At 39.6% G+C, this 53962-nt stretch carries 47 protein-coding genes and 1 riboswitch (1 of these 48 only partly in view); of the genes, 42 read left to right on the plus strand and 5 right to left on the minus strand.

Going from position 1 to position 53962, the window contains the following annotated elements; translation table 11 throughout:
• The 17 genes from F0Q01_RS11110 to F0Q01_RS11185 form a co-directional block, all read left to right on the plus strand.
• Nucleotides 1–1066, plus strand: the 3' portion of a protein-coding gene (locus F0Q01_RS11110) for a S1C family serine protease (RefSeq protein WP_163927239.1). Its footprint begins 245 nt before the window's first position; the window shows 1066 of its 1311 coding nt (coding positions 246–1311); its start codon lies beyond the left edge, outside the window; its stop codon occupies nucleotides 1064–1066.
• Nucleotides 1067–1275: 209 nt separating this feature from the next.
• Entirely contained in the window at nucleotides 1276–2112 is an 837-nt protein-coding gene (locus tag F0Q01_RS11115; protein WP_090488945.1) for a hypothetical protein, read from the plus strand.
• A gap of 4 nt (nucleotides 2113–2116) precedes the next feature.
• The gene (locus F0Q01_RS11120; protein WP_090488947.1) at nucleotides 2117–2926 is read left to right on the plus strand and encodes a hypothetical protein; all 810 of its coding nucleotides are present in this window, start codon (nucleotides 2117–2119) and stop codon (nucleotides 2924–2926) included.
• 54 nt (nucleotides 2927–2980) lie between these two features.
• Nucleotides 2981–3424 (plus strand): VanZ family protein, encoded by a 444-nt coding sequence (locus F0Q01_RS11125; protein ID WP_090488949.1) that lies wholly within the window; start codon nucleotides 2981–2983, stop codon nucleotides 3422–3424.
• A 168-nt stretch (nucleotides 3425–3592) separates the two neighbouring features.
• Nucleotides 3593–4525 (plus strand): carbamate kinase, encoded by a 933-nt coding sequence (gene arcC, locus F0Q01_RS11130; protein ID WP_090151304.1) that lies wholly within the window; start codon nucleotides 3593–3595, stop codon nucleotides 4523–4525.
• A 218-nt stretch (nucleotides 4526–4743) separates the two neighbouring features.
• Nucleotides 4744–4953, plus strand: coding sequence for a FeoA family protein (locus tag F0Q01_RS11135; protein ID WP_334292332.1), 210 nt, complete (start codon nucleotides 4744–4746; stop codon nucleotides 4951–4953).
• Nucleotides 4954–4965: 12 nt separating this feature from the next.
• On the plus strand, nucleotides 4966–5187 hold the full coding sequence (locus tag F0Q01_RS11140; protein WP_090151320.1) for a FeoA family protein: 222 nt from the start codon (nucleotides 4966–4968) through the stop codon (nucleotides 5185–5187).
• 12 nt (nucleotides 5188–5199) lie between these two features.
• Complete coding sequence (gene feoB, locus F0Q01_RS11145; protein WP_090488951.1) at nucleotides 5200–7575, plus strand: ferrous iron transporter B; 2376 nt, start codon at nucleotides 5200–5202, stop codon at nucleotides 7573–7575.
• 143 nt (nucleotides 7576–7718) lie between these two features.
• Nucleotides 7719–7862 (plus strand): FeoB-associated Cys-rich membrane protein, encoded by a 144-nt coding sequence (locus F0Q01_RS11150; RefSeq protein WP_090151326.1) that lies wholly within the window; start codon nucleotides 7719–7721, stop codon nucleotides 7860–7862.
• Between the two features lie 202 nt (nucleotides 7863–8064).
• The gene (locus F0Q01_RS11155; protein ID WP_090488953.1) at nucleotides 8065–8691 is read left to right on the plus strand and encodes a hypothetical protein; all 627 of its coding nucleotides are present in this window, start codon (nucleotides 8065–8067) and stop codon (nucleotides 8689–8691) included.
• Nucleotides 8692–8844: 153 nt separating this feature from the next.
• A complete protein-coding gene (locus tag F0Q01_RS11160) occupies nucleotides 8845–9699 on the plus strand; it encodes a hypothetical protein (RefSeq protein ID WP_090488955.1) in 855 nt (284 codons plus the stop codon).
• A 66-nt stretch (nucleotides 9700–9765) separates the two neighbouring features.
• Nucleotides 9766–10851, plus strand: a complete 1086-nt coding sequence (locus F0Q01_RS11165; RefSeq protein ID WP_163927241.1) for a glycosyltransferase family 2 protein — start codon at nucleotides 9766–9768, stop codon at nucleotides 10849–10851.
• Nucleotides 10852–10966: 115 nt separating this feature from the next.
• Nucleotides 10967–11104 carry a hypothetical protein gene (locus F0Q01_RS13785; RefSeq protein WP_176753672.1) on the plus strand — a complete coding sequence of 46 codons (138 nt, stop codon included), beginning with the start codon at nucleotides 10967–10969 and terminating at the stop codon, nucleotides 11102–11104.
• Between the two features lie 60 nt (nucleotides 11105–11164).
• Complete coding sequence (locus F0Q01_RS11170) at nucleotides 11165–12013, plus strand: DUF4422 domain-containing protein (protein WP_205467985.1); 849 nt, start codon at nucleotides 11165–11167, stop codon at nucleotides 12011–12013.
• A gap of 59 nt (nucleotides 12014–12072) precedes the next feature.
• A complete protein-coding gene (locus F0Q01_RS11175; RefSeq protein WP_090488961.1) occupies nucleotides 12073–12960 on the plus strand; it encodes a glycosyltransferase family 2 protein in 888 nt (295 codons plus the stop codon).
• Nucleotides 12961–12975: 15 nt separating this feature from the next.
• A complete protein-coding gene (locus tag F0Q01_RS11180) occupies nucleotides 12976–13914 on the plus strand; it encodes a glycosyltransferase family 2 protein (protein ID WP_163927243.1) in 939 nt (312 codons plus the stop codon).
• A gap of 12 nt (nucleotides 13915–13926) precedes the next feature.
• Nucleotides 13927–14724, plus strand: a complete 798-nt coding sequence (locus F0Q01_RS11185) for a Cof-type HAD-IIB family hydrolase (RefSeq protein WP_090488965.1) — start codon at nucleotides 13927–13929, stop codon at nucleotides 14722–14724.
• Here F0Q01_RS11185 and F0Q01_RS11190 read toward each other — a convergent pair.
• From F0Q01_RS11190 to F0Q01_RS11200, 3 genes are read right to left on the minus strand one after another with little or no spacing between them, the layout of a single operon-like run.
• Nucleotides 14721–15596, minus strand: coding sequence for a hypothetical protein (locus F0Q01_RS11190; RefSeq protein ID WP_090488967.1), 876 nt, complete (start codon nucleotides 15594–15596; stop codon nucleotides 14721–14723). The genes F0Q01_RS11185 and F0Q01_RS11190 overlap by 4 nt on opposite strands.
• 43 nt (nucleotides 15597–15639) lie before the next feature.
• Nucleotides 15640–17814: a hypothetical protein gene (locus F0Q01_RS11195; protein ID WP_090488969.1), complete on the minus strand. Its 2175-nt coding sequence runs from the start codon at nucleotides 17812–17814 to the stop codon at nucleotides 15640–15642.
• 14 nt (nucleotides 17815–17828) lie between these two features.
• Complete coding sequence (locus F0Q01_RS11200; protein WP_143096663.1) at nucleotides 17829–19106, minus strand: hypothetical protein; 1278 nt, start codon at nucleotides 19104–19106, stop codon at nucleotides 17829–17831.
• 709 nt (nucleotides 19107–19815) lie between these two features.
• Between F0Q01_RS11200 and F0Q01_RS11205 the strand changes: the two genes are divergently transcribed.
• The 16 genes from F0Q01_RS11205 (at nucleotide 19816) to F0Q01_RS11275 (ending at nucleotide 39402) form a co-directional block, all read left to right on the plus strand.
• Nucleotides 19816–21423: a hypothetical protein gene (locus F0Q01_RS11205; protein WP_090488971.1), complete on the plus strand. Its 1608-nt coding sequence runs from the start codon at nucleotides 19816–19818 to the stop codon at nucleotides 21421–21423.
• Nucleotides 21424–22033: 610 nt separating this feature from the next.
• Complete coding sequence (locus F0Q01_RS11210) at nucleotides 22034–24682, plus strand: valine--tRNA ligase (protein WP_090488972.1); 2649 nt, start codon at nucleotides 22034–22036, stop codon at nucleotides 24680–24682.
• Nucleotides 24683–25021: 339 nt separating this feature from the next.
• Nucleotides 25022–25699: a deoxyribose-phosphate aldolase gene (gene deoC / locus F0Q01_RS11215; RefSeq protein ID WP_090488974.1), complete on the plus strand. Its 678-nt coding sequence runs from the start codon at nucleotides 25022–25024 to the stop codon at nucleotides 25697–25699.
• A gap of 130 nt (nucleotides 25700–25829) precedes the next feature.
• Nucleotides 25830–27245 (plus strand): DUF342 domain-containing protein, encoded by a 1416-nt coding sequence (locus F0Q01_RS11220; protein WP_090488975.1) that lies wholly within the window; start codon nucleotides 25830–25832, stop codon nucleotides 27243–27245.
• Between the two features lie 12 nt (nucleotides 27246–27257).
• Nucleotides 27258–27404, plus strand: coding sequence for a hypothetical protein (locus tag F0Q01_RS13790; protein WP_177209289.1), 147 nt, complete (start codon nucleotides 27258–27260; stop codon nucleotides 27402–27404).
• Between the two features lie 22 nt (nucleotides 27405–27426).
• A complete protein-coding gene (locus F0Q01_RS11225) occupies nucleotides 27427–28824 on the plus strand; it encodes a tetratricopeptide repeat protein (protein ID WP_090488976.1) in 1398 nt (465 codons plus the stop codon).
• Nucleotides 28825–28837: 13 nt separating this feature from the next.
• The gene (locus F0Q01_RS11230) at nucleotides 28838–29935 is read left to right on the plus strand and encodes an HD-GYP domain-containing protein (RefSeq protein WP_090488977.1); all 1098 of its coding nucleotides are present in this window, start codon (nucleotides 28838–28840) and stop codon (nucleotides 29933–29935) included.
• Between the two features lie 179 nt (nucleotides 29936–30114).
• Nucleotides 30115–31188: a BMP family lipoprotein gene (locus F0Q01_RS11235; RefSeq protein ID WP_090151379.1), complete on the plus strand. Its 1074-nt coding sequence runs from the start codon at nucleotides 30115–30117 to the stop codon at nucleotides 31186–31188.
• Between the two features lie 107 nt (nucleotides 31189–31295).
• A complete protein-coding gene (locus F0Q01_RS11240) occupies nucleotides 31296–32840 on the plus strand; it encodes a YjjI family glycine radical enzyme (protein ID WP_090489010.1) in 1545 nt (514 codons plus the stop codon).
• Nucleotide 32841: 1 nt separating this feature from the next.
• A complete protein-coding gene (locus F0Q01_RS11245; protein WP_090488978.1) occupies nucleotides 32842–33681 on the plus strand; it encodes a YjjW family glycine radical enzyme activase in 840 nt (279 codons plus the stop codon).
• A 34-nt stretch (nucleotides 33682–33715) separates the two neighbouring features.
• Nucleotides 33716–35251, plus strand: a complete 1536-nt coding sequence (locus F0Q01_RS11250; RefSeq protein WP_330386053.1) for an ABC transporter ATP-binding protein — start codon at nucleotides 33716–33718, stop codon at nucleotides 35249–35251.
• Complete coding sequence (locus tag F0Q01_RS11255; RefSeq protein ID WP_090151385.1) at nucleotides 35244–36284, plus strand: ABC transporter permease; 1041 nt, start codon at nucleotides 35244–35246, stop codon at nucleotides 36282–36284. The genes F0Q01_RS11250 and F0Q01_RS11255 overlap by 8 nt, the downstream gene beginning before the upstream one ends.
• Complete coding sequence (locus F0Q01_RS11260) at nucleotides 36284–37216, plus strand: ABC transporter permease (RefSeq protein WP_090151388.1); 933 nt, start codon at nucleotides 36284–36286, stop codon at nucleotides 37214–37216. The genes F0Q01_RS11255 and F0Q01_RS11260 overlap by 1 nt, the downstream gene beginning before the upstream one ends.
• Before the next feature lie 11 nt (nucleotides 37217–37227).
• Nucleotides 37228–37650, plus strand: coding sequence for a cytidine deaminase (locus F0Q01_RS11265; RefSeq protein ID WP_205467987.1), 423 nt, complete (start codon nucleotides 37228–37230; stop codon nucleotides 37648–37650).
• A gap of 17 nt (nucleotides 37651–37667) precedes the next feature.
• Nucleotides 37668–38657 (plus strand): adenosine deaminase, encoded by a 990-nt coding sequence (gene add / locus F0Q01_RS11270; protein WP_090488980.1) that lies wholly within the window; start codon nucleotides 37668–37670, stop codon nucleotides 38655–38657.
• A 1-nt stretch (nucleotide 38658) separates the two neighbouring features.
• Nucleotides 38659–39402 (plus strand): Crp/Fnr family transcriptional regulator, encoded by a 744-nt coding sequence (locus F0Q01_RS11275; RefSeq protein WP_163927245.1) that lies wholly within the window; start codon nucleotides 38659–38661, stop codon nucleotides 39400–39402.
• A 53-nt stretch (nucleotides 39403–39455) separates the two neighbouring features.
• Here F0Q01_RS11275 and F0Q01_RS11280 read toward each other — a convergent pair whose 3' ends face one another.
• Nucleotides 39456–40190, minus strand: a complete 735-nt coding sequence (locus F0Q01_RS11280; RefSeq protein ID WP_177209290.1) for a hypothetical protein — start codon at nucleotides 40188–40190, stop codon at nucleotides 39456–39458.
• Between the two features lie 208 nt (nucleotides 40191–40398).
• On the opposite strand from F0Q01_RS11280, the gene ispE reads away from it, so the two are divergent.
• The 4 genes from ispE (at nucleotide 40399) to F0Q01_RS11300 (ending at nucleotide 46132) form a co-directional block, all read left to right on the plus strand.
• Entirely contained in the window at nucleotides 40399–41274 is an 876-nt protein-coding gene (ispE, locus tag F0Q01_RS11285; RefSeq protein WP_090488982.1) for a 4-(cytidine 5'-diphospho)-2-C-methyl-D-erythritol kinase, read from the plus strand.
• Nucleotides 41275–41297: 23 nt separating this feature from the next.
• Nucleotides 41298–41972 (plus strand): GntR family transcriptional regulator, encoded by a 675-nt coding sequence (locus tag F0Q01_RS11290; protein ID WP_090151399.1) that lies wholly within the window; start codon nucleotides 41298–41300, stop codon nucleotides 41970–41972.
• A gap of 15 nt (nucleotides 41973–41987) precedes the next feature.
• The gene (locus tag F0Q01_RS11295) at nucleotides 41988–42410 is read left to right on the plus strand and encodes a DUF1934 domain-containing protein (RefSeq protein WP_090488984.1); all 423 of its coding nucleotides are present in this window, start codon (nucleotides 41988–41990) and stop codon (nucleotides 42408–42410) included.
• Nucleotides 42411–42790: 380 nt separating this feature from the next.
• The gene (locus F0Q01_RS11300; protein WP_090488986.1) at nucleotides 42791–46132 is read left to right on the plus strand and encodes a hypothetical protein; all 3342 of its coding nucleotides are present in this window, start codon (nucleotides 42791–42793) and stop codon (nucleotides 46130–46132) included.
• A 95-nt stretch (nucleotides 46133–46227) separates the two neighbouring features.
• Here F0Q01_RS11300 and F0Q01_RS11305 read toward each other — a convergent pair whose 3' ends face one another.
• Nucleotides 46228–46800 (minus strand): energy-coupled thiamine transporter ThiT, encoded by a 573-nt coding sequence (locus F0Q01_RS11305; protein WP_090488988.1) that lies wholly within the window; start codon nucleotides 46798–46800, stop codon nucleotides 46228–46230.
• A gap of 33 nt (nucleotides 46801–46833) precedes the next feature.
• Nucleotides 46834–46931, minus strand: a riboswitch (TPP riboswitch).
• A gap of 823 nt (nucleotides 46932–47754) precedes the next feature.
• Here F0Q01_RS11305 and F0Q01_RS11310 point away from each other — a divergent pair.
• From F0Q01_RS11310 to F0Q01_RS11330, 5 genes are all read left to right on the plus strand, one after another.
• Nucleotides 47755–48540 (plus strand): hypothetical protein, encoded by a 786-nt coding sequence (locus tag F0Q01_RS11310; RefSeq protein WP_090488991.1) that lies wholly within the window; start codon nucleotides 47755–47757, stop codon nucleotides 48538–48540.
• A 28-nt stretch (nucleotides 48541–48568) separates the two neighbouring features.
• Nucleotides 48569–49375 carry a hypothetical protein gene (locus F0Q01_RS11315; RefSeq protein ID WP_090488993.1) on the plus strand — a complete coding sequence of 269 codons (807 nt, stop codon included), beginning with the start codon at nucleotides 48569–48571 and terminating at the stop codon, nucleotides 49373–49375.
• Between the two features lie 118 nt (nucleotides 49376–49493).
• Entirely contained in the window at nucleotides 49494–50735 is a 1242-nt protein-coding gene (hflX, locus tag F0Q01_RS11320; RefSeq protein WP_405374126.1) for a GTPase HflX, read from the plus strand.
• Nucleotides 50736–50862: 127 nt separating this feature from the next.
• Nucleotides 50863–52479, plus strand: a complete 1617-nt coding sequence (locus tag F0Q01_RS11325; RefSeq protein WP_090151428.1) for a Na/Pi cotransporter family protein — start codon at nucleotides 50863–50865, stop codon at nucleotides 52477–52479.
• Nucleotides 52480–52602: 123 nt separating this feature from the next.
• Complete coding sequence (locus tag F0Q01_RS11330; protein ID WP_090488995.1) at nucleotides 52603–53691, plus strand: metallophosphoesterase; 1089 nt, start codon at nucleotides 52603–52605, stop codon at nucleotides 53689–53691.
• Nucleotides 53692–53962: the final 271 nt, after the last annotated feature.

The raw sequence follows: 53962 nt of genomic DNA on the forward strand, positions 1-53962 counted from the left end.
TGAATCCGGACCTGTTACAAGTACGGATACAACAGAAGGAGCCACAACTGTCAGCAATATAGATATTGCTACTGATGTTTCTGATATAACAGGCAATGTATTACCAGCAATTGTTCAGGTTACAAATGTAGGCCTAGTTGAGTACCAGACATTCTTTGGTACTTATCAGCAGGAGGTCAATCAGGCTGGTTCAGGAATAATCATTTCACAGGATGACAAGAACATCTATATCGCTACTAACAATCACGTAGTTTCAGGAGCTGAGACTCTTACTATTACATTCAGCGATGGCGAGGCAGTTGAGGGTACTATTAAGGGTACAGATTCTTCTTGTGATTTAGCAGTTGTTTCAGTTCCAGTTAAGAAGATTCCAGAAAAAACACTTTCAACTATCAAGATTGCCACATTAGGTGATTCAGACAAGGTAGATGTTGGAGAGTTTGCTATAGTAGTTGGTAATGCTATGGGATATGGCACATCAGTTACTACTGGTATTGTTTCGGCTAAGGATAGAGAGGTATCTGTTGAGGATGATGCCGGCAATGTAGTTAACAACAAGCTGATTCAGACAGATGCAGCAGTTAACCCTGGCAATTCAGGTGGTGCACTTCTTAATGCCAAGGGCGAGGTAATTGGTATCGTTTCAGTAAAGCTTGTCGATACTCGTACAGAGGGCATGGGTTATGCTATACCTATTTCATTTGCTTGGGATATTATTAAGCAGATGATAGATAATGACGAGGTTTCAGCACTTGATGCATCTTATCTTGGAATAGCAGGATATGATGTTACAGCCGAGGATGCTGAAAAGTATGATGTTCCTCTTGGAATATATGTAATGAAGGTTGCTAAAGATTCCGGCGCCGAGGCAGCAGGCATAGAGGAGAAGGATGTAATTACATCATTTAATGGACGTACAGTTACATCTTTCAGCACTTTGGATAACATAATGAAATACATACCTGCAGGCACTACTGTAGATGTAACAGTTGCAAAGGCATCTAACAACTACAAAGAAGAGACAGTTCAGGTTACTCTTACCCACAAGGCAGAGGACATGAGATAAAGCATCAGGCTACTGAGGATTCAGAAACTGATGCCTGGATTTAAATAATAAATATTATTGAGTGAAGCCAGTTGGCTTCACTCTTTTTTTAATTTAATGAGTATATGGGTTGACTAAGAGGTATTGGAGTAGTATATTACTACCATGAATAGACCGAATTTTTATTTGGTGCCGGAATAAATTGAACTGTAATTGTTGGGAGATAAAAGATGGTTGAATATGACAAAGAGAGCAGCAAAATTGTATTAATTATAATCTTAATTTTTATAGTAGTGTTTGTACTAAAGAGCTTTGATATGGAACTAGAGAATAAAAAGTCTATAGAAAATAATAAAACAGAAATAGCATATACAGAAGAAGAGTTCCAGAAGATAAGCGAAAAGAGTGAAAATGAGTTTACAGTTGAAGAATACAAAAAATATACTAATGCAGGAAGAGAGTATTACAGTTATAAGGAACTGGAACCAGAGGGTGTAATTGGTGTTGTGGTAGATGTTGTAGAAAAAAGAAACAATGCTGATTCTATAATTATTGCAGATGCTATGGATAGTCCAGTAGATCAGCAAATTAGAGTGTTCTGTTCTAAAGATTATAGTGTTGGAGACAAAGTGCTAGTGAAAGGAAGTTTTCGATTCGGTTCACCTAGGACGGAGTTAACAAAATATGAGATGTATGAGTATGATCGGTGGAGAGGGACTCCTTCTATTGAAATTATTGAAAATGATGAAGAAGAATTAGATTCAGTTCAAAGTGTTTCTGAAACAATCAAAAAGGCAAATGTTTATACAAGCACTTCGGTTAATACTGTATCAGGTACCATAATTGAATATCAGGGCAATTATTATCTGAGGGATGATAATGAACTTAGTGATGACCATATGATAGCAGTAAGTTTTGCTCCTGATCAGACATTTGAAGTATTAGATAAAGTTAAAGTGCGGGGATACTTTAATCCACTGGAAATCGGTTATTGTATGGATTTTTATAGAATTTATGCAAATGATTATATTGATTTGTCGGATGCAGAAATAATAGAAAGATATTAATAGTATGAATAAAAAAGAGAAAATAAAGAAAGCTATATTAATATTGGTAACATTGTTAATTCTTTTTCCAATAGTCTTTAATAAAAGATTTTGCAAATTAACAGTGGGCTTATCATTATATTTAAAGTATGGGGCGGTGGTCAAAGAAATAGAAATGTCTGACTGTTATGATTCTCAACTATATGATGAGATAAGATATTTTGAAGGTACAACTACGGAAGGAGTAGATTTTACTGGTAGATGCAATGTCGTAGGATTAATTGAAGAGGAAAGCTATTGCCATTGCTACTATAGCGAAGAAATCTTAGATAAAGTAGCTACGGTATTAGACAAAAATGGAATTACTGATTATTGGCTAATAGATGAAGCTAGTGAAATATACGATTTAGAATTAATTCCATCTAAAGCAAAAACCTATGAAGAATATAAGGCTGAAAATGATAGTATAGGTTATAATCCTCATAATTTATTTGTTCTTACAAAAAATGAGTATGAACAGGATACATATAAAAAGTTATTAAGTGAAATATATTCACAACTTGATGTAGAGTATTATTTGGAATTCGTAAAAGTTAACAATAAGCAATTTCAGGCCGCGGAAAATTACGGACATTATTTTACATTAGTGAAGGATAGATCATATGATATATCAGACGCATGTAAATATTTTATTGATAGTTGTGGAACTTGCGATTTTCTTTTAACAAGATGTACTCAAGAGAATGTAAGTTTGTCGAACGGATTCGGTTTCTACAAAACATATGATGCTGATGGCAATTTAATAGATTATGTTGAGTTTGATTGTTCAAATTGATTTATTTTATAAATATCCTCCTAGAAACAAAATAGGTATGGTACAATACCACTTATGAATAAGAAGAAAATTGTTATTAGAATTGTTATTGTCCTGTGGCTTTGTTTGATCTGGGGTCATAGCTTACAGCCGGCAGTGGTGTCGGAGCAGGAGAGTGGATATTTCCTGGATTTTTTAATTAAATATTTGCCTGCTATATTTGATAATGAGGCAGGGATGTTTATCCTGAGAAAATCGGCTCATTTCATGGAGTATTTTATTCTTGGATTTTTGCTTTGCGGTGAATTTATTTCATATTTACGAGGATTCATCCAGAGGCTTTCGGTCCCTGTTTTAGTGGGGCTATTTGTAGCATTTATAGATGAGACGATTCAGCTTTTTGTTGTGGGACGTTCAGGTGAAATCAGAGATATGTGGATTGATTTTGCTGGAGTGGCACTTGCCACACTTATTATGCTTGCAATCTCAGGAAATAGAAGAGGCTCTAGAAGATACTAGAATAAATATTTGCCGTTTTTATTTGGTAATTACATTTTTCTAGAGGGGCAAATATGGTAAACTATCTATATAAAAATATGGTCGGATAAGTAATGCACAAGAGCCCTAAGCACCAGCGGAATCGGTGAGAGCGAGGGCATTACATAAGGCAGCATAGGGAGGAAAGACATGAGCAAGAAGAGAATAGTTATTGCACTTGGACATGATGCACTTGGCACTACAGTTTTAGAGCAGTGGAACGCTACAAAGCGTACAGCTGTTGCAGTGGCAGAATTTATTAAGCAGGATTATCAGGTGGTTATCACTCACAGTAATGGACCACAGGTTGGCATGATTCACACAGCTCTTTCAGAGTTCTACCAGAATCATCCAGATTACACACCTACTCCTATGTCAGTTTGTTCTGCAATGAGCCAGGGTTACATCGGATATGATTTGCAGCAGGCTATTCGCTCAGAGCTAGTTGGTAGAGGCATTTACAAGCCAGTTTCTACAGTTCTTACTCAGGTGACAGTTGATCCTTATGATGAGGCCTTCTACAAGCCTACTAAAATAATTGGTCGTGTTATGACAGCTGAGGAGGCTGACGCTGAGGAGGCAAAGGGCAATCACACAGTTAAGGTAGAGGGAGGCTATCGCCGTATAGTAGCTGCTCCAAAGCCAATGGAGATTGTTGAGATTGATGCTATCAAGGCACTCTGTGATGCAGACCAGGTTGTCATCGCAGCAGGTGGTGGCGGTATCCCAGTTCTCTCACAGGACAACAAGCTTAAGGGTGCTTCTGCAGTAGTTGAAAAGGATACAGCAGCTGGACTTCTTGCATCAGAGCTTGATGCAGACATGCTTGTAATACTTACTTCTGTTTCAAAGGTTTGCAAGAACTTTGGCAAGGACAATGAGGAGCCTCTTGATTATATTTCTGTTTCAGAGGCTAAGAAGATGCTTGAGGCAGGAGAGTTTGGCGCTACAGATATGGCTCCAAAGATTCAGGCAGCTATCGAGTACATTGGAGATTCAGCAATCCGCAAGGTACTTATTACAAAGCTTTCTGACGCTGGCAATGCAGTTGGCGGTCAGACAGGTACAATGATTGGTAAATAATAAAATGGATATATGACAGCATCGTCAGATAATGGCGGTGCTGTTTTTTGTTTTTTACAGAGCTATAAATGAATTTATGGAGTTAGTTTATCCCACAAAAAATTAAAAATGTGAAACATTAGTTAGTTGCTTGCAACTGTAGTTAGAAGGTGGTATATTATATTTGCGTTAGAAGGAGCTAACACGAATTATATAAATGAAATCGAGGTTAGATAATGATGCCATTAGTTGTAGCACCAGCTGGTGAAGAACAATTGATTAAGAGAATCGGTGGTAGCGAAGTGGTTAAGCGCCATTTACAGGAGCTTGGATTTGTTCCGGGCAGCTATGTCACTGTGGTAAGTGAGATTGGAGGCAATCTCATTGTCAATGTAAAGGAATCTAGAGTGGCTGTAGATAAGCAGCTTGCTCAGAAGATAATGGTTTAAAAAGGAGAGAAAATTATGACACTGAAGGATGTTAAGACCGGTGACACCGCAAAAGTTGTAAAAGTTTGCGGCGAAGGCGCGGTAAAGCGCAGAATTATGGACATGGGAATCACAAAGGGCGTAGAAATTTTTGTTCGCAAGGTCGCACCACTTGGAGATCCTGTTGAGGTAACAGTTAGAGGTTACGAGCTCTCAGTACGTAAGGCTGACGCTGAGATGATTGAAGTAGAGTAGGAGGAAAGAAAAGTGGGAATAAGAATTGCGTTAGCAGGTAATCCAAACTGCGGTAAAACAACATTATTTAATGCCCTTACTGGATCAAACCAGTTTGTGGGTAACTGGCCAGGTGTTACTGTAGAGTACAAAGAGGGAAAATATAAGGGAGATAAGGAAGTTAAAATCGTTGACCTTCCAGGTATTTATTCTCTTTCTCCATACACTTTAGAGGAAGTTGTATCTAGAAATTATCTTATCGATGAGAAGCCTGAGGCAATCATCAATGTTATTGATGGTACAAACCTTGAGCGAAATCTCTATCTTACAACTCAGATTGTTGAGCTTGGTATTCCAGTAGTTATCGCTATCAACATGATGGATGTGGTTGAGAAAAATGGCGATAAAATTAATACAAAGAAGCTTTCAGAGGAGATTGGTGTTCCTGTAATCGAGATTTCTGCTCTTAAGAACAGAGGTCTTAAGGAAATCGTTGATGCAGCAGTTAAGGTAGCTAAGGAAGCTAAGCCACAGTCTCCAAAACATAGATTTAATGGTTCTGTTGAGCATGCATTTGCTCATATTGAGGAGCTTTGCTTACATGGCATCGAGGACGAGAATGTTCAGAGATGGTATTCAATTAAGTTATTTGAGAGAGACGAAAAGATTCAGGAGAAGCTTGGTCTTTCTTCAGATGTAATTGACCATATCGAAAAGGATATTGCTTCTTGCGAGAAGGAGCTTGATGATGATGCAGAGTCAATCATAACAGGTGAGAGATACAATTACATCGGCACAATTATCAATGACTGCGTTAAGAAGGCTGCAAAGGGTCTTACTATTTCAGACAAGATTGATAAGGTAGTTACAAACAGATGGCTTGCACTTCCAATATTTGCAGTAGTAATGTGGCTTGTATACTACATCTCAGTTACAACAGTTGGTACATGGGCTACTGACTGGGCAAATGATGGTGTGTTTGGCGATGGATGGCATTTATTTGCTATCGGCTCTAGCGATTACGCTGATGCAGCTGATGAGTTTACAGCAAATCAGCTTATTGTAGATGGATATGATTTATATGTAGAGGAAAATGGCTCAGAGCCTACTGGTGATTTTGAGTATCCAGTAGAGGATGAGGAGACAGCAGCTGTTGATTACGAGACAGCTAGCCTTGATGATTATGCAGCAGCAAAGGCATATGTTGAGTCAAATGAGGAGCCAGATCCAGCAAATTATGGTGTATGGATTCCAGGTGTTCCTGTATTTGTAGAGGCTGGTCTTGATGCTATAGGATGTAATGATGTGGTTAAGGGACTTATCCTTGACGGTATTGTAGCTGGTGTTGGTGCAGTTCTTGGATTCGTTCCACAGATGCTTGTACTTTTCATCTTCCTTGCATTCCTTGAGGCATGCGGTTACATGGCCAGAGTTGCATTCATCATGGACCGTATTTTCAGAAAGTTTGGTCTTTCAGGTAAGTCATTCATTCCAATGCTTATCGGTACAGGTTGTGGTGTCCCTGGTATCATGGCATCACGTACTATCGAAAACGATAGAGACCGTAAGATGACAATCATGACAACAACATTTATTCCATGTGGAGCTAAGCTTCCATTTATCGCAATGGTAGCTGGTGCTATCTTTGGTGGCGCTTCATGGGTTGCTCCATCAGCATACTTCCTTGGAATATTTGCAATTATCACTTCAGGAATCATGCTTAAGAAGACAAAGATGTTTGCTGGCGACCCAGCACCATTTGTTATGGAGCTTCCAGCTTACCACTGGCCAACACTTGGCAATGTTCTCCGTAGCATGTGGGAGCGTGGCTGGTCATTTATCAAAAAAGCTGGTACAATCATCTTACTTTCAACAATCGTAGTTTGGTTCTGTACATTCTTCGGTGTTGTTGATGGCGCATTCACAATGCTTGAGGAAGATCAGATTGATCACTCAATTCTTGCAGGACTTGGCAGATGCCTTGCATGGATTTTCATTCCACTTGGCTTTGGCGATTGGGAGGCAACAGTTGCTTCAATCACAGGTCTTGTTGCTAAGGAGAATATCGTAGGTACACTTGCTATTATCTACGGTGCAGCAGGCGATGTTTATGAGACAATGCGTGCAGCATTTACAGATGCTTCAGGTTTTGCATTCCTTGCATTCAACCTTCTTTGCGCTCCTTGCTTCGCAGCTATGGGTGCAATCAAGCGTGAGATGAACAATACTAAGTGGTTCTGGAGAGCTATCGGATATCAGTGTGGTTTCGCATGGGTAATTGGACTTATCGTATATCAGGTAGGTAAGGTATTCACAGGCGAGGGATTCACTGTGGGCACAATCTTTGGAATCGCAGCTATCTGTGTACTCCTTTATGGATTGTTCCGCAAAGATAAGTACAATAAATAATAAAATGATTACACTGATTACGATGACAAGCATTTATGTTCTCTGCTAGACTACATGTCTTGCTTGAGAATAAAATAGCTTGTTATCTACCAGTGATTATTAGCAGTACACGTCAGCTTGGCTGACGATTTGAGGTAATTAATATGGGTACAGTTATAGTAGTATTAATTTTAGCGTTGGTCGTTGGCGCGATTGTGCGTTCAATGGTTAAGGCTCACAAGCGTGGTGAACACCCAGCTTGCGGTGGTGACTGTGGTCATTGTGGCGGAAGTTGTGGGTGCCACTAAATTTAATATTAAAAATATAGTTCTTTTACCGATATAATATTTGTAGGATTATAACTTAGTAAAAGGATTTACGGGTATCAATGGATTGAAGTCTGTTGATACCCTTTTTTATTGGGATATAGCTCTGCTTGAGATGGTAAGCAACAATTGAAGACTCCTATATTTTTATTTAAGAAAATATTAATGAAAGGGCGTGGGATTAATGGATAAAGTGCTTTTAGGTGCAAGTATTAAAATGGAAAATTTCAATTTTGAAGTACCAAATGATAGCAAAAAAGATAGAGCTAGATTGGGAGAAGAAATAGCTTCTAAAATTAGAGAACAAGTCCGCGAGTCTAGCAATGATAAATCTCAGAATGACGAAAAAATGATGAGGAAAATCATGGCAAAACTTAAGAGTGGAAAGAAGCTTACCACCAAAGAGGAAAACTATCTAAAGCAGCATAACCCTGAGTTGTATTTGCAGTATCTTCGCATCAGACGCATGGCAGAAGCTTTGGAGAGCAGACTTAAAAATGCTGACTCAAAAGAAGAGGTAAATGACATTATTATGGAATCCTTGTCTGCAATTTCGGACAAGGACCCATACAAGGAATACATTATAGCTGCCCTTGATGAGGTGGCTAAGGAATTCAAAAATTCTGATGGATATGAGGCCCTGCCTGCCACATCGGAGGAGGCATCAGAGAAAGCGGGCTCTTCTGGTAAATCTGAGGGCAAGAATGACTCTTCAGATGATAAGAATTCCGAGGATGATTTTGATCCAATGAGCTGGTCTCCCCTCCAGGAAATAGTGGATTCTATGCCTACAATCGACTTCCCAGCATAGGAGAATGTAAAAGATAAACATTTGGCAGTTGCTACTACAATTTGGCGGCTGCCATTACTATTTGGGACAAGGTTTTGCATTGATGGTGATTATAATTTATCATAGTAAATAATTAAGATTGTCAGAGATAGTTAGGAGAAAAGGGGATTGAGCATGTCGAAAATAAAAGACAAAGAGCTGGATGAATTGTTGGCTGAATTGGATAAGGTAGGTGCTGATAAAGCTGAAGAGGAAGATACTAGACGATATATTAAAACTCTTAGAATATGGGAGCTGGCGGTATTGCTTGTTCTAGCGGTTTCGATTTTTACTTTAATAAAACCTGAATTTGTGATACCTAAGGGAGATATTATTCTGCCTGTTTTGGTGGCAGTTGTAATTATAGGATATATTTTCTTTTTGCAAAAAAGAAGAAAATATATTAGCACCATTTTACTTCAGGATTGCAATGTTGAAAAAATGCTTGGGGTTCAGAGAATATCTATTCTCAAATTCCGTAACAAAAGGGAAAGAGCTAGAAATTTCTACACCATGATTAAAACTCTAATCATGGGTGGCTATACTGATTTAGCTCAAAAATATATAGATAAAATGGCTGAGTATGCCGAGCCTCATTTGTCACGTATATACGGAGCGATTCTCAAGATGGAAGTATATTTAAAGCTTGAGGATTTTCGCGCCATGGGACGTGAGATGGCAGAGATGAAAAGGATAAATAAGGAGGAGAGAATTACTCCAGATATACTTCAAATATATCGCAGTGGCGCGGTAATCTATGAGCTTGCAAGCAAGTGGGATATGGAGGAGTATGAGGCTCTTTTAAAGATGCTTGAGAAGGTTGCAACTGCAGCAGAGGTGACAAATTTAGCAAGAGTGCGTGCTTCTTACTATGCATATAGAGTAGCCCAAAAGATGGGGGACAAGGAAAAGGAACAGACCTACAAAAATTATGTGGTTGAAAATGGTGGTACCACATTCTATAAAAAGGAGCTGGCATCTGCTAATTAATACTGTGGGACAACAATTAGAATCATGGGTATTAACAGCTTGGGCGTTTTTTGGTATCATGGGAATATGAGCGACAATATTAAGTTTTCCGTGATAATGCCTACGTACGGAGTGGGCGATTATATTGGTGATGCCTTAGGATGCTTGATGATGCAGACTTATGACAACTTTGAAGTTATTATTGTCGATGACTGCTCTCCAGACAAATCTGGAGATGTGGCTAGGAGCTTCCTGGAGCGTGATGATAGATTTTACTACTATCGACATGACCACAATATGGGTGTTTCTGCAGCCCGCAACACAGGTATTGAAAAGGCCACAGGCGACTACATTTTGTTCTTGGATCCAGATGATTTATATGAACGAAATTTGCTTAGAGTTTGTGCAGCCATGCTTCAGAGGAATCCTGTAGATTTGTTGGTGTACAGCTTTACTGAGGACTACCGCAATTCTGAGGGTCGAGTTGAGTACATGAAGGGGATTTCCCTTGAAAATATGGACTATGATGATGACACAGTCACCACCAACGACCCAGCACTTATTCACAAGATGGTTATGCAGATGGAAGAGATTACCATGCTTGGATATCCATGGAACAAGTGCTACAAGACCAGCGTGGTTAAGGAAAATAATGTCAGATTTCAGGACATTAAGCATGTAGAGGATATTCTTTTTAACTGTGATTTCCTTGATTATGTTAATAGTCTTACAGTCATAAATGATGTACTTTATCATTATAGAAATCAGGGCCAGCCACGTCTTACTGGTGGTGCTATTGATGACTATTTTGAATTACAAAAGATTAGGGTAAAGAGAATTTACGACCAGCAGCAAAAATGGAAGAGCTGCGATTTTGAGGTCCTTGGAATTCTTTCTAAGGAATATTTCAGAAGCTTTCAATCAGCTATGGTTCGCCAGCTAGAGGCAGGAGCAAAATGCGATGACATTCTAGCCTGGTGCAAGAAGCAGCAGGGCACAGAGGCATACAAGGAGCTTCGCAAATATTTACCTAATGATTCTAAAATCATTAAGTTTTTATATAAGCCACTTGCTGAGGGCATGTTTGGCACAGCTCTTACAAGAGCCAGACTTATGGGATATACCAAGCATCATTTCCCAGGACTCTTTAATAGAGCTAAGCAAATTAGATAAGATAGTTACGGCCACCCCAAGCGGGTGGCTTTGTTTACTAAAGTAGGGTCGAAATTTGATTTATGGTTTGGTTAGCTGTATAATCAACATAGGTTTTTTAAAGAGGAGGTTAAGGATGACAGATCAGGGGTTTTTAATTTTCTTTTTTGCACTTATTCTTTTGGTTGTTATAGTTGCTGTGATTGCAGTTGTTTCAGCGGTGTCTGGAGCGGCAGCGGCGATTACAGATGAAGAGGACGAAGAGGATTCGTAAGTAGAGGTTGTATTTGTAGGGCACCTGTTAGGTGCCCTATAGTTTTAATAGGAGTTAATATTGGATATAAAATTATTAATTGCGTTACACAAGCCTTATCAGGTACCGGAGGAGGGGATTTACATTCCACTTCAGATGGGAGCTGAAGGGAAAAAAGGAATCAGAGTAAAGGATTGTCCAGGAGCACATTTGCCAAAGGCACACAAGGAGACAGGGGCAATTTTACGAGATGATGACGGGGACAATATTTCCAAGAAGAATCCATATTATTGTGAGCTGACAGGTCTTTATTATGGATGGAAAAATGTGGAAGCAGATGCAATTGGACTGGTTCACTATCGCAGATATTTTTCTATGAAATCCCGCAACTATATTAAGAGTCACGGAGCTTTTCAGTCAGTGCTTACAGAGGATGAGGCTACTGCTCTTTTGACTAGGGCGGATATCGTGGTTCCTAAGAAACGTCGCTATTATATTGAGAGTTTGTACTCTCATTATGCACATACTTTAGATGGCAGTCATCTTGATTTGGCAAAGAAAATTGTGGGGGAAAAATACCCAGAGTATATGTCAGCATTAGCTAGAGTTTATGAGCGCTCATGGGGATATATGTTTAACATGGCTATTTTCCCTAAGGAATATTTGGATGAGTATTGCACTTGGCTTTTTGATATTTTAGGCGAGCTTGAAAAAGAAATCGATGTGGATGGACTTGATGCATTTTCTGCTAGATTATTTGGTCGAGTTAGCGAGATTCTTTTCAATGTTTGGATTCTAAAAAAACAGGGGGAGGGTCTTTCTGTTGTAGAATGCAACGTGATAGATATGGAGCCTATTAATTGGCCAAAGAAGATAATGGGATTTTTACAGGCTAAATTCTTTGGCAAAAAATATTCTAAGAGCATGTAGCACACTGATTGGCTATGAGCAATTGCCTGTTAGTAAGCTATTATTAGGTGAGAAATATTATGAAAATTTCTGTGGTTACTCCTTTTTATGAGGGGGATAGATACATGCAGGACTATGTGAGCTGCATGGAGAAAAATAGAGAGATGCTGGCACAGGCTGGCCATGAGCTGGAAGTGATTCTTGTAAATGATAGTCCATGGAAGACTCTTAAGGCGCCTGCTAATGGAGGTCAGTATTTTAGGGTTTTAACTAATAGTGAGAATAGGGGGATTCACTACAGTAGAGTCAGTGGACTTACTGAGGCTACTGGCGAGTATGTGATGTTTTTGGACCAGGATGATTTGCTAGCTGAGGACGGTTTGCTGAGACTGATGGAGGTGGCCCTTAAGAATCCTGCTGATATAATTATCGGAAATGCGAATTTAGGTCAGGCGGATGGCAGCAATTTAGTTTGGTATCGCACCGCTGACCATGTGAAGCTTATTTGGAATTTGCAGACATATCTCAATGTGGGGATTCAGATTATTTCCCCTGGTCAGTGTCTTATAAAAAGGGATGCAGTTCCTCAGTTTTGGAAGGAGCATTTTGTCAGGGTAAATGGGGCGGATGATTATTACTTATGGCTACTTATGATGGCTGCTGGCAAGACTCATAGTTTCTGTGGAGGCAGTCCAGTTTATAATCACAGATTTACTGGGGATAATATTTCAGCAGATACTACCGCCACTGACGATTCAGTGTATGATTTTTTGGAGCTGCTTTCAGAGTGTGATTATTTCAAGCAGGAGGATATTTTTAGACTCCATGAGATGATTACTTACAAGGCTCAGTTTAGAAAAAGCAACTTGTTTGGCAAGCTCACATGCACCATTGCTAACTTAGATATTTTTATTGCCAATTTGAAATTTAAAAAGGTAACAAAAACGGGGTACGGTTTTAACCGATAATTTTGGAGAATGTTTATGAAAAATATTGTTGTCTTATTGGCTACATATAATGGTAGTCAGTACTTGAGAGAGCAGTTGGATAGTATCTTTGCGCAGAGTTTTCAGGACTTTAGACTGGTGGTTCACGATGATGAATCAACTGATGATACCGCTGCAATTATTAACGAGTACTATGAGAAATATCCAGATAGGATAGAGATTATATATGGTAATCGCCTAGGTAGCGCAAAGGCCAATTTCATTTATCTATTAAATAAAAGTGAAGCTGACTATTATTTCTTGTGCGACCAGGACGACGTATGGCTTCCTGACAAAATGCAAAAGATGATGGATGCCATGATGGAGACTGTCTCTGGGAATGATACTGTTCCCGCCGCAGTTTTCACTGATATGTATGTGGTGGATGATAAATTATCTACCATGTCAGATTCGTTTATACGATATATAGGTCGCTCTCCAAAAAATATCGCATATACGCAGATTCTAATTGATAACCCAGCAGCAGGCACAGCTATGTGTATTAATAGGAGCCTTAGGGATATTGCTATTTCCAAGAAATCTATTAACTGGGAGTATGTGCCAATGCATGATGCATGGCTTTTGGAGCTGGCTGCTATTTTTGGAGAGATTAAATATATTGATGAACCACTTGTTTATTACAGGCAGACCGGATACAATACCATGGGTGCTGAAACTGAGACAACTATGGACAAAATCCGTCGCAACATGGAAGACACTAAGGGGCTCATTGAAAAAAAGAAGGCATTTATTAATGAGGCCAGGTCTTTTGCCAGAGAGGTACTTAAGCTTGAAAATATTCCAGAGGATAAGCTTAAGGTCCTTAGCGATTTTGTAAACATCAGTACAAGACCTAAGCTATTTAGAATTAAATTTTACAGAGAAAAGAATTTTACCAGAGCTCATCACAACATATGGATGAGACTTTGGGTATAGGAGTTTTATTACGTGGAAAAGTCGGCAGTATTTTTTGATATAGATGGTACACTTTGGAACTATGACAAATACATACCTGATAGCACTCGAGTGGCTATTAAAAAGCTTAGAGAAAATGGTCATTTAGCTTTTATATGTAGTGGTAGAGCCAGAGCTTTTATTCAGGACAAGGATTTACTTAGCCTTGGATTTGATGGCATCGTTTGTTCTTGCGGTTGCCACATTGAAATTGATGGCAAAATTATCTACGAAAAAATATTAGATAAGGGATTTGCCAAGGAAACAATCGAGCTAGTTCGTAAATACGGTATTCGTCCTATATTAGAGGGGCCTAAGAAAATCTATATGGACGATAGCGAGTTTGGATTTGATGATGGATTTGGCAATATTCTTCGCCGAGATGTAGGCGAGGATCTTGTGCCAATCGGTGGCGATTATTACGGCGATTGGGTAATCAATAAGATGTCTTGCGCTACAGATATTGAGGCTGACAAAAGAATTGAGTGTTTTGAGAAGTTATCTGAGCACTATTCAATTATTGAACATAACTCAGGCGTATGTGAGCTTGTGCCAGCAGGACACAGCAAGGCAACTGGAATGCTTAAGGCCTGTGAGCTAGTAGGTATTGACCCTAAGAATACATATGCAGTAGGCGACAGCGAAAATGATTTGGAGATGCTTCAGACAGCAGCAGTTGGTATTGCTATGGGCAACGGCACAGATAGAGCAAAAGCCGCAGCGGACTATGTCACTACGGCCTTTGATAAGGATGGCATTTACAATGCCCTTAAGCATTTTAATTTAATTTAGTTATCAGAACTAGAACTGTCCTCCCAGGTGGAGTCAGTTCTTTTTTCTTGCAATGAAAAATCCTCATTACAAGATTCATTTGAATTATCCTGACCAGCGGAAGAATCATTGCTGCCAGAGTTAATAGGTGTTTCAGATTCGGAAGTATCTTCTTTGTTAGAATCATCTGAATCTTTTGAGTCACTAATTACAGTTACTTGGCAGGATACAGTTTCAACATCTTTTTTACTAATGCTTTCTATCTTTACTTTGTTATCCGCATATACGTATGCTCTGATTTCAAAACTATTGTCTATGTTATTAGATAGCTGATCTACAGAAGAAATAATTTTCTTAACTTCTGGTGAGATATTATCTAAGTCAACAGCTAGAGGCTCCCCTTTTTTGACACTGAAACTAGCCGATAGTTCCATCACTTCCAATTCTCCTGTAGGGCACAAATTTTCAATGACGTAGTATTCTTGATTATAGATGATATCTATGTGGCAGATATCGGTGCAGCTTTCTTCGGTAACCTCTAATAGAGAATCGCTAGTATCTAAAGCGTCGTTCTCAGTTTCTACCTCAGAGTCATCAGAATCTAAATCCTCGTTCTTGGTTTCTGTCTCAGAGTCATCAGAACCTAAATCCTCATTTTCAGTTTCAGCGGCAGAATCACTAGATTCAAAATCCTCATTTTCAGTTTCTGTTTCAGATGCGTCAGAGCTTAAACCCTTTTCATCAGAATCTAAGCTGTCTTCATGATTGTCATCACAACTGGTGGAGCATATATTATTATCTATAGTTTCTTCAGCGGCAACTACTGTGGTTGATAATGAATATCCAAAAATTGCAGCACATATTATGGCTATCCCAATTTCTCTTTTTTTCATGTGAAAATCTCCTCTATAATTTGAAAATATCAATTGGTTTTCTTTAATATTTTATGGTTATATAGTTGAAATTGATGGTGGAAGTGATTTTTGCGCTTTCACCAATTTCCAAACCAGTGAAGTGTTCTTGCTCGGAGTACATATTGATTACAACGTAGGCACCTTCTAACTGTGAGTCAGAACAGTCACTTAAATCAAAGGTATATTTGGTCTCGGTCTGGTAGAGGGTCATAAGAGTAATGGTTTTTATTACTCCCCCTTTTTTGTTGTATATAGTAAATGTATTTTTGGAACCCGAAGCGGAAATCGTAATGGATTTTGCGCCAGGTTTGATGTAGCCGGAAGCTAGAGAACAGGTGCCTGAAACAGAGGTGTGAAGGGTAAAACCTTCGCCTGTATAGGTCCTTGATTCTGTTTGGATATCATGGGTTTTGCCTGAGATTGCAGCCTTGTCACTGGCACGGTATGTGTATGTCCCAGTGGTTTTTCCTACGCGAGTGCTTCTAGGGGCAACAGGAGTATGGGCAAAATCAGCAGTGTAGATATAGGCTGAATTATCTTCAGTTTTTGTGATAGATGAATCTACGAAGGTTTTTCTATCTCCACATCCACGGCAAATTCCCTCGGCCGTACATGATTTATGATTGGCGTCAAAATGATAAGAATACTGATAATCATGACCATTTACTTCACATTGATTTAAAACGACGTAGGTCCAATTTACGCTAGTATCTTCCTGATGAGCCCAGCATGAGCCCATTCCGATAATTTGATCGTTGATTTGAAAATAAGATTCTACGTAAACAGAAATAGAGGTGGACCATATATATTTTGCATCTAGGGTGATAGTTGGAGAAACACTGTAATTATCAAGATTTTCAGAAATAACTGTTCCTGTAGATGTATCTACAATTTGCCATTTATAACCTCTGGCTCTTGAGGAAAAGCTGATAGATTCTACGCCTACGGGCTTTTGAATTGTGAAAGAACCGGTGGCTCTGTGACCAGGGCAGTAGAATCCGGATTTATTTGGATCCCACACTGACCTGTTGCATCCAGACATCATAGCAGAGCCACAGACTAAAGTTTCCGTTTGACCTTGTTTTGCTATGGCATCTGCCACGGCACTGGAAGGACCGCTTGAAGAATGTTTTGCGTAGTATCGAATGAGCCATTCTTTTTTTAGAATTGCAGCAGTTGAATCACCATCTACAAAAGTTCTGATACGACTCCAAATACCGTCCCCTGAAAAACAAATGTTATATGCAAACCAATCATAGTCTCCATCACCGAGACTATTTCCGCTGTAATCGCAATCTCCATCTCCGCCGAAGATTCCGTTCAGATTTACTTCGGTGTAAACATCAGATGTGCGGATGTCTCCAGTCTTTTTATTTGCAGAAAATATATTATTAAATAATTCGCCTATACGAATCTGATTATTGCTATTTGCGTAGCTGAAAAATTCTTGTCCTTTTGTGGAATTGAATCCCTCATTTGAAATAGTCATTAAGTAATATAGGGCTTCATTGTTATTTTTTGCAGCTATTGCGCTAGCACCTCGGGCTTCATAGTCAGGAACAAGATAAGGTAAATAGGTTTTGCACCAGTTCTTTTGTGTGGTGCTAATTTCGTTCCATTTGAAAGAAAGAATTGCTAGTACTTTTAAATCCCAATAATCTTTTTTCGTAAATCCGTATTCGAAAATATTATTGGATTTCTTATAGCCACCTCCCAACATGTAGCCATTTTTTGTTAAGTCAATGATTCCATCACAGAAAACAGGATGGTTCTTATAGCTATTGCAATAACCTTCAAATACAACTGGGGTTGTATTTATCCAATTGGAAATAAAATCGGAATTTGAGGTGATAGTACTATAAAGAAATGGATCAAAGCTGGAATTGTATGTTACTTGAGTGTTTTTAGAAGAAAGGGTGATTCCTGTTGAGCTGGTGTAGTCGCTGTAGTAGGTGCTGGCCCAGTTGGGAGTGCTTGTCTCTTCTTTAAACAATCTAAACCATTGAGATTGAATGATGGTGTCTTTGTTTCCGGCATTGCTGGTGACATATTTTACTAAATCACTTCTAAAGGGGATGAAAATCTTTTGCCCCTGGGGTTCTTCTGCTGAAGAAATGATTCCGGTGTTTATAAATGTTCCTGCTATGATAGTGCCAGATAGCAGGATATTAATTGCGGTTTTTAGAAATTTTTTCATAACTCTATCCTCTGTTAAAATGGCTTGAATTGACCGTTTACATAATATCCATATGCACCTGTTTGGGAGTTGTAGCCAAATTCAAATGTCTTGTTTTTATCGTGAAGTAAATTGTTGATTGCATCGATTTGGGCCTGAAAATCATTTCCCTGATTACTGATAGTTTGATTTACAGTGTTTATCTCATTTGAAAAATATGCATTAGAATCATTAATTTGATTAGTGAGATTCTGATTTGAGTCGTTAATTTGGTTAGTGAGATTCTGATTTGAGTTGTTAATTTGGTTAGTGAGATTCTGATTTGAGTCGTTAATTTGGTTAGTGAGATTTTGGTTTGAGTCATTAATTTGATTTGTCAGATTCTGGTTTGTATCATTGATTTGATTGGTCAGATTTTCATTAGTTTCATTAATTTGATTTGTAAGATATTGATTTTGCTCAGCTAAACTATCTGAAAGTTCCTTGTACATTCTTTCCATTTCTTCAAAAGCTGTACGCTGCAAATTACTAATGATTTCATCCAAATCAGATAACTTCCAGCCAACAGTGTTTTCCGGTGAAGATGAATTGTTATCGATAGTTGATATGTAAAGGCGCTCGTTGAAAATTACATAATCGCCAGCATTATAAATATTTCCTTCCACATAATCTTTTGCACCAAGAGAATTTTCGTAAGTACGTCGAAGTTCATTAATCATTGAGTTCAAATTGGAATGGTTTTCAGCCATTCGATTGTCGGCGTAGTTTTGAAGCTTTTCTATCTGTTCATTTAATTCCTTATAATGGAATTCATCAATATTCGTATTTACGGATATCTCATTTAGAAGTAATTCTTTCAACTGAGAAATATATTCTTTGTTCTCGGAATATTTATTTTCGATTAGATTGGAAATGTTTTTGATGTCATTAGAATTTTTATTAACATCTTCATAAATGGTTGTGCTTAGAAGATACTCTTCCATTATCTTATTAAGAGCCTCTTGCTGCTGGTCTGTAAATCCATTGCTTGATTCCAAATATTCCGCCAACATTTTTAAAATATTTTCCCTAGCTTTATCCTGATTAATATTGCCATCTCCATATTTACTTATGGCATCCAAATAGGAATTTGTAATGTAGTCTTGGATTTCTTCGATGGTCAGCTCCGAGGCTGTGACGGTATTCATTTTGCTGATATGTTTGATTCCGTCAATGACGAAGTGTCCAACAGTAACTAAAAGAATTAACGCTAGCGTTGAAATAAACACTGCGACTTTATTTAATGTTCCGTCTGGATAGCGATAAGTATCCATTATGTCTTGAAAAAGGGTATAGTCTTCCCTTGTTGATTTTTTTGATTTTCTCATAAACTCTTTCTCCTTAATAAAAATATAGCTGATAGTTACATAGTTTAGGGGCTTGTATTTCGCCTAAATTGTGAGATAGTCCTCCTTTCTTTTTGGTTAAAAAAACTGATTAAAAATAAAACCTAAACTGGGTAATTTGGCTGACACGCCAATGAATGTGTCAAATCAACACGAGCGATACTTTATCACAGATTTTAAATGATTACAAGTAAATTTTTTTTTGTTATCACTAAAAGATGTGTAATGAAACTGGGCTATCCCTGTATTTTTCGAGGGAAAATGGCCGTTAAAAAATTCTGAATTGATAAGGAATAGTAGATTATAAAGGATAAATATGTATTTGTGCGTAAAAATACACAGGTGAGTAAGTTGCAAAAAAGACTTTCTTTTTATGTAATAATTGTGTAATATATTCGAGAGAAAAGTGAAACACTTTTTCTCGAGACAACTTTGTTAGCAACATAAAAGCATTTAATAATAGTGTTTTTTATGTTTGCAAATACATTAGCGTCTAAGACTCAGATGACTACATTTGATTTGACTTGAATACAGTAAATGTATTGCGGGATGCTATCCAACTGCGGTGGAGTGCTATTTTTAGGAGAGAATCTTAGACGCGGGAGTAACTATTTTTTTAAGGAAGAATGAGGTGTTTATGAAAAACAAGAAACTATGGTTAAGCGTTCCTAGCGTAGCTATGGCTGTAACGGTGGCACTTAGCCAGCCAATGACGTCTTTCGCTATGGAAGAGGCAGAAACTCAGGAAGTAACTGAGACTCATGAAGTATCTGAGGAAAGTGCTAGTGCAGTTGTAATAGTAGTTCAGGGAACTGATTCTACTAATGCAGAAGATGAGACAGAAGATGAAGAAGCGGCAGAATCTGATCAGGTGTATGAAGATACAGACGTGGAGGATACAGATGACACAGATGTAGATGACACAGATGTAGATGACACAGATGTAGATGACACAGATGATACAGACGTAGACGACACAGACGTGGACGATACAGATGATACAGATACTGACGACACAGACGATACGGACATAGACGATACAGATGTGGATGATACACAGGATGAGGAACCTGCACCTGGATATCCAGATGGCCCTGATAATACTGTGGCAGATGATATTGTAGATGCTGAAAAGTATGGCGAAGAGGGTTATGATTCTAATCTTTGCTGGGCAGCATCAGCAGCAGATGTACTGTGGCAGGCAGGCTACCCACAGAATGCTATTAACCCATTAACTAATGAGGTGTTCCAGAGTGAGGATGAGGTTTTCGATTACTTTAGAGCATGTTTTACAGATGAGGGTTCAAATCAGGTTGGAGCGCTCAGCTATTTTATCGATGGTTACTATCCATATGATGGAATGGAAGGATTCAGTCAGTTAAAGGTAGATGCTCCACAGGGAGGACTTGTTCCAGAAATTAATAGTGACGATGTAACAGTATATTTATCTGATAGTGGTGATTTAAGTACAAATATATTTGCTGATTATGAAACATTATTAGCTGAGTACGGTGGAGCAGCATCCCTTGGAGTATCTTTCTGGGATCAATCAGAAGAAAAGTATTTAAATGGTCATGCTATTACATTAGTATCTCTTGAGAAGGATGAAGTGGGAAATTATGTAGGTATTTGGTTTGTAGATTCGGATAATGATAAACTTGTTGAGTGGGAAGAGTTATCAGATGAAGAAAAGGCACAGATTGCAGCAACTGCACCAAATAGTTGTCAGTATTATACATTGTCAGCAAAAGATATTGATAATGGTTTGTATTGGGTAATTGATGATTATTCTGGTTATGAAACTGTTATTAATTCGCTGGTATATTTAGCACAGTATAACCCAGAGTTATTCGCTCAAATTTATGATGAGGTAATTGGTGGTGGTTCTGGTTCAGGTGCTCCATCTAATTCAATTACTGAGGAAGCATTTGCGGCTATCAGAAATATGATGGTTGATGCTGGATGGGCTATCTATTCACCATCTAACACAATCTATGATGCAACTAAGGACACAGGTTACAGCGTATTTGTTGCTGGTCCAACTTCAGAGTTATTAAATGTTTACGTTGATGGTCAGCGTTTAAGTGCTGGCGCCGGCGAATTTAAGGTATACATGAGTCCAAGCGGTGTATTCTCACTTACAATTGATACAGCAATTATGAGATCATTAGCATCAGGTGAGCACACACTTACATTAGACATGAACTCAGGCGAAGATATTGTAACAACAATAAATGTACAGTAATAAAATACTCGAAAAAGGATAGGGGGAAGCGACTAACGTTTTATATGTCCTTTTCGAGATAAAGCACTCAGATAGCAAAATTAAGGCAGTATCGCAAATGCGGTACTGCCTTATTACCCTATTACCAAGCCTTGACAGAATGAGGAATTTTTTCTATTATTAGTTAAGTTTAAATGCATAGATGAAGAGGAGTACGCAGAGCTCGTTCTGTAGAGAGGACCGCTCACCGGCTGAAAGGTGGTCTAGAATAGAATTGCGGAAGGTAGCTTCGGAGCAGGTGGTGAACAAAGCGCCTTTGAGCGGACAAGCCAACCCGAGTCGTTCCCGTAAGGAATAAGATGAGTGATAAATGCAGGTGGTAACGCGTCAAACAACGCCCTGTGTACAGCAATTTGCCGTACACAGGGCGTTCTTAATGTGGTGGCTAAATACGCCAGTTACGGCTACAAGCCTTAGATTCTCTTCGCTCAGCGTAAAATGCTTCGCTTAAGAGAACTAAGAGCTTGATGCCTACTGGCTTAGTTTGCAAAGCGGCTACATAGCCATGGCCTGCGGGAGCATGAAGAAATAAATTGCCGCGTTACTATTAACGGAGAAAGGATAGTTAGAGATGAAAGAATTAGCAAAGACTTATGACCCTAAGGGCCTAGAAGATCGTTTGTATAAGAAGTGGGAGGAGAATGGCTATTTCCACGCTGAGGTGGACCGCAGCAAAAAGCCATTTACTATTGTAATGCCACCTCCAAATATTACAGGACAGCTTCACATGGGCCATGCCCTTGATAATACAATGCAGGATATTCTTATTAGATATAAGAGAATGCAGGGATACTCTGCACTTTGGCAGCCAGGTACTGATCATGCAGCTATTGCTACTGAGGTAAAGGTTATCGAACACCTTAAGAAGCAGGGCATTGAAAAGGACGACCTTGGTCGTGAGGGATTCCTTGAGAAGTGTTGGGACTGGAAGGATGAGTACGGAACACGTATCATCAACCAGCTTAAGAAGATGGGTTCTTCTGCTGACTGGGAGCGCGAGAGATTCACAATGGATGAGGGCTGCTCTAAGGCTGTAGAGGAAGTATTTGTTAAGCTTTACAACGAGGGCTACATCTACAAGGGCAACCGTATCATCAACTGGTGCCCAGTATGTCAGACATCTATTTCTGATGCTGAGGTTGAGCATGAGGAGCAGGCAGGACATTTCTGGCACATGAAGTACGAAATTGTAGGTGAGCCAGGTCGTTTTGTTACATTTGCAACTACTCGTCCAGAGACAATGCTTGGCGATACAGCTGTTGCTGTAAACCCTAAGGATACCCGCTATCAGGATATCATCGGAAAGACTGTAATGCTTCCATTTGTAAATCGTGAGATTCCAGTTGTTGCTGATGAGTATGTTGATATGGAGTTTGGTACTGGTGTAGTTAAAATCACTCCAGCACATGACCCTAACGATTTCGAGGTTGGTAAGAGACACAATCTTCCAGTTATTAACGTTCTCAATGACGATGCTACTATCAATGCAAACGGTGGCGAGTTTGAGGGAATGGATAGATATGAGGCTCGTGACATCATCGTTAAGAAGATGGATGAGATGGGACTCCTTGTTAAAATTGAGGACCACTCACACAATGTAGGTACACATGATAGATGTAAGACTACTGTTGAGCCTATGGTTAAGCCACAGTGGTTTGTTGCTATGGAAGAGCTTGCAAAGCCAGCTATTGAGGCAATCAAGACAGGCGAGCTTACATTCGTTCCAAAGAATTATGACAAGACATATTTACACTGGCTTGAGAACATCCGTGACTGGTGTATTTCACGTCAGTTATGGTGGGGACACAGAATCCCTGCATACTACTGCGAGAAGTGTGGTGAGACAGTTGTAGCTCGCTCTTCAGAGGCACCAACAGTTTGCCCTAAGTGTGGACATACTCACATGAAGCAGGATGAGGATACACTTGATACATGGTTCTCATCAGCACTTTGGCCATTCTCAACACTTGGTTGGCCAGAGAAGACGGAGGAGCTTGATTACTTCTATCCAACAGATGTACTTGTTACTGGATATGACATCATCTTCTTCTGGGTAATCAGAATGGTATTCTCAGGATATGCTCACACAGGAAAGTCACCATTTAGCACAGTACTTATCCACGGTCTCGTTAGAGATTCTCAGGGACGCAAGATGTCTAAGTCACTTGGAAATGGTATCGATCCACTTGAGATTATTGACAACTACGGTGCTGATGCACTTCGTCTTACACTTATCACAGGTAACGCACCTGGAAATGATATGAGATTCTACAACGAGCGTGTAGAAAATAGCCGTAACTTTGCAAACAAGGTATGGAATGCATCAAGATTTATCATGATGAATCTTGCAGATAATGCAGTAACAGAGCCAGCTGATGCTGAACTTGCTACAGAGGATAAGTGGATTATCTCTAAGGTAAACACACTTGCCAAAGATGTTACTGAAAATATGGACAAGTTTGAGCTTGGTATCGCTGTTCAGAAGGTATATGATTTTATTTGGGATGAGTTCTGCGATTGGTATATCGAAATTGTAAAGCCACGTATGTACTCTGCAGAGTATACAGCTAGCAAGAATGCGGCACTTTATACAGCAAAATATGCACTTACTAATGCTCTTAAGATGCTCCACCCATTCATGCCATTCATTACAGAAGAAATCTTCTGTACACTTCAGAGTGAGGAGGAGACAATCATGCTTTCAGCTTGGCCTGAGTATGATGAGTCTAAGAACTACCCTGTAGATGAGGCAAAGGTAGAGCGTGCTAAGGATGTAGTTCGTGGTATGAGACAGCTTCGTACAGATATGGATGTTCCACCTTCAAAGAAGGCTGCTATCCACATCGTTGCTGAGGATGCTGATGTACGTGCTACATTTGATGAGATTACACCTATTTTTGCAACACTTGCTGGTGCAACAGATGTAATTGTTCAGGCAGATAAGCTTGGTATTGGTGATGATGCTGTTTCAGCTGTTATCCCAGATGCAACACTCTTTGTTCCACTTGAGGACCTTGTAGACTTCGAGAAGGAAAAAGAGCGTCTTACAAAAGAAAAAGAAAAGCTAGAAAAAGAACTTGCACGTTCTCGTGGCATGCTCTCAAATGAAAAGTTCATGAGCAAGGCACCAGAAGCAAAGGTTGCTGAGGAGCGCGAGAAGCTTGCCAAGTACGAGGCAATGATGGCACAGGTTGAGGCACGCTTAGCTTCTATGAATTAAAGGCGGCGCCGGTTACGGCCACAAGCCTTAGATTCTCTTCGCTCAGCGTAGAATGCTTCGCTTGAGAGAACTAAGAGCTTGATGCCTACCGGCTTAGGTTACGAGGCGGCCACAACCTGATGGGACGGTGGTTACGGCTACAAGCCTTAGAGCTTGATGCCTACCGGCTGGTATTACATGAACAGCCACACAACCTAGGCAAGCGCGAGCAAGAGGGCCCCATGGGTGCAACAGAGGGGACCAACGCCGGCGGGGAGTTTCTGTTGCGACCAATGGGAGTTGGCTTGCGGGAGCACGGAAAACTACGGGGCTGTTCGATTTAAAGGAGGATTATAAATAATGGATGTAAAGAATATTTTAAGCAAGTGTGACCATACTCTTCTTGGTGTGGATGCAACATGGAATGACATAAAGGGTATTGTTGATGATGGAATGAAGTACGAGACTGCTTCAGTTTGTATTCCAGCTAGCTTTGTAAAGCAGGCTGCAGAATATGTTAAGGAGCAGGGCGGACATCTTCCAATCTGTACAGTTATTGGTTTTCCAAATGGCTATGCAACAACAGCTTCAAAGTGCTTTATGGCAAGTGATGCTGTAGATAATGGTGCAGAGGAAGTTGATATGGTTATCAATGTTGGTTGGGTTAAGGAAGGCAGATATGATGATGTTCTCGCTGAAATTAATGCAATCAAGGCTGCATGCAAGGGCAAGCTTTTAAAGGTTATTATCGAGTGCTGTCTTCTTACAGATGATGAGAAGATTAAGATGTGTGAGGTAGTTTCAAAGTCAGATGCTGATTACATCAAGACTTCTACTGGTTTCTCTACAGGTGGAGCTACATTCGATGATATCAAGCTTATGGCAGACCATATGACAAATGGTAAAAAGATTAAGGCAGCAGGCGGTATCGCAAATCTTGATGATGCTCAGAAGTTTATTGACCTTGGAGCAAGCCGTCTTGGTACAAGCCGTGTAGTTAAGGCTGTTAAGGGTCTTCCAAACGACGGAAAGTACTAAATTGTGCCTAATAATGAAAATTTAATGAAAATTCTGTTATTGTTTGAAAATTCAATGACAAATGACGAATAAACTAATATAATTAATATGATGTAACATAAACTAATTTTAGGCATTTCATGGGGGACCTATGGCTGAGGCTGTTAGCGCATTTGCTCCAAAAGTTCAAGTTTCGTCCGATGGATTGCAGGCAACTATGACCTTCAAAATCCCGGATGGAAAAAATGATGTACCCAAGTTTTCTGTGCAACAGTTACTTGGGTTCTTGACCAGTGCCAATGTTTCCTTTGGTATTGATCAGGAGGCAGTTGCGCGCCTTGCTGAGAGTCCTGTATATGGAAGGCCTATTGTTGTTGCAGAGGGTACTGCTCAGGTTCAGGGTACACCAGGTTATTTTGAATATTGCTTTGAGACTCAGTTCAATCACAAGCCTACCATTAGGCCAGATGGAACTGCAGACTACATGAGTATCAAGACAATTGAGACTGTAAAAGAGGGTGATGTGATCGCAGTTTATCATCCAGCGGTACAGGGTGCTCGCGGTATGTCTGTCCGTGGTCAGGTTTTAGAGCCAAAGCCAGTTAGAGATTTGCCACCACTTATCGGTAGAGGTTTTGAACGCTCAAATGACAACTTGACATATACTGCAAAGCTTGATGGCAAAATCGAGGTTAACCAGGGCAAGATAAATGTATCTCCTGTTCACGAGGTCAGCGGTGATGTTGGCATTGAGACAGGAAATATCAAATTCAATGGAGATGTTATTGTTCATGGTGGCGTTCATGATGGAGCTATTATAGATGCTGCCGGCAATGTGATTATCCATGGATTGATTGAGGATTGTGATATCAGAGCAGGCAAGGATTTGTTCTTACTTTCTGGAGTTAAGGGCAATGAAAAGACTGTCATTAGTTGCAAGGGTGATATAACAGCTCAGTTTGTGGAGTATGCAGTTATAACTTGCGCGGGCAATATTAGTGCTGACTATTTCTTCAAGAGCAAAATAAGTTGTGAGGGAAGAATAGAACTTACTGGCAATAATGCCTCTATCATAGGTGGATTTGTGTCTGCAGTGCAGGGTATTGAGGCTAATGACATAGGTAATTCCTTTGGAACAATAACAAATGTTGCAGTTGGTGTGGATGAAGAACGTTTGGCCGAATTTGATATTCTTGCCAAGAAAATCGAGTCAATTTCATCCAATGTTGCAAAGATAAAAAAAGGTATCGAGGAGTTTGACCGTCTGGGAGAGCAGAGGGGAATCAACTTTAAAGAGGATCCACGACGTATGCAGCTTCTTAGAGTTAGAATTCGAGATGAGGCTGTTGTACAGGAAGAGACAAGGCGTCTTGCTCAAATGAAAGAGATAATTGTCTCTGGCAAAGATGCAACTATCAAGGTCTATAGAAGAGTGTATGCTGGTAGCAATATCACAATAGATAATCACCATGTTTCTATTAATGATAATCATGAGAGAGTGGAGATTTCTAAGAGCGAAGAAGGCGTTAAACTCACCAGACTTGTGGAACAAGCAGCTAGCAATTAATGAGGTACTAAAGTGATTGATTTTGAAGAAGAATTAAAAAAATACGAGCCTGCTATCGAAGTAGAGCAGGCGGAGGCAGATATTAAGGCAAGAGATTTGACAGATTTGACAGACCTCTTGTACAACATGACTGTTCAACAGAACAACGGGACTAAATAGGCAAGCATACGGAGAATAATAAATGCAATGTTTTATGTGTGGTGCCGAGGTTGGAAATAGTAAAGTCTGTTTCAACTGCGGCGCCGATATTTTGTTATATAAACAAATCATTTACACATCATATGTGTTCTATAATCAGGGCCTAGAAAAGGCTAAAGTTAAAGATATATCTGGCGCTATTGAAGCTCTCAAGTCATCTCTGCAATATTACAAGTACAATACCACAGCAAGAAATCTACTTGGTCTGTGCTATTACCAAGTGGGAGAGACGGTAAGAGCTATCAATGAATGGGTTTTATCTAAGAATCTTCAGGAGGAGAACAACCCTAATGCAGACAGATATTTGGCGGAAATAGAAAACAATCCAGGCTTACTTAGCAAGGCTAATTCCACCATTAAAAAATATAATCAGGCAATTGAATATTGTAAGGCAGGCAGCCGAGATTTAGCTATGATTCAGTTGAAAAAAGTAATCAGCCAGAATCCTAATTTAATCAAAGCTAATCAGCTACTAGCACTTTTATACATACAGGATAAAAAATATGCGGATGCAAGAAAAATTCTCTCTGCTATTTCAAAAATAGATAGTAATAATACAACTACTATTCGATATATCCATGAGGTAAAGGAACGTCTCAAGGCAGAGAATACTGGCCGAAGAAAAAAGAGAAATGATGTTGTTACCTTTGCAGATGGCAATGACACGGTTATCATGTCGGAGCATTCATTTAGAAGTATGCTTGATAACTCCAAGGCCAGCTTCATGAATATTCTTATGGGACTTGTTGTTGGACTTTTGATTTGCTTTTTCCTTGTAGTTCCTACTGTAAAAGAGAATATGACTAGCGGTAATACCGAGACGGTTTTGGCATTGGATCAGGAGCTTGCTACTGCAAAATCTGACAATAAAAAGCTTCAAAATGAAATTGATGACTTGCAGGAAAGCTTAAATGCTTATGATAACAAGCAGGATATTCCTACATCTTATGAGAATCTTATGGCAGCTCAGAATTTATATGCTGACGGTGATGCTCAGGGCGCTAGCGAATATATTCAGCTGGTATCCAAAGATGTACTTGGAGAAGCTGGTAAGGCTACATATGATAGCCTTTATGCAGAGTTGTCGCCTACTATTATCGAGGGTTACTACAACGATGGTAATACATTCTACACAGAGGAAAATTACGACAGCGCTATTGCAAACTTCCAGACTGTAGTAGATATAGATGAATCATACCAAGATGGTGCTGCACTTTTCCTTTTAGGAGATAGCTACAGACTTACAGGTGATACAGAGGCAGCACTTGAGTGTTTTGAAAAGGTAGTGGAGCTTTATCCAAAAAATAAATGGGGCAAACAAGCTGCGGTTTACATTGCGGCAGATGATACCGAGTTAAGCGCAGCGGATGTTGGTGAATAATTAGGGTATTGCTATGAGAAAGATTAATGTTGGGGAAATTAAACCTGGAATGATTCTGGCGGAGAGAATCGTCAGTCCTAAGGGGCAAGTTTTAGCTGAGCCTGGTACACCAGTTACCGCTCAGCAGCTCTTGCACGTGACTTACTATGGCTTGGAACAGCTTGAAGTGCAGGATGAGCAGGATGCCATTAAACAGTACGATTTTGAGGCGCCAGATGAATTTATAGGCGAGACACAATCCTGGAGAATCGTTAATAGCGAGGAGTTTCAGGAGTTTAAAAGAGCCTACAACAAATGCTCAGATAAGTTGGAGGCTATAGTAGATGATTTTGTAAATCATCAGACACCACTCAAGGATGAGGAATTAATCGAGGATTTACATGTTGTATTTAAGAAACATGCAACAGGCCTAGGCATCATGGCTATGATGCTTAATATCCAGGAGATAGATACAAGTACATACAAGCATTCTGTCAATGTTGCAATCATTTCTAGAGTTCTGGCTGGTTGGCTTGGAATAAAGGATGAAAAGGAACTTGATGTGGTTACCATGTGTGGACTCTATCATGATATAGGAAAGGCTTTGATTCCTCAGAGTATTCTTACTAAGCCGGGGGCGCTTAACGCGGAAGAATACGGACGAATGGCTGAGCATCCAATTCTAGGCTATAACATGTTAGATGGTGTGCCTATCGACAGGCGCATTAAGCTAGCTGTGCTTCAGCATCATGAAAGAAATGATGGAAGCGGATATCCTTATGGTCTTACTAAGGATTTCATCGGCCGATATTCCAAACTTATTGCAATTACAGATGTTTATGATGCCATGACTGCGGATAGATGTTATCGAGCAGGCATTTGTCCATTTGAGGTTATCGCCCAGTTCCAGAGGGAGGATAGGACAAAATATGACCAGGGCATATTGCAGGTATTCCTGAAAAATATAGCTCAGTCCTATATAGGGACAGGTGTACTTTTGTCGGATAATTCTCGTGGTATTATTACAATGGTTGAGGATAAAGCATTATCAAGCCCGCTTGTTAAGCTTGATGATGGCTCTTTTATAGATCTCCAGGAACGGACTGATTTGTTTATTAGGGCTTGTATTTAGGAGTGTGTAGGTGTCACTTGGGGACAAAATGCTTTTTTTTTAATTAAAAAGAAGTATAATATTTGTTATAAGAGGACATTTGACCTTTTTGGTTTGCACATAACAGTTTATTATGTATACATATAAACTGTTATTGTAAATAAATACAATAAACAAAAGAGAAGAGAAGGAGAAATCTAATGAAAAAGAAGATTTTATCAGTACTCATGTGCGCTGCAATGGCAGTGTCTTTGATGGCCTGTGGTGGCTCATCAGACAAGACATCTAATTCAGGAGCAGCTACTTCAGAGGGAGGAGCAGCAGAGAGCTCAGAATTAAAGATCGGTCTTGTTACAGACGTCGGTGGTGTTAACGACCAGTCATTCAACCAGTCAGCATGGAAAGGTCTTCAGGATGCAGAGAAGGACTTTGGCGTAACAGTTAACTATCTTGAGTCAAAGACAGATTCTGACTACAACGCTAATATCGAGTCATTTATCGATGAGGATTATGACTTAATCATCTGCGTAGGTTACATGCTTGCAGATGCTACAAGAACAGCAGCTGAGGCAAATCCAGACGTTAAATTTGCAATTATTGATGATGCTACAAATGCAGATCTTGACAATGTAACATGTCTTACATTCAAGGCTGAGCAGTCATCTTACTTAGTAGGTTATGTTGCAGGTCTTACAACACAGAAGAACAACGTAGGTATCGTCCTTGGTATGGCTTCTGAGACAATGCACGGTTTTGGTTACGGTTATGTAGCAGGTGTTCTTGATGCTAACCCAGATTGTAAGGTACAGCAGATCAATGCTAACACATTCTCTGATTCAGCAGTTGGTAAGACATCAGCTAACACAATGATCACAAACGGCGCTGATATCATCTTCCAGGCAGCTGGTGCTACAGGTATCGGTGTTATCGAGGCTTGTAACGAAGCTGGCGATGGCATCTATGCTATCGGTGTAGATCAGGATCAGGCTTACCTTGCTCCAGATTCAGTTCTTACATCAGCTATGAAGTCAGTTGACGTTTCTGTATATGATACAGTTGAGAATCTTGTAAACGGTACACTTGAGGGTGGTAACGTAGTATACGATCTTGCATCAAACGGTGTTAATATCGCTCCTACACAGGACCTCCTTACAGATGATGTAATCGCAGCAGTTGAGGATGTTAAGGCTAAGATCATCAGCGGCGAAATCCAGGTTCCAGCTACACAGGCTGATTTCGAAGCTAAGTACGGCGATGTTTACGAGTTAGACTAATTTAGATAGACATAATTTAAAATTTTAAGTGACAATAGCCACTATACTAGAATACCGAATCGGGGCCTCCCTGGTTCGGTATTCTTAATCAAGGAGGAGAAATCATGATTAGACCGATTTCTAACGATAGAGTTGAGAAGACTCGAGAGGAAATATTAGATATTATTAAGAGTTCAACTCTTACTCATGAGCAGAAGGTAACATGTGTTGCTAACAAGGCCGATTCATTGCTTGAGGTTCTCGATGAAGTGCCAGGGCTTGATGAATTATTAAATTGCCCACAGGAAGACAGATGCATCTGTGATTTATCAGAAGGACATGCACCACTTCGTCCTAGATATATTGCTCCAGATTATCAGAAGCTTATGAAGGAAGGCTGTACATATTTGAACTTGGCTCCTCCTACTGATTTATATGAAGCATTAAACACGCTATTGATTTTCTATAAGCACGTTCCTAGCGTTACCAACTATCCAGTATATTTAGGTCAGCTTGATGATTTGATTGAGCCATTTATTGACACAGTTGATGAGAAGACAGCTGCAAAGCTAATCAAGCTTTTCCTATTAAATGTAGATAGAACAGTTTTAGATTCATTTGCTCACGCAGATATTGGACCAAAGCCATCTAAGACAGCTCACTTTATTTTTGAAGCAGAGAAAGAATTAGAAGATGCGGTTCCAAATCTTTCCCTCAAATATCAGGAGGGGATTAGCTCAGATGAATATTTAAAAGAAGCGGTAGAATGTGCATTAGTGTCTGCTAAGCCAAGCTTTGCAAACCACAATATGTTCTCTAAGGAATTCAAGGGAGAGTATGTTATTGCCAGCTGTTACAATGGTCTTTACCTTGGTGGCGGCTCATACACACTTTGCCGTCTTATCCTTGGAAATATTGCAAAGCGTTCTTCTTCAATAGAAGATTTTAAGACAAAGCAGCTTCCATATGTTATGGATGTTATGGCTAAATACATGGATGCACGAATCAAATTTGAGGTTGAGGAAAGCGGTTTCTTTGAAAACAATTTCCTTGCTCGAGAAGGATTTATTGCACGTGATAAATTTACAGCAATGTTTGGCTTAGTTGGCATGGCTGATGCTGTTAATATGCTTCTTGAAAAAGAAGGCAAGACAGGTCGCTATGGCAGTGACGAGGCTGCTAACCAGCTGGGTGTTGAGATTATGGAAATCATTGATAAGTTCAACCAGTCTCACACTAACAAATACTGTGAGGCAACAGATGGACACTTCCTTCTTCACGCACAGGTAGGTTTGGCAGAGGATGTTGGAGTTACACCAGGTACACGTATTCCGATTGGAGAGGAGCCAGAGGAGCTTATTGATCAGCTTAATGTTCTCTCTAAGTTCCATAAGTATTTCCCATCTGGAACAGGTGACATTTTCCCAATAGATTTAACTGTTCACCGCAATCCAGAGTACGTTATGGATATAATAAAAGGTGCATTCGCAAAGGACATTCGCTACATGTCATTTTATTCTAGCGATAGCGATGTAATCAGAGTTACAGGATATTTGGTTAAGCGCTCAGAAATGGAGAAGCTTGACGCTGGAAATAATGTAATTCAGGACACTACAGCGCTTGGACTTGGAGCAGCAAAGAACGGCCATATTTTAGAAAGAAAGGTAAGATAAAATGCTAGGAGTTGTTACCAAAATAATTCCTTTCAGTTCGGTGGACGGACCTGGAAATCGAACCGCTATCTTTTTACAAGGTTGTAATATAAACTGCAAATATTGCCACAATCCAGAGACGAGAAATCACTGCGTTAACTGTGGGTTGTGTGTACAAGTATGTCCTCAGAAGGCACTTTCCCTTGAAAATGGGAAGGTGTCTTTTGATGCGTCTGCGTGTATTTCTTGCGATACATGTATCAAGACATGTCCTCATGGCAGCACTCCAAAGACTAGGCTCATGACAGCTGAGGAAGTCATGGAAATAGTGAGAAAACAGGTACCTTTTATCAGAGGTATAACTGTCTCTGGCGGAGAGTGCATGTTGCAACCAGATTTTGTTGCTGAGTTGTTCAAATTGGCGAAAAAAGAAAATCTGGGGACATTAATCGACAGTAATGGTACAATAGACTTTAGAGAGTACCCTGAGTTGTTATCGGTATCTGATGGAGTGATGCTGGATATAAAGGCATTTTTCCCAGAAGACCACATGAATGTGACGGGTGCTGATAATAATAAAGTACTTGAAAATGCAAAGTTTTTAGGGGAAAATAATAAGTTGAGTGAAGTCAGAGCAGTTATTGTTCCTGACTTATATGACGTTGTGAAAAACGTAAAAGCAATGGGAGAATTTCTAGTCCCATTATATAAGATAAATCCATTTCGAATTAAAATCATTGCTTTTAGACCAATGGGTGTCAGAGAAGAATATGCCGATATGCAGGTACCTACTAGACAATTACTCGAAGAGCTTAGAGGCATTCTGGCGGATATGGGTTTTGAAGATATAGTTATCATCTAAATCTAATTCAAGGGAGGTATAAAGATTGGAAAAGATGAGCCATATGGATCCAAATACTGTTGTAGTTGAAATGAAAGAAATCGTTAAAAGATTTGGCAACTTCACAGCTAACGATCACATTAATCTGAAGGTACATAAGGGTGAAGTACATGCAATATTGGGTGAAAATGGTGCAGGTAAGAGTACATTGATGAATGTACTTTATGGCCTTTACAAGCCAACAGAGGGCGATATTTATATCAATGGTGAGAAGACTGATATCCATAGCCCAAAGCATGCTATTGAGCTTGGAATAGGTATGGTACATCAGCATTTTATGTTGATTCAGCCATTTACAGTTACCGACAATATTATCTTGGGAGTTGAGCCTCGCAAGGGTATTGTGGTAGATAAAAAGCTTGCAAGACAAAAGGTTTTAGAGATTTCTGAGAAGTACGGTATGGCTGTTGATCCAGACGCTAAAATCGAGGATATTTCTGTAGGTATGCAGCAGAGAGTAGAGATTCTTAAGGTTCTCTACAGAGGTGCTGATACTCTTATTTTGGATGAGCCTACAGCATCTCTTACTCCACAAGAGATTGATGAGCTTATGGAGATTATCAAGAATCTTACAGCAGATGGTAAGAGCATTATTCTTATCACTCACAAGCTCAAGGAGATTAAGGCTTGCGCGGACAATTGTACAATCATCCGTCTCGGTAAATATATCGATACTGTCAAGGTTGGCGAGGTTACAGAGAATGATCTTGCAGCCATGATGGTTGGTAGAAATGTTAATTTCAAAGTAGAGAAGAAGGAACAGGAAGCTGGAAAGCTTGCCCTTTCTATCAAGGATCTTCACGCTAAGGATTACCGTGGAGTTGAGATCCTTAAGGGACTTAGCCTTGATGTTCACGAGGGCGAGATTGTTGGTCTTGCCGGTGTAGATGGTAATGGTCAGACTGAGCTTGTAGAGATTCTTACAGGTCTTAAAAAGGCAGAGTCTGGTGAGATTACTATGGCAGGAACAGACATCTTCAACAAGACTCCAAAGGAGACTTTTGAGGCAGGTGTTTCATCTATCCCAGCTGATAGACAAAAGCATGGTCTTGTTCTTGAGTTCTCAGTTGCTGACAACCTTATCCTTCAGCATTTTGAGGAGGCTCCATTTTCTAAGAATGGTATCTTAAGCAAGAAGGCTATTGCAGACAATGCAAGCCAGCTTGTTGAGAAGTACGATATCAGACCACCACATTGTGAGAACCGTCCTGCAAAGACTCTTTCAGGTGGTAATCAGCAAAAGGTAATCATCGCTCGCGAGGTTACTAATGACAAGGAATTACTCATAGCAGTCAACCCAACACGTGGACTTGATGTTGGTGCTATTGAGTTCGTTCACAAATACATTGTTGAGCAGAGAAATAAGGGAAGAGCTATTCTTCTTGTTTCTTTCGAGCTTGATGAGATTATGAGTTTGTCAGATCGTATCGAGGTTATTTTCGATGGTCAAATTACAGGAAGCGTATCAGGCAAAGATGCTAATGAAAAAGAGCTGGGCTTCTTGATGGCAGGAGGTAAGAACCATGAATAAGAAAACCAGTATTTTACATAGCAATTTTCTTTATACAATCATTGCGATTTTAATTGGATTTATCATAGGTGCAATCTTCCTTGTATGGGCAGGCGTTAGCCCAATGGAAGCATACTTTAAGATTCTTGATTCAGTAATCAGCAAGCCAAAGAACATTATCACAACACTTGCTTATGCTGCACCAGTTATTCTTACAGGTCTTTCAGTTGCATTCTCTTTCCGTACTGGTGTATTTAATATCGGTGCTGAGGGACAGTTCGTTGTAGGTACACTTGCAGCAGCACTTATTGGTATTTTTGTAGATGTTCCAGCAGTTATTCATATTCCACTTTGTATAATTGCAGCAGCTGCAGCAGGTGCTTTATGGTCACTTGTCTGTGGTGTTATGAAGGTTAAGAGAGGTATCCATGAGGTCCTTTCCTTCATCATGTTCAACTGGATTGCTTATTATCTTTCAAATTATGTTGTTAATATCGAAGGCGTTAAGAAGGAAAGCGGCGGAGAGGCTACAAAGGATTTGTTAGATTCAGCTAGATTGATTGTAGACGGCAACAATTGCGCTATTTTCATCGCAGTAGTTCTTGCTGTTATTACATGGGTTATCATTGAGAAGACTACTCTTGGCTACAAATTAAAGGCCGTTGGTTTCAACAAGTTCTCAGCTCAGTACGCTGGTATTGATTCAGGCAAGTCAATCCTTACAGCTCTTGCTATTTCAGGTGCACTTGCTGGTATTGGTGGAGCTGTTCAGGTTATGGGTATGGGCGGACGTGTCGCTCAGTTTGCCAGCCAGGAAGGCTACGGATTTGAGGGTATTACAGTTGCGCTTATCGGTGCATCTAACCCACTTGGAGTTATTTTTGCCGGCATCTTCTATGGTGCTATGAAGTTTGGTGGATCAAAGCTTACAATGATTCATGCACCTTCAGAGATTATCAATATTATCATGGGTTGCGTAGTTATCTTTATTGCTATCGCTCATGTATTCAAGGCATTATTCTTAAGCATTGGTAAGAAGAAGGAGGCAAACTAATGGATATGTTAATTACAAATTTAGGTATATTAATTAATGCAGCGCTTATTGCTACACCTCCACTTCTTTTTGCAGCTCTTGGCTCATGCTTCTCAGAGCGTAGTGGTGTTGTAAATATCGGTATCGAGGGTATGATGACAATCGGTGCTGTTACTGGTGCTATCACAGCACTTACAACTGGCAATGGTCTACTTGCATTCTTATGCGGTGGCTTGGCCGGTGCGTTATTTGGACTTATTCACGCAATTGTCTGCGTATCATTACATGCTGACCAGACAATCGCAGGTACAGCTATCAACTTTATTGGACCTGGTATTGCTGTATTCTTATGTAGAATCCTTTACAATTCTTCAGATACACCAGCTATTGATGCATCTGCTAAGTTGCCAAAGCTTTTTGATGGCATGTTCAAATCAGGTAGCTTTGCATACAACGTATTTAGCGTATATATCATGGCTTATCTTGTATTTGTTGTTGCATGGATTTGCTGGTTTGTATTCTACAAGACTAGATTTGGCACACATTTAAGAGCCTGCGGTGAGCACCCAGAAGCTTGTGAGTCACTTGGTATTGATGTATACAAGGTGCGTTATATTTGCGTTATCCTTTCAGGATTTTTAGCAGGTCTTGGCGGAGCATTTGTTACACTTGCAACTGTTTCTCAGTTCAGACCAACAGTTATCGTAGGTCAAGGTTTCATCGCTATCGCAGCAGTTATCTTTGGTAAGTTTTCTCCAGAGGGAGCTTTAAAGGGATGCTTGATTTTCGGTATCTGTAACGGTGTAAAGTCACTTGCTACACAGAGCAATATTATTTCAGTAAATATTATTTCAATGATTCCATACGTTGTTACAATCATTGCACTTATCGCATTTGTTGGACGTGCTAACGCTCCAGCAGCTAATGGTAAGCCATACATCAAATCTCGTTAGGAGGCATTGTTATGGTGTCATATGATGAGTTGATTACCCAGGCACTTGATGCCAGGGGATATGCATACACACCTTATTCTCATCACAAGGTAGGGGCTGCGCTTTTATGCACTGACGGTACAGTTTACACTGGCTGCAATGTGGAAAACGCAGCATATACACCTTGCAATTGTGCAGAACGTACTGCAGTTTTTAAGGCTGTTAGTGAGGGACATAAGGATTTCAAAGCCATCGCAATTGTGGGTGGCTTTGATTCTACAGAAAAGCTACCTTTCTGCGCTCCATGTGGAGTTTGCAGACAGGTATTAATGGAATTTGTGGATCCAGCTACATTTGATGTGGTACTTGGCACAAATGTACCTGGAGAGCAAAAGGTCTTTAAGTTTCAGGAGTTACTTCCACTAGGCTTTGGACCTGACAATTTAGGAGTATAAATAATTAAGGAGTTAGAATGCCAGTAGTTGCGGAAAAGATGCCAAAGATAGATTTGCATTGTCATTTGGACGGCTCGTTAGATTTAGAGGTTACACATAAGCTGCTTGCAGAGCGTGGAGAGGACTACGATTTTCAGGAGTTCAGAAAGCTTATGCAAGTGGACCCTGATTGCCAGAATCTGGCTGAGTATCTTAAGAGATTTGACTTGCCAAATCGTTGCCTTCAGGATGTGGAGGGGATTAAGACATCTGCTTATCATTTTGCAAAAAATGCGGCACTTGAAAATGTTAAATACATAGAGGCTAGATTTGCCCCTGTTCAGTCTATGAAGCAGGGACTTAAGCCTATTGAGATTATAGAGGCTGTTGAGGCCGGTTTGGCTCAGGCTTGCGGTGAATTCGACATTGAGACCGGTATGATTATCTGTATGATGCGTGGAATGGATGATGAGTTTAATTATTCCATTGCAAAAGCTGGCCGCGAGATGCTCGGTGCCGGGGTGGTTGCATGCGATATTGCTGGAGATGAGGAGTCTTATCCCATGTCTCAGCAGATGGAATTATTCAGATCGGTTAAGGCGCTAGATATGCCTTTTACAATTCATGTAGGCGAGACAGGTAATGCTCAAAATGTACGTGATGCTATTGATGTAGGGGCAGTTAGACTTGGTCATGGTATTGCCATGGCAAGGAATGAGGAGCTTATGAAATATTGTGCTTCTCGCCATGTTGGAGTGGAGATTTGCCCTACTAGCAATCTACAGACAAAAGCATACAGACATATTAAGGATTGTCCGATTTGCCTATTTATGGAGCATGGCATTCCAGTGTCTTTAAATACTGATAACAGAACTGTTAGTAACACTAATCTTTCTACAGAGTTTGACAAGGTAAGTGTTAGCTTTAGACTTACTGATGAGCAGATTCACAAGATTTATACTGACTCTGTTGAAATGAGTTTTGCATCTGACGATGTTAAGCACAGGTTGCTTAGTAAATGGAGATAGTATGTCATTAGAAGAGAACATTAGTCGAATTATGGAATTGCAAAATAATTTGCCTAGGGAACAATCAGAGGCCCTTAACAAATTACTTAGCAATGCACCACGCTGGGTTCTTGAGTCTACACAGATTGTCAAAAAAGAAAAAAATACCATTTTCGTAGAGGAGAACACTCCTGCAGATACTGTCTATATACTTGTGGACGGTACAGTTAGAGCTATTGATTATAGAATTAGAGGAGTGGTCTATGACTACATGTGGTTTCATGCCATAAAAGTATTTGGCTCAATGGAGATTTTCTTTGAGATTCCTCTATATATGACTACTCTTAAGACGGTAACTGATTGTACTATGCTTGTTATGAGCAGAGCTAGTTTTGATCGTTGGATTTGGGATGATAAAAATGCTCTTCGAATGGAGATTGCCAGAATTGGAGATTATCTTTTGGAGGAGAGTAGAAATGAGCGCGTTATTCTGTTTTTACAGGGTGCAGACCGCATTATTTATCTTCTGACTAAGAGTTATGAAGCTAAGAATCCAAAGGATGAATATATAGTAAATATCAGCCGTCAGGAGCTAGCAGAGCGAAGCGGATTTTCAATTAAAACTGTTAATCGCTCAGTGCAAAAGTTACAGCAGGATGGTTTTATAGGACGTCGTGGTAGACGAATAGTTATTAGTAGAGCTCAATACGATAGTATGATTAACTATCTAGAGCCTATCATAGCCCATGAGTGGGAGAAAATTTAATAGCAAATAATAAGGGCACCGCTTATACGGTGCCCATTTTATATTCAATTATATTAGGTCTCGATATATGTGCTAGAGCTAACAGTAGAAATATTTTCCATGTAGCTTAAGTTATATCCGCCACCACCATAGCTTGGTGTAGTGTTGTCATTTGATGACTTGTAGTTGCCATCTTTCCACTGTTTAAACTTATCCTCTACTGCATCATATGTCCTTGAAGAAATCTCTGGCAATTCCTTACCCCAAGTGCCTGTAGCTTCCTGATAACCTTTTTTGAAAGCATCCAAAAGCATATCTGCCTTTGATGTGTCGCCACCTGAAAGTGCAATTGCGAAATCAACGATTCTGTCGGAAGTCTTGTTTACGCCCCAGTAACCATCTTCTGAAATGTCCTCTTTTGCCTTTTCAATTGTCTCAGGATCTGCTGTAAATTTTCCCTCTGCAAGGAACTTCCACATGTCATCCTGTGTAGCAATTGCAAAAGTGCTGCCCTGACCCTTGATGGTCTTCATGACAATGTCAAAAAGATTGTTAATCATCTTTTCCTGGTCAGCCTTAAGCTGTTGAATAAGGGCTGTTCTATCTGATTTTTTGTAAGTATCTGTTGTGAGAGCTTTGTCATCAGATTTTTCATAAACGGCTGCAGCATCAGAAAACTTAGATGCTTTAACCTCTTCTTTTGATGCGCTGAATTCAAGAGATTCTGTCACAGAACCATCTGCATTAGTGGTCTTTTTATAGGTTCCTGCAACATTCGAAGAAACGCTGCTATAAGTACTAACATCCATAATCTAACCTCCTTGTTAATGTGGCCAATACTACTAAACCAGACGGAAATCCTTTTCCTAATCTATTTATCGGATCTTTAATGAGAAAAAATCACTACTAGATTGTATTTATTTTAATACAAAAATCTTGTAAATGTGTGGTATCTTTGTTAAAATTTATTAAGATTGAATACAAAATACACGCAAGTGCAAAATACATGGATGTACAATGGATAAAATAGATGTTAAAGCATTAGCAAAAATCAATATAGGCCTTGATGTTACAGGCATTCGAGACGATGGCTACCATGAGGTCAAGATGATTATGCAGACGGTGAATCTCTTTGACAAAATCACCATTTCCAAGGTGGCAGAACCGGGAGTTTCGATGACCACCAATCTCAAGTTTTTGACTGTTGGAGATGACAATCTCTGTATTAAGGCAGCCAAGCTACTCATAGAAGAGTTTGATATAAAAGAGGGTATTAGAATTTCCCTTGAGAAGCATATTCCTGTAGCTGCTGGTATGGCCGGGGGCTCTACCGATGCGGCAGCCATTTTATTTGGCATGAACAAGCTGTTTAAGCTTGGACTTTCTCGCAAGGATATGATGGAGCGAGGGGTCAAGCTAGGAGCTGATGTACCTTACTGTGTTATGAGAGGCACAGCCTTGGCAGAGGGCATAGGAGAGATACTTTCTCCACTTCCACCTATGGTGAAGTGCCCAGTTTTAATTGCAAAGCCAGGCATTGCAGTTTCTACAAAGCAGGTCTATGAGGCTTTGGATTCATGTTTTGATAAGGTGGTTCATCCAGATATAGATGGAATTATTGAGGACATTAAGAATCAGGATTTAGCATCCATTTGCAGCAAGATGGGCAATGTACTGGAGGATGTTACCATTCCTATGCATCCAGTTATTGCAGACATTAAAAAATGCATGATGGATAATGGGGCTGTTGGCGCCATGATGAGCGGTAGTGGTCCTACAGTATTCGGATTCTTTAATGATAACAAGACAGCTAGAGCTGCCAAAGAGGCACTTACCAAATCGGGGATGGTAAAGCAGCTTTATCTTACTACGTTATTCAATAACAAGAATTAACCTTGAAAAGGAGAATAAATATAATGACAGAAAATCTTACACTTCAGATGGATGATTATTTGCCACTCAGAGATGTAGTTTTCAACACACTTAGGGAGGCAATCTTAAAGGGGGAACTTAAGCCGGGCGAGCGACTTATGGAGATGCATTTGGCTACAAAGCTTGGGGTTAGCCGTACTCCTATTCGTGAGGCAATACGTATGCTTGAGCAGGAAGGACTTGCAGTTACAATTCCTCGCAAGGGTGCTCAGGTTGCTAAGATGACAGAAAAGGACTTGCAGGATGTGCTAGAGGTACGAGATGCCCTTGATGCTCTTGCAGTAGTATGTGCTTGTGAGCGTATGACAGATGCTCAGTTTGTGGAGCTCAAGGAGGCTATGAAGGCTTTTGAGAATGCTACCCATACAGATGATGTACGTAAAATCGTAGAGACAGATGAGGCATTTCACGATGTGATTTATGCTGCAGCTGCTAATCCAAAGCTTGAGAATATTATTAATTCAGCAAGGGAGCAGATGTATCGATATCGCTACGAGTACGTTAAGAACCCTTCAGTCTATGCCCAGCTTATTGCAGAGCACAGAGCTATCATTGAGGGATTTAATAGACGTGATGTAGAGTATCTTAAGAGCATCATGCACACACATCTTTCAAACCAGATTAACGCAGTTCGCGTGGTTATTAGAGAACAAGTATAATAGATAGGAATAAATATGGCAGGAACATCTTGTAAGATTTCGCTGTGTTCTAGGCAGCGAATGGGTGGTGATCAGGAGATATCAGAGGAGAGCTATTTGGGCTCATTTATAGAGCGAGGAGACAAGAAATATCTTTCCTACAAGCGCACCACTGAGGATGGAGTTGTGGACTGTTTGATATCCTTCAATCGCAGGGAATTTACCCTTACACAAAAGGGCAGCCTCAGTTCTAAGATAGAGCTAAGACCAGGAGAGAAGACCATTAATAAATACAGCACCTCTGTTGGCAATCTATCTATAGAAATATTTACTCGCAGGTATGAGTTAATCGAGCAAAAGGATGATATTCGAATCGGAATAGAGTATGACATTATAACAGGCGCTGATTCGATTCAGACCACAATGGATATTAAGGTAAAAATCAAAGGAGAAGCTTAATAATAGAGCTTCTCTTTTTTGTTTGCATCTGAGTTGGAGTTTTGCGAAGCAAAACTCTATTTTTGTATAACTCAAAGAGGGGATAGTCGCTCCAAAATGGGAATTATTTTGAATAATTTAGTTAAAAACTCTTAGGTAAGTTTGTGAGATTTATACAAAAAATCAGGGGGTTCTCTTGTGCGAAAACGTTATACAATATAACAAAACTTGCCAGATGATGTTAGTTTTTGCCTACATATAGAAATCTACTAACCAAAACTGCTACATTTTGTGCTAGGGAATTTCACAGATTGTCTTGGCTGAGAAAAATGACAATTTGTGATATGAGTTGTGGAGAAGTGAAGTTGTAGTTTCAAGAAATGGTTAGTAGGAGGACTTGTATGAAGAAACATGTGGTAAAAGGGCTATCTTTGGGCCTATCAGCAGTAACACTTGCTGGTTCAACATCAATCACTGCTTTTGCAGATGAAATTGATGAATTCAAGGATGGGGAGCAAACACAAGAAAGTCAGCAGGAAGCCAATGAGGCTGAAAAGTCTTTCGCTGATGCGACAGAATCATTAAATGAGGACTTTAATGAACAGGAGTTTTCAGGGGTTGGTTCTGAAGAGGATGCAACAGGTGTGGCAGAGTTAACTGAGATTATGGCTGATGAAATTGACTCAGAGGACTCTCCAGTAGCAGGTGAGACTTGCACAATCACAGTTGTTGATGAGTTTGGTAATGTTGTAACTGACGAAGAAACAGGAGATGTTGTTACAGAGGACGTTACATTTGGCGAGGCAGCAGATATGGCTGCAGCAGTTACAGACGATGCAGCAGCAGATATTGAGAACTTGAATCAGGCTGCTCAGGATCTTTATACTGCAGCAGGGGAGATGGATGCGGCAGAGGCTAATGCAAACTCAGAAGTAGGGGATGCAAATCAGGCAGCTGAGGACGCTGAGGTAATTGCAGGTGATGCACTTGCTGCTTCAAATGCGGCACTGGAGGCCGTAGAAAATGAGTCTAAAGAAAATGCTGCTTCTATTATTGCTACAACACAGGATACATATGACAAGGCAGTAAAGGATTTTGAGACTAAGGAAAAGGCATACAACACTGCAAAGACTGAGTTTGAAACATACGAGCAGGAGTTCCAGCAGAAGGTTGAAAATTACAATAATAGTTTGAATTCTGCTTATACAAATCTTGAGTGGGCTGAAGAGGATTTGGCAGCTTCTAAGCAGAGACTTGCAAATCTTCAGGAAAACTTACAGAAGGCTTATGATGCTTATCTTTCATCAGCAGCAGGTGTTCTTGCTACAGCAGAGCAGACATATCAGGATAGCGACAAGACAGATGATGACAAGAAAGAGTATCTTAAGGCGATTCTTGAAAACTACTACATTAAGGCAGAAGAAGGCCAGACAGTTTCTGTTACTGAAATTGGGGATTTCGTAGATTACGATGGAACTGAAAAGGATCTTATTACTGTTAAATATCAGATTATCGATGATGCTACTGGCACAGTTGTTGAGGACAAGAAGATTAATCTTGGCTACGATATCAGTGGCACTCAGGTAGATCTTTACGAGAAGGTTACTTACTATGATTATTTAGATGAGGATGGAAATGTAGTTCACATCACTCAAGAAGATATAGATACAGAATTAGCAAAGCCAAAGGCTGAGCAGAAGATTGTTAAGAGATATAAGAAGACAGTAGAGGTTGATGGTGAGGAAAAGACATCATACCTTATTGCTGATGCTTATGACAAGCTTACTGACGAAGAGAAGGCTGAGTACACACTTGATTATATTGTTCTTGGAGATTGGGACTGGGATAATGCAACAGTTTCTGGTCTTGATAAGACATATACATCTTATACAGATTTAGATGGCAAGACAGTTGAGGGTGCAGTTGCTTCCGAAGAAATCGCAACAGATGATGAGGTAATTAGAGTCTACTCATTTGATGTAGATGGCAATTATATTTGCACAGCTACAAACCTCAGTACTAAGAAGGTTTACACATATGTAAATAATAAGCTTTCAGCAACTGATTACTTAAAGAGCACTGATTCAGCAGCAACTATTGCAGCATCAAAGACTGGTTATCAGATTCTGGATGCAAGAGATGAATTTAAAGCATCTGGCTACTATGTGCCAAGATATGTGCTTAAAGTTGCATATAGTGCAAATCGTGAATTAGCATGGTCTGCAGACCTAAAGACCAAGACTGTTCTTGGAGTACCTTGGCCAGATGGTGTTACTCCACATGCTCAGCCAACAGCTGCAGAGGCCATTGTAAATGGTAAGAATAATGCAGCAGCCAATGCTGGAAATCCATATGATGATAAGTATGAATATTATGGATTTACATTTGACGGCTATAATAATGATTGGACAGCGGTTAAAACTGCTGAAGACGCTCCATACAATGTGACATGGTTTGTATTTGATGGAAGTGTTACATACCATGTGGCAGGTACATACAATATTTCATATGATGTGGTTACAGATGATACAGTTCATTACACTGTAGGTGATGGATGGAATGACTTCTGGACAAAAGTAGGAAACTTCTTTACTGGAAAAGATAAGGAGACTGTTAAGGAAGCAATCATTAGACAGTACGAGGTAGACAATCATACAAAGGTTGTTGGAGTTAAGAGATGGAACTGGGATACTAAAACAGCTGAGTTCTATGTTGTTAAGCCTACAAATGTAAATGCTACAGGTAGTACATATTCAGCAGTTGAGGTAAATGGCAATATAGATGGAAATCTTAGCAACCTTACATATGGAAGAGATATTAGCTATGTAGGAAAATCTACTGCTACATCTTCTGATGAGTACAACAAGGAAGCATCTATCGACCAGAATGTTACAGATGAATTCTTCTACAACAATGGCGATGCAGTATTTAGCAATGCAGCAAGAGCCTATGTAGAAGGACTTGAGCAGGCTGGCGCAACAATGACAAAATTCTTTGACCTTATTAATCTTGTTAATACTGCAAAGGAAGCAGTGGAAGATGCTCAGCAGCAGTGTGAAGAGATTAGAGCTCATATCGAGGACCTTAACAAGACATTGGCTCTTGGTGATTTGGAAGTAATGCCAGAGTTAGCTGAGTGGGAAGGAAAGCTTGAGAAGGCAGAGGAAACCTACGATAAGGCTAAGGAAGATCTTGGCAAAGCTAAGGATAACTTAGATAAGGCTAAAGAAAACTTCAAGAATAAGTATAGTAATGATGAAACAGAAGCAAATGGTGAAGAAGGTACAGGCGCAGAGGGTACTGGAACAGAGGGTGCAGGCACATCAATATCTGGTGGCGGCGCAGCAGGTGGTACTTCAGGAACTGATTATCCAGCTGCAACATTAACTATCACTGACCCAGCTACACCACTTGCAGGTGACACAACTGCAGATAATACTACAGCACCAAACAGAAATACTAGAAGAAATGCTGCTAATAACGCAGCTGCAAATGCTAACGCTGATGCAAATGCAGACGCCGATGCAGATGCAGATAATGAAGTAGTAGCAACTCCAGAGACAGATGAGGACGAGACAATCAAGCGTATTGCTGATGAGGCTACACCTCTTGCAGCTGAGAAAGAAAGCTCAACTTCAAAATTAGGTTGGTGGATTTCAATTCTTCTTGTTATTGTTGTAGTAGCAGGTGCAATCGCATACTACAAGAAACAGCTAGATGCTAAAAAGCTTGACGACAAATAATCGCCAGCACTAATCATTTTTCACATATCATTTTTCAAAAACAGGAGGTACTTCTTTCGTGAAGTACCTCCTGTTTTGCGTTAAGAGATAATAAATTATTTTGTAGTGGCCATACGTTTAATGTAGTCCATAAGAGTCCTAATAGGTGGAAGTATAAGTACAATGTATGTTACAAAAGCCTCTGCAAAAATATAGATGCCATTGTAAATAAGTGAATAAGGAAGCGGACTCATGTTGTAATCAGCCGCATACTCACCAAAGAAAAGACAGCCAGAAAGAACGGCAAAGAAATATCTGCCCAGTATTGCAATACCGTATCCCTTAAGTAATCCGTTATTAGATTTTGCAAAAAATCCTGAGAGGCCAAGTGCCGCAAATGCAAGTATATAATCTACGATTACTTGTGCAGGGAAAAGAATATATGGATCTACAATCAGATTTAAAAGACCGTAGGCAATGCCAGAGATAATTCCAAGAATTGGTCCGAACCAAAAGCCCGGAAGACATGCTACAAGCATAGAAAACAATGTGATTGAGCCGCCCATTGGAAGCTTGGTGAATTTGATGTTAGAAAGGACAAAAGCTAGTCCTATTGAAGCTCCGCAGAATGCTAATTGCCTTGCGGTAAAAATAATTTTTGAGTTGAGTGTTGATGCTTGATTACTCATTTAAAAAAATCTCCCTTCATACAAAATGATGCCAGGAGATCCACTAAGCTTCCTTACGCTGGTATTGTCCAGTTCAAGTAATAAGGGTCGGTGTAAATCACCTCTCAGCAACTGCGCCCCTAGCAACATATTTATTTAGCTAGATACAACATAACACTAGAGTATTGGGACGTCAACATGATATAAATAATATCTATAATTCAATCTTTTCTGTTGAGGTGATTTTATTGTTATATTTTCCAGTGCCAATATAATTGATAATATCCCACCAATATATTTTATGATTCTTAACATTTTTCTCCCTCTATTAATACTCCCAATTTATTTTATAAAGAAAGTATCCCATAGATTTGTGGGGCAATAGAAAAAAGTGATTTTAAAGGCTCTTTTTTGGGGGGATTGGGCAAGACTACTGCCTATGGGAAATTTTGGATTTTGAGCAGTAGCGAATTTTGGAAAAGTTACTGCCTATATTGAGAAATATAATATAAGCAGTAAGGAAAATGGAAATGTTTACTGCCTGAAGAGGGAAAAACCAAATAGGCAGTAAAACAAAGCTAAGAAGTTACTGTCTAAATGTAAAAACGCAAAAAAAGCAGTAAGAAAAATGAAAAAGGCTACTGCTTAGATAGAGAAATGCCAAATATGCAGTAGTGTAGGGGAAAAAGACTACTGCCTGTCTAGTAAAATGCAAAAAAAGCAGTAGAAAAAATGAAAAAGGCTACTGCTTGAATAGAAAAATGCCAAATAAAGCAGTAGTGTAAGGGGAAAAGACTACTGCCTGCCTAGTAAAATGCCAAATAAGCAGTAAGAAAAATGAAAATGACTTTCTTGATTTTTAGTTTTTGTGCCGAAATGATGCAAAAATGATGTTTATTACATATATAATTAAAATAGGGTATAATTGCGACCCTAGCAATATTGTAAAAACTAATTTTATTTGGAGGAAAAGTTATGAAGAGAAAAATGATTTTACAATTGTTGGTAGTATCTGTAATTGTTACAGGATGTGGTAAATCAGAATCAAGCAATGTGGCAGCTTCTAGCGATGAAGCTATTTCAAGCAATGTTGTAGTAAGTGATGAAACCACCGTGGGCGGCGAAGTGAGCCAAACAGACAATACAAGTGACTTAAGCGAAGAGACAAGTTCACAGGACAGCGTGGAGGACAGTGCAGAGGGATATAAGAAAGCATATATTGAGGCAGCTAAAAGTATAAAAGAGAAACATGATTTCGATAGTCTCAAATTTGGCCTTATAGATTTTGATGGAGACGATACGCCTGAATTGGTGGCTAAAATGAGCGGCAGTTGTTGGCTATATACATATGAAGATGGAAAACTCAGATGTCTAATGGATGGTTGGGTATATGGTAATGCCGGCGATCTTGGTTATGATTACGCTCCGGGAAAAGGTATTGTTAGAGATGGGGGAAGTCCTTTTTATGGAGCGTTATACTATAGCGCTTATTTTTCAAAGCATGAAGAAGGTGAGCTGGTGTTAGACTACAAAAAAGAGGAGTATCACTTTGATGATAAAGACGGTGATGGCTTTCCATCTGATGAAGAATTAGAGGGATTTTCAGAGCAGAAAGTTTTCAAGGTGGAGTATACATGTGAAAACGGTGAGAATCTAAGTGAGGAACAAATAAAAGAAAAAATCGATAGTTATGATAGCTACACTTTTGAGTTCTTAGAAGGTACATATAGCTACGAGGAGTTTATAAAAGAGCTTTCATAATCAATTGGAAAAGGGGAAGAATAAGAGAATGAAAAAGAAAGTAATAATTTTAATGATGGCAACAATGATGTTATCCCTAGTTGCATGCCAGCAGGATACAAAAAGCGAAAGTGCAGGGGAATTAGAAGTTGAATCAAATGGTTTAAATACTGAGTTGGTTCAAGAGCAGCAAACGAGCGAAACTAATCAAGAAAACGATTCTGAGATTACAGCTGATACAGAGGGAATAGAAGATGTCGTCGAGGATGATTCATACGATTTTGGAGATATGGACCCGCTGTATGTATCTTACTTGAAAAATGAGATTAGTGTAGAGAATCCCTATGTGGAGGGAGAACCATTAAATATACTGGCCTATAAGGAAGATTATACATCGGAATTTGAGAACGCTACTATTAAGTATGCCTTGGTAGAAGTTAATGGTGATACTAAAAGCGAATTGATAGTAGATATAAGGAGTGATGTTGATCAGCTTATGGAAATACTTACTGTTTCCGATGGAAAACTGATTTTGCTTGATGTATTTGAATCTCATAATATGCGAATGGGAACTAGCGTATATGCAAATGGTGTTGTCTGTGAAGAACGAGGATACGATGATAAGGTGACAGAATATTTTAAATATAAGTTATCCGGAGATCAAAAACCTATAATAACATTTTATAAGGCAGAGGACAGTGATAGTGATTTAACTTATGACTATTATTATCTGGTTGGAAATGAAGATGAGGAGAAAATGATTTCCTCAGATGAAGAATATGAGAGAATAAGAGCTAAATATGTTGGCAACTCATTAGAATTTACTGACATTACAGACTTAGTAGAAAGCCTTTAAGGGTTGAAAAAAGGCGCCGAGAAATTAGAGCATTTTTAAGAAAAGGAATAATAGACCTTATCATCCGAAAAATGTTATTATGGAAGAGGTGGGATGGCCCATCCATTTATAAATAGGAATTAGGTCAATGATAAATACAGAAAAGATAATTGAAAAAGTAATATTAGTTGCAGTCTGCGAGGGTGATGAGGTAGAGGCTAAGGATTCTATAGATGAGTTGGCAGAGCTTTGCGAGACTGCAGGAGCTCAGGTGGTTGGTCAGATTATGCAAAATCTTGAGCGCAGAAATCCAGGTACCTATGTAGGCACTGGTAAGGTTGAGGAGATTGCAGACTTAATCTGGGAGACTGGGGCTACTGGTATTGTGTGTGACGATGAGCTTACACCGGCCCAGATGAGAAATTTGGCAGATGCTCTTGATACAAAAGTTATGGATAGAACCCTTATTATCCTTGATATTTTTGCAGCTCGAGCAGGTACAGCCGAGGGTAAGATTCAGGTAGAGCTGGCACAGCTTAGATATGAGATGACCCGTCTTACAGGATTCGGTAAAAACATGTCTCGAGTTGGTGGTACTGCAGCAGGTGGCGGTGGAGCCATCGGTACTCGTGGACCTGGTGAGAAAAAGCTGGAGATGGATAAGCGTCTTATTGCAGGTCGTATTTCTCAGCTTAAAAAAGAGCTTGCTGATGTGGTAAGTCACCGCGAGCTCACTCGTGCTAAGAGACAGAAAAATGGTGTCCCAGTGGCTGCTATTGTAGGCTATACCAATGCAGGCAAATCATCTCTTTTGAATAAACTTACTGATGCAAATATTTTGGAGTGGGATGCGTTGTTTGCCACTCTTGATCCTACTACTAGAGAGTTGTTTTTAGACAATGACCAAAAGGTGCTCCTTACTGACACTGTTGGTTTCATTAGAAAGCTTCCACATCATTTGGTTGATGCATTCAAGAGTACACTTGAGGAGGCAAAATATGCTGACTACATTATCCATGTTGTAGATGTGAGTAATCCACAGATGGATAGACAGATGGAGATTGTGTACGAGACTCTTGATAAGCTCGGTGTTAATGACAAGCCTGTTATTACCATATTTAACAAGGTTGACAAGGTGCTAGACGAGCACGACTATCATGATTTAAGGGCGGATTACACGGTACACACATCTGTGAAAACTGGTAAGGGCCTTGATAGAGTAAGAGAGATTCTGGCTGAACTTCTCCGAGATGGAAAAGAGTATGTTGAGAAATTGGTTCCATATTCAGAGGCTGGCAGTATTGCGAAAATAAGAGAAAATGGAGAGCTTATTTCAGAAGAATATCGTGAAGACGGAATTTTTATCAAAGCATATATATAATTTTAAAAGAATTTTACGAAATACTTAGACATTCTTTACTAGTCATGTTAAACTATCTTCGGACAAATAAGAAAAGGTTTAATTATTTATTTCTCGTGAAGGAGAAATACGGTAGAAGGAGAAAGAAATGACAATTGCACAATTCTTATCACTGCTAGGTGGAGTGGGCTTGTTCCTTTTTGGAATGTCAATCATGTCCACTGGACTGAAAAATAGTTGCGGTGACAATCTTCAGATAATCTTGGAGAAAGCTACTACAAACAAGCTAGTAGCTGTTCTTGTGGGAATCGCTATGACGGTTCTCGTTCAGAGCTCTTCAGCCACAGATGTTATGGTTATCGGCTTCGTTAATTCAGGCATGATGGCTCTTTCACAGGCTATTGGAGTTATCCTTGGTGCCAATATTGGTACTACAATCACAGCACAGATCACAGCTTTTAATATCGCTACATTCACACCATTCTTACTTTTCATTGGTGCTGTAATGTATCTTTTCATTAAGAATAATCTTACCAAACATATTGGTTCAGTTATCATGGGATTTGGTATGCTCTTTCAGGGTATCACAATCATGAAGACTGCTATTGCACCACTTTCACAGTCGGCGCTGTTTGTTAATTTCCTTACAACACTTAAGAATCCATTTTTAGCATTGCTTTTCGGTATTGCATTTACTGCATTACTTCAGAGCTCATCATCTTCAACAGTTATCTTCCAGGCTTTTGTAGTCCAGGGAATTCTTGATTATGATGTTGCAGTATATTTGGTAATCGGTGCTGCTATCGGTTCTGTTACACCAAACCTTTTAGCATCACTTACAGCCAATAGAAATGGTAAGCGTTCTGCTATTTTGAATTTGTTATTCAATGTTATAAGAGCTCTTGTAATTATTGTGGTTATAAATGTAACACCACTTTTGTCATGGATTCAGTCTACATCAGCTGACCCAGGACGTCAGATAGCTAATACACATACAATCTTTGCGTTGATTGCAGTGTGCATTATCTTCCCATTTACAGATTATATAATCAAGCTTACATACATGTTTATCCCAGAGCTTCCAGAGGAGACTCGTGCAGCAGAGGACAGACAGCTTGTATTTATGTCGCAGGTGACAAACGTACCACCTCATATGGCTATTCACCAGGCACAGCTTGAGGCAGCCAGAATGGGTGCTATTGCAGCTGAGAACTTTGAAAAGGCAATCGATTGCTTCTTTGACTACTCGCCAGAAAAGGTAGAGGATGTTGAGGAGCGTGAGGAGACAGTTAATATCCTCAATCATGCTATCCAGGATGCTATGGTCAAGCTTCAGGCTCTCAATCTTACACCTGAGAACCTCCGTAAGATATCAGCTATTACAATCGCTGTAACTGATATGGAGCGTATTTCTGACCACGCTGAGAATATTATCGAGTACGCTACTCGTATGAAGAATAAAAAGACCAAGCTTTCTAAGAAGGCAGCCAAAGAACTTAAGGATATGGCTGAGAATTCAATGGAAGAAGTTGAGCTTGCACTTGAGATTTTCACTTCAGAGAATTACGAGAGCTTGCCTAAGATAGAAAAATTAGAGGCTAAGGTAGATAAGCAGGAGAAGCAGCTTATCAATCATCATGTAGAGCGACTTATGGACAACAAATGTGAGCCTATCGCCGGAGTTATTTTCTCTGACATGGTTACTGACCTTGAGCGATGTGCTGACCACGCTATCAATATCGCATATGCGTTAAAGGATCACTAGTGGACCAGGGGGACGGGGTTCATGGTCCATTTTATAAAAGGTTAATTTAACCCCTCTTTACCAGATAATTGGTGAAGAGGGGTTTTAGTTTTTTTATATATAGACATTAAGAAAGGTATTTTTATGATTTGGATGTTGATGTTTGTTGGAGCGGCAGTAGCTTCAATTCTAGGAATCATCTATATGACAAATTCCATTGCAAAGTTTAAAGTTATTAAAAATAAACTTGTGGCGTTTTTGATTTTGGTGGCTTTATTTATGATATTTACATTTACTTTGGAATGGATAAATGCCCTTACCATCACAATCTATACCACGGGCTTCTTCTTGATTTTTGGGTTACTTGGAAGAATCGTAAGGCGTTTTTCAAAAAAAGAATTTAAAGTGCATTGGCAAGGACTTTGCGCTATTTTGTCATCTGTTTTGTTTCTAGGTACTGGCTATTACCTGTGCGCAAGTGTGGTGGAAAAAGACTATAACTTGACTACAGAAAAAGATACTGGAGATATAAAAATAGCAATGCTATCCGACTCTCATATTGGCACTACATTTGATGGAGAAGGGTTTGCCAAGCATCTAAAGACTATTGAGGCACAGTCACCAGATATATTGCTTATAGTGGGAGACTTTGTGGATGATAGCTCTAAAAAAGAGGATTTGGAGGTCGCTTGTAAGACTATAGGTGAGATGGATTTAAAGTATGGTGCATGGTTTGCATACGGCAATCACGACAGGGGTTACTTTAATCATAGAGATTTCACAGCAGAGGATTTGGAAAATATACTTCTAGAAAATGGAATCCACATTCTTGAAGATGAATCCGTATTGATTGACGATAGATTTTATCTAGTGGGACGAGCTGATAAGGGATATAATCCTGACCGATTGACAATGGACGAGCTCTTACAGGATTTAGACACCAGCAAATACATAATAGTTATGGACCATGAGCCTGCCGATTATGTTGCGGAGGCCCAGTCTGCTGCTGACCTGGTACTGTGCGGTCACACCCACGGCGGACAGATGATTCCTATCACAAAATTTGGAGTATGGTCAGGGATAGACGACAGTACCTACGGATTAGAGGAACATAATAATACAAATTTCATCGTATCCTCAGGCATTTCCGACTGGGCTATCAAGTTCAAAACAGGAACTAGGTCAGAGTATGTGGTCATAAATGTTAATGCTAGAAAAAGGAATTTAGAATAATAGAAAATGTAATTTGATAGTGAAAAAATATTTGCTGCGTAGTCATAGACAACCTAGACGCGAAATGCTACAATTAAATCTATATGTAGATACTGTGGGGAAATTCTTTAAAAGAGCTGATTTATACGGCTTAAATAGATTTAATGAGTTAGGAGAAATTGTTATGGCACGAGCAGATGCGAGTGGAAATATCGAGCGAGGAGAAGTGGATATTCAGTGGAATACCCAAAGACTTCGCTCGTATTTTAATAAATGTCAGGAAACATATGAT

This window comes from Pseudobutyrivibrio xylanivorans, from assembly GCF_010906925.1.
Classification (GTDB): domain Bacteria; phylum Bacillota; class Clostridia; order Lachnospirales; family Lachnospiraceae; genus Pseudobutyrivibrio.

What these genes read in the sequence shown, in the direction of transcription:
- F0Q01_RS11200 (WP_143096663.1), bottom strand. Translation starts at nt 19,106, where the DNA reads ATGGATACTTATCGCTATCCAGACGGAACATTAAATAAAGTCGCAGTG.
- F0Q01_RS11190 (WP_090488967.1), bottom strand. Translation starts at nt 15,596, where the DNA reads ATGAAAAAAAGAGAAATTGGGATAGCCATAATATGTGCTGCAATTTTT.
- F0Q01_RS11300 (WP_090488986.1), top strand. Translation starts at nt 42,791, where the DNA reads ATGAAGAAACATGTGGTAAAAGGGCTATCTTTGGGCCTATCAGCAGTA.
- arcC (WP_090151304.1), top strand. Translation starts at nt 3,593, where the DNA reads ATGAGCAAGAAGAGAATAGTTATTGCACTTGGACATGATGCACTTGGC.
- F0Q01_RS11265 (WP_205467987.1), top strand. Translation starts at nt 37,228, where the DNA reads ATGGTGTCATATGATGAGTTGATTACCCAGGCACTTGATGCCAGGGGA.
- F0Q01_RS11150 (WP_090151326.1), top strand. Translation starts at nt 7,719, where the DNA reads ATGGGTACAGTTATAGTAGTATTAATTTTAGCGTTGGTCGTTGGCGCG.
- F0Q01_RS11155 (WP_090488953.1), top strand. Translation starts at nt 8,065, where the DNA reads ATGGATAAAGTGCTTTTAGGTGCAAGTATTAAAATGGAAAATTTCAAT.
- F0Q01_RS11305 (WP_090488988.1), bottom strand. Translation starts at nt 46,800, where the DNA reads ATGAGTAATCAAGCATCAACACTCAACTCAAAAATTATTTTTACCGCA.
- F0Q01_RS11220 (WP_090488975.1), top strand. Translation starts at nt 25,830, where the DNA reads ATGGCTGAGGCTGTTAGCGCATTTGCTCCAAAAGTTCAAGTTTCGTCC.
- F0Q01_RS11175 (WP_090488961.1), top strand. Translation starts at nt 12,073, where the DNA reads ATGAAAATTTCTGTGGTTACTCCTTTTTATGAGGGGGATAGATACATG.
- F0Q01_RS11290 (WP_090151399.1), top strand. Translation starts at nt 41,298, where the DNA reads ATGACAGAAAATCTTACACTTCAGATGGATGATTATTTGCCACTCAGA.
- F0Q01_RS11195 (WP_090488969.1), bottom strand. Translation starts at nt 17,814, where the DNA reads ATGAAAAAATTTCTAAAAACCGCAATTAATATCCTGCTATCTGGCACT.
- F0Q01_RS11310 (WP_090488991.1), top strand. Translation starts at nt 47,755, where the DNA reads ATGAAGAGAAAAATGATTTTACAATTGTTGGTAGTATCTGTAATTGTT.
- F0Q01_RS11120 (WP_090488947.1), top strand. Translation starts at nt 2,117, where the DNA reads ATGAATAAAAAAGAGAAAATAAAGAAAGCTATATTAATATTGGTAACA.
- F0Q01_RS11315 (WP_090488993.1), top strand. Translation starts at nt 48,569, where the DNA reads ATGAAAAAGAAAGTAATAATTTTAATGATGGCAACAATGATGTTATCC.
- F0Q01_RS11330 (WP_090488995.1), top strand. Translation starts at nt 52,603, where the DNA reads ATGATTTGGATGTTGATGTTTGTTGGAGCGGCAGTAGCTTCAATTCTA.
- F0Q01_RS11135 (WP_334292332.1), top strand. Translation starts at nt 4,744, where the DNA reads ATGCCATTAGTTGTAGCACCAGCTGGTGAAGAACAATTGATTAAGAGA.
- F0Q01_RS11160 (WP_090488955.1), top strand. Translation starts at nt 8,845, where the DNA reads ATGTCGAAAATAAAAGACAAAGAGCTGGATGAATTGTTGGCTGAATTG.
- F0Q01_RS11115 (WP_090488945.1), top strand. Translation starts at nt 1,276, where the DNA reads ATGGTTGAATATGACAAAGAGAGCAGCAAAATTGTATTAATTATAATC.
- add (WP_090488980.1), top strand. Translation starts at nt 37,668, where the DNA reads ATGCCAGTAGTTGCGGAAAAGATGCCAAAGATAGATTTGCATTGTCAT.
- F0Q01_RS11210 (WP_090488972.1), top strand. Translation starts at nt 22,034, where the DNA reads ATGAAAGAATTAGCAAAGACTTATGACCCTAAGGGCCTAGAAGATCGT.
- F0Q01_RS11230 (WP_090488977.1), top strand. Translation starts at nt 28,838, where the DNA reads ATGAGAAAGATTAATGTTGGGGAAATTAAACCTGGAATGATTCTGGCG.
- F0Q01_RS11295 (WP_090488984.1), top strand. Translation starts at nt 41,988, where the DNA reads ATGGCAGGAACATCTTGTAAGATTTCGCTGTGTTCTAGGCAGCGAATG.
- ispE (WP_090488982.1), top strand. Translation starts at nt 40,399, where the DNA reads ATGGATAAAATAGATGTTAAAGCATTAGCAAAAATCAATATAGGCCTT.
- F0Q01_RS11245 (WP_090488978.1), top strand. Translation starts at nt 32,842, where the DNA reads ATGCTAGGAGTTGTTACCAAAATAATTCCTTTCAGTTCGGTGGACGGA.
- F0Q01_RS11205 (WP_090488971.1), top strand. Translation starts at nt 19,816, where the DNA reads ATGAAAAACAAGAAACTATGGTTAAGCGTTCCTAGCGTAGCTATGGCT.
- F0Q01_RS11235 (WP_090151379.1), top strand. Translation starts at nt 30,115, where the DNA reads ATGAAAAAGAAGATTTTATCAGTACTCATGTGCGCTGCAATGGCAGTG.
- F0Q01_RS11260 (WP_090151388.1), top strand. Translation starts at nt 36,284, where the DNA reads ATGGATATGTTAATTACAAATTTAGGTATATTAATTAATGCAGCGCTT.
- F0Q01_RS11180 (WP_163927243.1), top strand. Translation starts at nt 12,976, where the DNA reads ATGAAAAATATTGTTGTCTTATTGGCTACATATAATGGTAGTCAGTAC.
- F0Q01_RS11325 (WP_090151428.1), top strand. Translation starts at nt 50,863, where the DNA reads ATGACAATTGCACAATTCTTATCACTGCTAGGTGGAGTGGGCTTGTTC.
- F0Q01_RS11255 (WP_090151385.1), top strand. Translation starts at nt 35,244, where the DNA reads ATGAATAAGAAAACCAGTATTTTACATAGCAATTTTCTTTATACAATC.
- F0Q01_RS11280 (WP_177209290.1), bottom strand. Translation starts at nt 40,190, where the DNA reads ATGGATGTTAGTACTTATAGCAGCGTTTCTTCGAATGTTGCAGGAACC.
- F0Q01_RS11165 (WP_163927241.1), top strand. Translation starts at nt 9,766, where the DNA reads ATGAGCGACAATATTAAGTTTTCCGTGATAATGCCTACGTACGGAGTG.
- F0Q01_RS11275 (WP_163927245.1), top strand. Translation starts at nt 38,659, where the DNA reads ATGTCATTAGAAGAGAACATTAGTCGAATTATGGAATTGCAAAATAAT.
- deoC (WP_090488974.1), top strand. Translation starts at nt 25,022, where the DNA reads ATGGATGTAAAGAATATTTTAAGCAAGTGTGACCATACTCTTCTTGGT.
- F0Q01_RS11225 (WP_090488976.1), top strand. Translation starts at nt 27,427, where the DNA reads ATGCAATGTTTTATGTGTGGTGCCGAGGTTGGAAATAGTAAAGTCTGT.
- F0Q01_RS13785 (WP_176753672.1), top strand. Translation starts at nt 10,967, where the DNA reads ATGACAGATCAGGGGTTTTTAATTTTCTTTTTTGCACTTATTCTTTTG.
- F0Q01_RS11250 (WP_330386053.1), top strand. Translation starts at nt 33,716, where the DNA reads ATGAGCCATATGGATCCAAATACTGTTGTAGTTGAAATGAAAGAAATC.
- F0Q01_RS11125 (WP_090488949.1), top strand. Translation starts at nt 2,981, where the DNA reads ATGAATAAGAAGAAAATTGTTATTAGAATTGTTATTGTCCTGTGGCTT.